Raw genomic sequence first — 57671 nt, forward strand, 5'->3', positions numbered from 1 at the left:
GGGCGTTCCAGTACCAGACCGGCCGTGCGGCAGCGGTCGGCGAGTTCATCGGTGCTCGCCGGTGGGCGGTTCGCCAGTTCCGCGGCGAAGTTCACCACGTCCGCGCCGTAAGGGTTGAGATGCACAAGCTCATTACATCAGCCTGTACGTCATGACGCGAACAGCAACAGAGCATGACATTCCGGAACTCGTCCGCCTCCGGGCACTGCTCTTTGACGACCTCGGCGGCGACTTCTTCAACCCCGCGAACGCCGGTGACGACTGGCGCGACGCGCTCGCACGGGTTTTCAAGCAGAAGCTGACCGAACCCGACTGCCAGATCCTGGTCGTGGATGGCGACACCGGCCTGGCCGCCTGCGGCATCGGCACGATCGAACAGTGGTTCCCCGGCCCCCACTCCCGCAACGGGAGGATCGGCCACGTCATCGGCATGGTCACCGACCCGTCGTACCGGCGGCGTGGGCACAGCCGGGCGATCATGCTCGGTCTGCTCGATTGGTTCCGCGACCGCAACGCCGTACGGGTCGACCTCACCGCCTCCCACGAGGCGGAACCGCTCTACCGGCAGCTCGGCTTCTCCGACCACCCCGATCCCATGTTGTGCTGGAGGCCGTGAAGACATCGCAATACCGCTGGGTCATTCTGGGTGTCGCGACTTTCACTCAGGCCGCGGCCGCGTTTTCTGCCGGCCGGGCTCGCCTCGCTGGTCGCGCTCGGGTTGGTGCCCGTGGCGGACCAGGCCCGCGGCCCGGTCACCGCGGCCGAGGACTGCAACCCACGCGAGACGTGGACGGGCGAGCCCGAGGAACCCAAGCTCACCCAACCGTGTGGCACGCGGAACCTGCGCGCCCCGGCCGGCCTTACCTGTGATGGCCTGCCCTCTGCCCGTGAAAGACCCCGTTGCCTTCGGAGAGGGCGGTGTGCGGCTCGGCGGGGACCTCTTGGGCCGCACGTCAGTTCGGCCGCCCGAGATCGCGGCGGTGGGCGTCGATGCCGTCGAGTAGGCGTTGCAACCCGTACTCGAAGACCGCGTCCAGGTCGAAATCAAATGGTTCCCGCACCACGTAGCCGAGTCCGGGATTACCGGTTGACGACGTCCATCGGCGCAGGCCGTCCTGGAGGTTCATCCAGTCGTCCGCCGACATCCCGGTGTCCTCTTCTGCCTGTGCCTCCGCGAGACGGACCAACGCCATGCCGCGTACGTGCCCGAACAGGTTGATGTGCGTGCACAGCATGTCGTGCGCGTCGAACCCCATCGCGCGCAGTGTGCTGAGCGACCACTCGGCGATCGGCAGCACGTTGGGCATGATTTGCGGGCGGCTCAGCGAGAACACCTCGGCGGCCCACGGGTGGCGGCCGAAGACGGTCCAGAACAGGTGCGCGGCCGCTTCGAGGCGTCGCCGCCAGGCTGTGATCGGGATGTCGGGCAGCCTGGCGTCGGCGAACACGCTGTCGGCCATCCGCAACGTCAGGTCGTTCCTGTTCGGGACGTGGCGGTAGAGCGCCATCGTGGAGACGCCCAGGCCGACAGCCACCCGCCGCATCGTGACGAGCGGCAGCCCGTCGGTGTCGGCGATCCGTACGGCGGCCTCGACGATCTCGCGCTGGGTCAGCCCGGCGCGCCGTGCCCGCTTGCCGGTAGCCGGACCGGTCGTCCTGGCCGCCCGCTCGTCTCGACGCCGGACGATGGTCCCGCGGCCGGGGATCGTCTCGACCAGGCCCGCCTCGCGCAGGGCGCCGAGGACCTTGGTGGCGGTGGCCATCGCGACCCCCCGATCCCGGACGATCTGCCGGGTGGACGGCACCGGCCGGCCTTCCGCCAGTTGTCCGCTCCGGATGTCGCCGGCGATCTCGTCGGCGATGCGCAGATAGAGCGATCGGTCTGCCATGACTCTCCAGTGCACTAGTGCGGTCGCGAGCCGACGGATCCCTGTACTACCCCTCTGTTCTGCGGAATTGTGCGAAGTGCACTATCTCGCAGTAGTGCTGGGTGGTCGGCTTTCTCCGTCGCTGCGTACATTGTAAGCACCGCTCGGGGCGGGTCCGGGCGACGAGAGAAACGAGAACACCATGCCTGATCTGGCCACTCGATCGGTGACATCGGCGGATGGCACGCCCGTCGAATACCTCAGCGTGGGGTGCGGACCCGATGTCATCGTGGTCCCCGGAGCGCTCGCGGTGGCGTCCGACCTCGCCGCCTTCGCCGGGCTCCTGGCGGCCCGGCACACCGTGCACATCGTGCAGCGGCGCGGTCGTGGCGGCAGCGGCCCGCAGGGTGACCGGTACGGCATCGCGCGGGAGTGCGAGGACATCGAGGCGGTACGCGCGCGAACCGGCGCACGGCTGATCTTCGGGCACAGCTTCGGTGGACTGGTGGCGCTGCGAGCCGCGTGCGGCACCTCGGCGTTCGACGCGGTCGCCGTCTACGAGCCTGGAGTGTCGGTCGACGGGGCGATCCCGGTCGACTGGATCGGACGAGCGCGCCGCGAGATCTCCAAGGGTGCGGACTTCGAGGCGTTCGTCACCTTTGTTCACGGGGGCAACCCGGATCAGACCGGACACCTTCCGCGCTGGCTTCTCCGGATCATCCTGCGGTACGCGATTCCCCGTGCCGAGATGCGGCAGAAACTCGCGCTCATGCCCCAGGCGATCAGCGAGCACGCCGAGGTGGGGCGATTCGACGGCCGGCTGGCCGACTACCGCGAGATCTCCGCGACCGCCCTGATCATGCGGGGCAAGGGGCGTGACACCGCCCGGCAGGCCGTCGCCCTGGCCCGATTGGCCGAGACGATTCCGCGCTCCGAGACCGCGACATTCCGTACGCTCGACCACTTCGCGCCGGAGAAGAAGCCCGGCGAGATCGCGGATGTCGTCCTGCGGTTCTTCGCCGCGTACGTCCGGCCGGGCGTCCAGACCGAGGGTTGACCCGTGGCTTCGGGGGAGTCGGGCGCACCACCCGCGTCGCCGCCTACGGCGAGAATGTCTCGTCAGCACCACCACTCCCGGGCCGGAGGACGCCGGGCGTGGGGTGCGGACGGTGCACGTCTTCGCGCGCGGCGACGCCGCCCGGCTCGCGGAGCCGGTCGCCCGTGTCGACGCCGGAGATCTGAGGATCGAGGTGGCCGAACGACCTGGCCGCCTTTCACGACCTGGTAAGACCGTCCTGATCCCCTGACCCGCGCGAAATCCCCGTTGGGGTCGTTCGCCGGTTCGGTGCGGGTCTTCTGCGACCGGCACCGACGCCACGACGCCCCTGATCGTCAGAGATTCAGGGCGAGATCTCGCGATGCCGCCGAGACCGTGCGGAGCAGCTGGGGGAGCACCTCGTCGGTCATCTGCTCCTGAGTGCGCAACGTGGCCTGGCTGCCGACTTTGATCGCGGCCACCGCCTTGCCGTCCTTGCCGCGGACCGGCGCGGCGATGGCGAGCACATGGGGGCTGAGCCGTCCTTCGACCAGCGCCCACCCCTGGGCGCGGATCTGATCCAGCTCGGCGCGCAGGGTGCCCTCGTCGACCACCGTCCGCGGTGTGTAGGTCTCCCGCTTGCTGGTGGCGAAGTACTCGGTGAGCTGGGCGTCGGAGAGGTCGGCCAGGAGGACGAGACCGGTCGACACCGTGTGTGCGGGGACCCGGTCACCGACCGCCAGCCCACCGTCGGCCGGGCGCCCGGACCTGGCCCTGGCCACGTAGATGACGTGGTCGCCGTCGCGTACCGCCGCTGAGGCGTCCTCGGAGAACTGCGCGGCCAGCGTAGTGAGCCGTGGCTGGAGTGTCTCGGTGAGCGACAGGCTCGTCAGATAGGCGTAGCCGAGTTCGAGCGTGCGGGGAAGCAGGAAGAACTGGCGGTGGTCCCGCCCGACGTAACCCAGCGACTCCAGGGTCATCAGCAGCCGCCGGGCGACGGCCTTGCTGAGCCGGCCCCGCTCGGCGACCTCGGTGAGCGTGAGCGGACCCCGTTCGTCGGCGAAGACACGGATCACGGTCAGCCCGCGTTCGAGGCTCTGCACATGCTCCGAGGAGCGCTCTAGCTCTGTCTCCTGATCCACCTTTAGCATACGTGTCCTCCAAGGCGTTCACTGAGTGGAACTATCTTCGCATAGTGAACCAGAAGTCGTCGTCGACTGAGTGCGTCTTGAGAAGTATGGGGGAGATTCGATCATAAGTGAGCCTTGACATGTTACCTCTGCCGTGTCCACTATGGCGAACGAAATTCGAATAGCGAACTTTCGGGTGTGGCGGGGAAGAGGAGAGCGATGTCAGGACATCTGCGGTTCGGGAGCTTCATGCCGCCCTACCACAGCCCGCTGAACAACCATGCCCTGTCGATCGAGCGGGACCTTGAGACCGTCGAACTGCTCGACAGGCTCGGGTACGACGACGTCTGGTTTGGTGAGCACCACTCCGGTGGCTACGAGTGTTCGCCGATGCCCGAGCTGATGATCGCTGCCGCGGCGCAGCGCACCCGCCGGATCCGGCTCGGCACGGGGGTGATCTCCCTGCCCTACCACCACCCGCTGATGGTGGCCGACCGGATGGTCTTCCTCGACCATATGACGAGGGGACGGTGCGTCTTCGGAGTCGGTCCCGGCGCGCTGGTCGCCGACTCCCAGATGATGGGGATCGACTACGCCGACCTCCGACCGCGCATGGAGGAGTCGCTCGAAGTAATTCTCGAACTGCTGACCTCGTCGGAACCCGTCAACCGCAAGGCCGAGTGGTTCGAGTTGCGAGACGCCCAGCTGCACGTCCGCAGCCACACCAGGCCCATGGTCCCGATCGCCGTCGCGGGAGCGGTCTCGCCGACGGGCCCCAAGCTGGCCGGCCGGCACGGGCTGAGCCTGCTCTCCTTCGGAGCCGCGTCGACCGTCGGCTTCAACAAGCTGGCCGGCACCTGGGAGATCGTCGAGGCGGAGGCCGCGGCGGCCGGCACCCGGGTGGAGCGTGAGGACTGGGCACTCGTCGGCTACATGCACGTGGCCGAGACCGAGCGTCAGGCGCGTGACGAGGTGCGCTACCAGATCCGGAGCTTCTTCGACTACCACCACACCGTCGCGCCGCCCCTGCTGGCGGATGCCGAGACGATGACGCACGACGAGCTCGTCGACGGCATCAACGCCTCCGGCGCCGGAATCATCGGAACCCCCGAGATGGCCGTCGCGCATCTGCGAAAGCTGGTGGACCGGACCGGCGGCTTCGGCACCTTCCTCATCAGCAGCGTCGACTGGGCCAACCGCGAGGCGACGCGTCGCAGTCTCGAACTCTTCGCACGCGAGGTCGTCCCGCACTTCGACGGCAGCATTCCGGCGCGGGCGGCCGCCTTCGCGCGTGCCAAGGCGCGGCAGGTCGCGGACGGCCGGCTCAGGGATGTCGGCCGTGAGAAGGCGACGGCCGCCTACAACATGGCCGTGACGGCGACCGATCAGCCGGACCGGACCATCCCCTGACCTCTGGTTCGCGCGTTCACCGATCCATCAACGGCATTCATCTCGGGACACCCATCCCGCTCGGGGCGATATTCCAGCAATACCGTAGGAGTTCAACATGCCCAAAAGCCCCATCTGGTCCCGTAACGCGCGTGTGGGTGCAGCAACACTTGCGCTTTTGGTGACATCGCTCGGCCTGGCCGCGTGCGGCGGTGATTCAGCCGATTCGGCCGAGTCGACCGGTGCGGCCGCCGACCCCATCGTGATCTTCCAGACCAACTCGTTCAGCGGCCAGGTCTCGAACAAGCCGCAGACCAAGACCGGCGCCCAGGCCGCCGTCGACGAGATCAACAAGGCCGGCGGGGTGAACGGCCGCCGCCTCGAACTCGTCACCTGCGACAACACCGGTGACCCCAATGTCACCAACACCTGCATCAAGAAGGCGCAGGAGGTGAAGGCGGCGGCGTTCGTGGGCTCGGCCATCTACTTCCCCGGGACCTGGAAGTTCCTTGAGCAGGCGAGCATCCCCTATCTGCTCGGCACCGGGCTCACCCCTGACGAGTACAAGGCCACGAACTCCTTCCCGCTCTCCGGGCAGGCCGGCTGGTACTACGGCATCGCTGACTACCTGAAGAAGCTCGGCGCCTCCCATCCGGCCATCATCCGGTGTGAGATCGACGCCTGCGCCTACGGCGAGACCCTCCTCGCCGAAGCGCTGAAGCAGCAGGGCATGGCGGAGGCGAGGAGCGTGGTGGCGCCGCTCTCGACCACCGACTACAGCAGCTTCGCCGCTGCGGCGATGCGCGGCGACACCGACGCCGTCGTGGTCACGGGCAGCGAGGCGACCGCGACGTCCCAGGCCAAGGCGTTGTACCAGCAGGGCTTCAAGGGCAAGGTGATCAGCGTCTCTGCGTGCATCTCCACCCCGGCCGTCCCCAACCTTGGCGACGCCGGCAAGGACCTGTACGTGGTGGGCCTGCTGCAGCCCCCCACCCAGGGCACCCCGCTGATGGGGACGTTCATCCAGAGCATGGACGCGGTCGACAAGGGCGCCAAGAAGGACGAGCTCGCCCTCTCGGCGTACGCGGGCGTCAAGCTCTTCGCCGAGGTCGCCAAGGGCCTGCCAGAGGTGAACGCCACGACGGTGCTGGACGCGCTGCGGAACGCGAAGGCCGGCGCCTACGACATCGGCTTCACCGCGCCGCTGCCCGGGGCCACCACCTCGCCGATCGCGGAGCTGCCCCAGCTGAAGTTCTCGCCGACCGTCACTTACAGCCAGATCCTCGACGGCACCATCAGGGAGAGCGTGACCGGCTTCCACTCCCCGTTCGCGGCGGTCTGACGCGTTCGGGGCACAGGGAGGGTCGATGAACGAGCTCACCTTCATCCTGATCGGGATCGGTACGGGTTCCCTGTACGCACTGGTCGCCCAGGGACTTGTACTGATCTTCCGGGGATCGGGGATCGTCAACTTCGCGCAGGGGGCGTTCGCACTCTTCGGCGCGTACGTCTACTACAACGTCGCAGAGCACGCCGGTGCATCGCTTCTGGTGTGTCTGCTGGTCAGCGTCGCGGCCACGGGGCTGCTAGGCGTCCTGGTCCAGCTCCTCGTCCTCATGCCGATGCGAAGGGCGTCGTCACTGTCGCGCCTGATCGTCACACTCGGCGTCCTGGTGACCATTCAGGCGGCCGCGGTGGTGATCTACGGCGATCGTAATCTCGTGGTCCGGTCGTTGCTTCCGACCAACGGCATCGAGCTCCTGCCCGGTGCCAGGATCGGCGCCGACCGGATCATCATCCTCGCCATCGGCCTGGTGACGACCGCGGTCCTGTGGGCCGTGTTCCGATACACCTCCTATGGGCGCGTCACGACGGCGGTCGCGCAGAGCCCACGTACCGCGGCGACCCTGGGGCACTCCCCGGATCGCATCGCCGCGGTCAACTGGGGGGTCGGCGGCGCGGTGTCCGGGCTCGCCGGCGCGCTCATCGTGCCCCTCACCAACCTCGAACCGATCAATCTGCCCCTGATCGTGCTCCCGGCCCTGGCGGCGGCCCTCGTCGGCGGGTTCGCCTCCTTCCCGCTGGCCTTCGTGGCCGCACTGCTCATCGGCGTGGCCGAGTCGCTCATGGCGCTGCACCTCAACCAGCCAGGTGTGTCGCAGAGCGTTCCCTTCCTGGTCGTCATGGTGCTCCTGATGGTGCGCGGCCGAGGCCTTCCGCTCCGCAGTCATCTCCTGGACAGGCTGCCGGGCGTCGGCGACGGGCGGGTGCGTCCCGTCCCGGTCCTGGTCGTCGTCGCGCTGGTCGCCCTCGCCATGCTCACCTCGGGCGAGGCGGCCAGCTACCTGACGGTGACCGTCACGATGGCGATCCTGTGCCTGTCCGTGGTGGTGGTGACGGGATACGCCGGGCAGGTCTCGCTCGCGCAGTACGTGCTGGGAGGTGTCGGCGCCTTCGTGGCCGCCACCCTCAGCAGCGGTCACGGGATGCCCTTCCTCGCCTGCCTGGCGCTCGCCGTACTGGCCACGATGATCCTCGGCGGCCTGGTCGGCGTGCCGGCGCTGCGGTTGCGCGGCATCAATCTCGCGATCGTCGGGCTGGGGCTCAGCGTGGCCGTCTACTCCCTGCTGCTCAACAACGAGCGCTACTCCGGCGGGGTCGACGGAATCCCGGTCGAGCCCGTCACCATCCTCGGCTGGGAGGTCGACCCCTTCTTCCATCCGGAGCGCTACGCCCTGCTCTGCCTGGCGGCTCTGGTCGTGGTGGCACTGATGGTCTCGAACCTGCGGCGCGGCGACATCGGGAGGCGGCTGCTCGCGCTCCGCTCAAGTGAACGGGCGGCGGCGTCACTCGGTGTCAACGTCTACTGGTGCAAGATCTACGCCTTCATGATCGCGGCCGGTATCGCGGCCCTCGGCGGCACGCTCTTCGCGTTCATGCAGTCCATCGTGCTGACCGCGCAGTTCGGCGTGATGTCGTCGGTCAACCTGATCACGGTCACCGTGGTCGGCGGTATCGGAAGCCTCCCCGGTGCCCTGGTGGGCGCCACCCTGATTCCCGGCGGCCTGGGCACCTGGCTGCTCAACGGCGCCGGGCTGCAGGTCTGGCTCCCCCTGATCGGAGGGGTGTCGGTGCTGCTCGTGCTTCGCGCGGACCAGGGCGGTCTGGCCGACCTCAACGTGGGGCTCTACCGCTCGCTGCGTGACCGGCTGCGATCGCTCGGGAACGCCGCGGAGGTCTCTTCCGACCACCCGGAGCCGGATCATCCGGAGCCTGCCCCCGGTACGCGCAGGGACATCTCCCCCGTCAGGGTGTCTCCCCTCGAACTGCGCGTCGAGGACCTCGGCGTACGCTACGGCGGCGTGGTCGCCCTCGAAGGCGTGAACCTGCGGGTGAAGCCCGGCACGGTCCACGGGATCATGGGTCCCAACGGCGCGGGCAAGACCTCGCTGGTCGACGCGCTGACCGGATTCGCCCAGGTCGCCGCAGGGACGGCATATCTGGGCGACCGCCGGCTCGACGGATGCAGTCCGATGCGGCGCTCGCGCCTCGGTCTGCGGCGTTCGTTCCAGTCGGTCGAGCTGTTCTCCTCGCTCACCACCCGCGACAACATCGCGATCGGTTGCGACGACGGAGCGCCGTCGTCGTACATCACCGGGCTGCTCTGGCCGAAGGGCCCGCGGCTGAGCGAGGCGGCGGAGGCGGCGCTGGAGAAGTTCGGTCTCTCCAGGGTCCTGGACGCGCCCGTCGAGTCGCTGTCGTTCGGCGACCGCCGCCTGGTGGCCATCGCGCGGGCGGTCGCCTCGGCCCCCTCGGTCATCCTGCTGGACGAGCCGGCCTCCGGGCTGGCGGACCGGGAGAGTGCCGAACTCGCCGCGCTCGTCCGGTCGCTGGCCGACGACTGGGGGATGGCCGTGCTGCTCGTCGAGCACAACATCAACCTCGTCCTGTCGGTCAGCGACGAGATCACCGTGCTGCAGGCGGGACGCGTGCTCGCCCACGGAACCCCGGCGGAGATCTCGGCGGATCAGTCCGTCGTCGACGCCTACCTCGGCCAGAGCACGACCCCCGGAGAAGTGGTGATCTCATGAGCGCCCCCATTCTGCAGGTACGGCGGCTCAGCGCGGGGTACGGCGATCTCGCGGCGGTGCACGGCATCGACCTGGCCGTGCACCCGGGTGAGATCGTCGCGTTGTTCGGGCCGAACGGCGCGGGCAAGACGACGACGCTGCTCACGATCGCGGGCGAACTGCCGGGCCTGGGCGGTGAGGTACGGCTCTTCGGGGCGCCGACGAAGGCGCCCGTCCACCGGCGTGCGCGGCAGGGGCTGGCGTTCGTCCCCGAGGAGCGGGCGATCGTCCCCGGCATGTCGACGCGGGACAACCTCCGCCTCGGCCGGGGTGGCGTCGACCGGGCCGTCGCCGTCTTCCCCGAACTCGGCCGGCTCCTCGACCGTCCGGCGGGGCTGCTCTCCGGCGGGGAGCAGCAGATGCTGGTGCTGGCCCGGTGCATCGCCACGGAGCCGAGACTGCTGCTGGCCGACGAGCTGTCCCTGGGGTTGGCGCCCCTGGTCGTGAACCGGCTCATGGACACCCTGCGCCGGGTGGTGGACGAGCACGGTGTCGGCGTTCTGCTCGTCGAGCAGCAGGCCAAACGAGCCCTGTCCGTCGCCGACCGCTGGTATCTGTTGCGCCAGGGGGAGATCGCCGCCACGGGTGAGCGCGGCGGCGACTGGCGGGAGGTCGAAGAGGCCTATTTCGGGACCCGCGGCCACCCACAGAAACTGGAGGCACCCTGATGAGTACGAAGGAACCGGCGACCGCCGGCATCCCTCTTGTCCAGGCCGGCCTGGCACTGGCCGAGGGGCCGACCGTCCTGATCGGCGACACCTGGCACGAGGGTGCGGGCAGCGCGGAGCTGACCTCCCTGAACCCGGCGACGGGCGCGGTGCTCGCCACCGCGCGCGCGGCCACCGCCGACCAGGCGGCGCGTGCGGTGGAGGCCGCTCGCGGGGCACTCGACGGAGCCTGGGGCGCGCTCGGCCACCGCGACCGGGCGGACCTGCTGGACTCCCTCGCCGACGTGATGGAACGGCACCGCGCCGAGCTTGAGGCACTGGTGGTGACCGAACTGGGGTCACCGATCGCCAGTGCCCGTACGATGCAGGTCGGCGTCTCGATCGACAGGATCCGGTTCTTCGCCGACCTGGCCCGCCGGGGGCCCACAGGGGGCTGGGAACGCCATCTGCCGATGGGGGACGGGGTACCGGTCAGCACGAGTGTGCTCGTGTGGCGGCCGGCCGGCGTCGTCACCGCCATCACCGCCTACAACTTTCCGCTCGGCATCGCGGCGCTCAAGGTCGGGGCCGCCCTGGCCGCCGGTTGCGCGGTCGTGCTCAGCCCGTCGCCCAGGACCTTCCTGACCACGAGCGCCTTCGTCCGTCTCGTCCAGGAGGCGGGGTTCCCGCCGGGTGCGCTCAACCTGGTGACCGGTGACGCGGACTCCAGCGCGCTGCTCACCACGCACCCGAGTGTGGACGTGGTGACCTTCACCGGGTCGACCGAGGTCGGTCGCCGGATCCAGGCGCAGGCGGCCGGCACGGTCAAGCGGGTGGTGCTGGAGCTCGGGGGCAAGTCGCCGAGCGTGATCCTGCCGGACGCACAGTTGGAGACGGCCGTGCGCGCCTCGGTCCTCCGCTTCACACGCAATGCGGGTCAGGCGTGCGGGGCCACGACCCGGCTGGTGGTGCCGAGGGACAGGGTCGACGAGGTGGCCGCGCTGGCGCGAGAGGTGATCGGCGGGCTTGAGGTGGGCGATCCCTGGCGTGAGTCGACGGCCGTTGGGCCGCTCATCCGCGAGGAGCAGCGGGCCTCGGTCGAGGGCGCCGTGGGACGGGCCGTGAAGGCGGGGGCGGAGCTGGTCGCCGGCGGTGGGCGGCCCTCGATCGGAGCGGGGTTCTTCATGAACCCCGCGCTGCTCGGCTCGGTCGCCGAGGACGACGAGATCTGCCGTCAGGAGCTCTTCGGCCCGGTCGCGGTACTGCTCCCGTACGACGACCTGGACGACGCCGTCCGGCTGGCCAACGCGACCGACTTCGGTCTCAACGCGGCCGTCTTCGGACCCACCGGGAAGGCCATCGCCGTCGCACGCCGGATCCGCTCCGGCACGGTCGCGATCAACGGAGGCGGCCCCAGCCGCCCCGACATGCCCTGGGGAGGCTTCGGCCAGAGCGGAATCGGCCGCGACGGCGGCGAAGAGGGATTCAGAGAGTTCCTTGAGGTCCAGCATCTGCACTGGCCGCTGTGAGCCGGGATCGGCGAGTCCGATCGTTTTGCGAGAAAGGTCTTCCATGCTTCTGCGAATAGATCCGGCCGACGGCGGATCGGTGTCTCTTGAGGATCCCGACGATCTGTCCCGGCTGAAGATCGTCGCCCGATCGGACGCCCGCGAGTCCGCGGTCTACGCCCTGCAGCGCAACCGGGTCGGCGTGATGGCCGCCGACGGCACGGCGCTGGTCGACCCCGACGCCCTCCGGCGGCTCAGCGGTGACCGGGTCGGCCCCGGCTGGGAGGCGCGCTTCGCCGACATGCTGCGCATGGCCGGCGAGGTGGGCTGGACGGCGCCGGACGGCCGGCTGTTCGTCCACACCGACTGGGTGGCCGGCGAGGACCTGGGCCTGGGGACCGAGCCTCAGGTCGATCGCGACGAGCTCCGCCGGGCCCTGGGCCGTTTCGCCACCGGAGTGGTCGTGGCGGCGGCGGTGGGCGCGGAAGGGCCGGTCGGACTCGCCTGCCAGAGCTTCACCTCGCTCTCGCTCGACCCGCCGCTGGTCTCGCTGGCGCCCGCGCGCACCTCGAAGAGCTGGCCCCAGATCGCGGCCGCCGGCACCTTCTGCGTCAGCGTGCTGGCCGAGGAGCAGTTGGACGTGTGTCAGCGCTTCGCGGTGTCCGGCGGCGACAAGTTCGCCGGACTCTCCTGGCACCCCTCCTCCGTGACCGGCAGCCCGGTCATCGACGACTGCCTCGCCTGGGTCGACTGCCGGATCGAACTGGTCCACTCGGCGGGCGATCACGAGCTCGTCATCGGACGAGTCCTCGCGCTGGACGCCGCCGACGGCCGCCCGCTGGTGTTCTTCGCGAGCCGCTTCGCCCAGCTCGCACAGGCGGGAGCGGTCACGTGAGCGCACAGCCGCTGCTGGTCGACGCGGACGACACGAGCGTCGTCGTCAGCCTGAACCGTGCCGCCGTCCGCAACGCGTTGGACCTGGCGACGGTGGAGGCGCTGCACACCGTCTGCGCGCGGCTTGAGCGGCGTCCGCGGATCCTGGTCGTCCGGGGTGAGGGCGCGGACTTCGCCGCCGGGGCCGACATCCGCGAGCTACGGCACCGTGGCCGCGCCGAGGCCCTGGAGGGCATCAACGCGACCCTCTTCGAACGGATCCGGCAGCTGGCCATGCCCACCGTCGCCCTGCTCGACGGGAACGTCCTGGGCGGCGGCGCCGAGCTGGCCTACGCCTGCGACCTGCGGATCGGCACACCGCGGGTGCGGATCGGGAACCCCGAGCCCGGCCTCGGCATCGTGGCCGCCGCCGGAGGGTGCGTGCGGCTGGCGGAACTGGTCGGTGAGTCGATCGCGGTACAGGTGCTGCTCGGGGGCCGGATCCTGTCCGGCACCGAGGCGTACGGCTACGGCCTGCTCGCCGAACTGGTCGAGCCCGACGAGTTGGACGCCGCCGCCGACCGGCTGGTCGAGCGCCTCGTCCGGCAGGCACCCCTCGCACTCCGGCTGACCAAGGCGCTCATCCACGCTCCGCGCTCGGCCCACCCGCTTGTCGCCAACCTGGCCCAGGCCGTGTTGTTCGAAACCGAGGAGAAGGACGTACGGATGGACGCGTACCTCGACCGCCGGACGGTGCGGCCGTGAGCGGGCTGCCGGGCCGCGTCGTGGTCTACGGGGGCGGGCGGATGGGAGCGGGGATCGCGCACGCCTTCGCCTCCCGGGGGTCCGAGGTGACCATTCTGGAGGTCGACGACGACGCGGCCGCCCGGGCCCTCGCGCGGGTCGAGCGCGACCTGCGGCGATCGGCAGGGGACGATGCCGGGAGGGTCGGATCGCGCCTGGCCGTGGCATCCGATCCGCGGGTACTCGCCGGGGCGGAGCTGGTGATCGAGGCGGTTCCCGAGCGCCCCGATGTCAAGCTCCAGGTGCTTCGGACCGCTCATCGGTACGCCCCGGACGCCGTACTCGCCTCCAACACGAGTTCGCTGTCCATCGATGAGCTGGCGGACGGCCTGCCGCGCCCCGAGCTGTTCGTGGGCCTGCACTTCTTCAACCCGGTCCCGGCCAGCACCCTCGTCGAGATCGTGGTGGGCAGGATGACCGCCGCCACGCTGGTCGAACGGGCGACCTCGTGGGTCGAGGCGCTGGGCAAGGCCGCCGTCACGATACGAGACAGCCCGGGGTTCGCGAGCAGCCGTCTGGGGGTCGCACTCGCACTGGAGGCGATCAGGATGGTCGAGGAGGGCGTGGCGACGGCGGAGGACATCGACAACGTCCTGGTCCTGGGTTATCGCCATGCGACGGGGCCGCTGCGCACCACCGACCTGGTCGGTCTCGACGTGCGCCTGGCGATCGCCGAAGAGCTCGCCTCGAAGCTCGGCCCGCGCTTCGCCCCGCCGCGCCTGCTGGTCGAGAAGGTGGCCGCCGGTGAGCTCGGGCGTAAGTCGGGCCGCGGGTTCTTCGACTGGCCGCGGCCGTGATGTCAGCGGCTGAGGTTGCCCGCGTCCACCGGCAGCGCCGCGCCGGTGATGTAGCGGGCCTCGTCAGAGGCGAGGAACAGGACGGCGTTGGCGACGTCCTCGGGCTCGACCCAGGGCACGGGGAGCAGGTGCAGCGAGGTGAACGCCTCCATCGCGTCCTCCAGGGTCGGCTCCTCAAGATCCGGCCGGAAGGTGCGGTAGGTGGCCTCGTTGAAGATCAGGCCGGTGCGCACCGCGGTGGGATGAACCGAGTTCACCCGGATGCCGTACGGCGCCAGTTCGGCGGTCAGGCTGCGGGCGAGGCCGAGCAGGCCGTGCTTGGAGGCGGTGTAGGCGGACAGGGATCCCAGACCCTTCAGTCCCAGGGTGGAGTTCACGAAGACGATCGCCCCGCCTCTGCCCCCGTCGATCATGACCGGGGCCGCCGCCCGTACCGTGCGCTGCGCCCCGATGAGGTTCACCTGGAGCATCGACTCGAAATCCTGGGGATCCAGCTCCCAGGCGGGGACCTTGCGCCCGGAGATGCCCGCATTGCAGATCAGTGTGTCGATGTGGCCGAATCGATCGACCCCGTCCGCCACGGCCGCCTCCAGATCGGCGGAGGATCGCACGTCGGCGCGTCGCCAGAGGATGCCACGACCGGTCGCCTCGACGAGCCGGACCGTCTCCACCATGTCCGCCTCGCAGGCCAGTCCGTAGGCGAGCCCTTCGTTGTCGGCGAGCACGTCGAGAGCGACGATGTCGGCGCCCTCCGCGGCGAGCCTGACGGCGTGCGCGCGTCCTTGACCGCGCGCCGCGCCAGTGATCATGGCGACTCGGCCTGCCATCCGGCCCATGTACGTCTCCCGAAGTTCGGTATTCGAAAAAAAATCGATTTGCGAACCGACCATAGGATCCGCATTTATCCCTGTCAACAAGGAGAATGTCGATAGGTCGGGCTTCATCCCCCTTGACATCCTCTCCGCAGAGCCCCAACATCTCGTAAATAGCGAACTAAGTACAAATAGCGAACCCCGGTGGCGTCCAGTCGGGGGACATGACAAGGAAGGACCCATCCGTGTTCGAGCATGTGATCTACGAGAAGTCGGGCAAGATCGCCCGGCTGATCATGAACCGCCCGGAGAAGCTCAACGCTCTGAACGTGAAGATGTTCGGGGAGCTGGTGGCCGGCCTGAAGATGGCCGAGGAGGACGACGACATCAAGGTCATCATCCTGAAGGGCAACGGGCGGTCCTTCAGCACCGGTCACGACCTCAGCGAGGTCGGCTTCGTCTACGGCTTCTCCGACGGCAAGTCCGAGGAGGGCCGGCGCAAGCGGCCGAGCCAGCGGGTCCGTCTGCAGTTCGACCGCAAGCTCCTGGAGATGTACCAGGCCTTCATGTACTCGATGAAGCCGATCATCGCCCAGGTGCAGGGCCACGCGATCGGTGGTGGCCTCTACCTGACCGAGGTGGTCGACCTCGCGATCGCCGCGGAGGACGCGTCCTTCAGCCACGCCGAGCAGCGCCTCATGGGAGGCGGACGGTCGCTGATCGGCAACACCGAGATCCTGCTGCTCGGCCCCAAGCGCGCACGGGAGTTCCTGCTGTTCGGCGAGCCGATGAGCGGCGTACGGGCCGCCGAGGTCGGGCTCATCAACAAGGCGGTGCCGGCCGACCTGCTGGAGGCCGAGACCGAGCGCTGGGCCGAACGGCTCGCCCGTCACCCCAAGGACGCCCTGGTGGTCGGGAAGGTCTTCCAGCAGATGGCGCTCGACTCCCTCGGCTACACGAGCCAGATGATGCGCGGCTACGTCGGCCACACCCTCAGCACCAACATGCGATTCGAAGACGACGAGTACAACTACTTCAAGGGGCGGCGGGACGAGGGCGCCCGCGGCGCGATGCACTCCCGTGACCGCTTCTTCACCGAGGCCCAGCAGTGACCGACACCTCCGCGGAGCCGGGCGCCCCGGCGCCGTTCGACGGCATCCGGATCGTCGACCTGACACATGCCGGGGCCGGGCCGTTCGCGACGATGCAGCTCGCCGACCTCGGCGCGACGGTGGTCAAGATCGAACGGCTCCGGCACGGCGACGGCTCCCGTTACTTCGGCAACCGCCTGGACGGTTTCGACGCCTCCGACTACTTCCTGGCGTTGAACCGCTCGAAGTCCTCCGTCGCGCTGGACTTCGCCCGCCCGGAGGGCGCCGAGCTGGTACGGCGTCTGGTGGCCGACGCCGATGTCCTCATCGAGAACTTCCGCCCGGGCGTCCTCGCCCGGCACGGCCTCGACTTCGCCACCCTGGCCGACGCGCACCCCCGCCTCGTCTACTGCTCGATCTCGGCGTTCGGGCCGGACGGACCGTGGGTCGCCAAGGGCGGCAACGACATCACGATCCAGGGCCTGTCGGGGCTGATGGCGGGGACCGGGTCCGGCGAGGGCGGTCCGATCAAGATCGGTTCCCCGCTGTGCGACCTGACGGCCGGGCTCTACGCGGCCTTCGGGATCGCGTCGGCGCTGCTGGCCAGGGAGCGGGTCGGTCGCGCGCAGCTGGTGGAGGTCCCGATGCTCGACGCTGCCGTCTCCCTGATGGCCAGCTTCGTGCCGTCGGTCGCGGCGGGCGGGCCGCCACCGCGACCGGAAGGCACCGGGCACGCCCAGATCGTGCCGTACCAGGCGTTCCTCTGCGCGGATGAGCGGCACCTGATCGTCGGGGCGTTCTCGAACCACTTCTGGCGTGCCCTGTGCGAGGTGATCGGCCGTACCGATCTCCTCGGTGTCGACGCGTACCGGACCAACGAGCTACGGGTGAGGAACCGGTCGGCGCTCGTCCCGCAACTCGAAGCCGAGTTCGCCACCCGAAGCCGGGCCGAGTGGCTGCGGCTGCTCGAAGCCGCGGCCGTGCCGTGCAGCCCGGTGCTGGGCGTCGACGAGGCGATCGTGTCGGAACAGGCCGTCCACAACCGGGTCCTACGGTGGCTTGAGGCCGGGGACCGCAAGGTCGGGGTGACCCGTCAGCCGATCCGTGGATCGGCGTGGCGGGCCGTGCCCGCCACGATGCCGCCCGCGCTGGGCGAGCACACGCGTCAGGTCCTATCGGAGGAGCTGGGGATGTCCGACGCCGACATCGACGGCCTCATCGCCAGTGGCGTCGTGGAGAGCCGATGACGACCAACGATCAGAAAACGGGCGGCGGGGTCCTGGCCGGACTCAAGGTGCTGGACCTCGCCCATCACTACTCGGCGGCCTTCGCCGGGGTACTCCTCGCCGACCTCGGCGCGGACGTGACGGTCGTGGAACACCCGCAGGGGAACGTGTTGCGCGGCATGCTGCCGCAGCGGCACGGCGTACCCCTGTGGTCGACCCTGGTCGGCCGCAACAAGGGCAACATCAGCTTGAAGCTGTCCGAGCCGCGCGGTCAGGAGCTTCTGCGGCGACTCGCCACCGAGTACGACGTCCTCATTGAGAACTTCCGTCCCGGCACCCTTGAGCGCTGGGGTCTCGGACCTGACGACCTGGCGGCCGCCGGCGCCGACCTGGTGATGCTGCGCGTGAGCGGCTACGGCCAGAGCGGGCCGAAGTCGGCACGCCCCGGCTTCGGCGGCGCGGCGGAGGCGATGAGCGGGCTCACCCAGATGACCGGGCCTGAGGGCGGGAACCCGATCCTCCTGTCCACCGCGATCGCCGATGGAGCCGCGGGCACCTTCGGAGCCCTGGGAGTGCTGGCCGCGTTGTGGCAGCGGGCTTCGGCACGGGCCGGTGGGGAGCCTCGCCGACCCGGCGTCGAAGTGGTCGACATCGCGCTCTTCGAAGGAGTGTTCCGCCTTATCCCCACCCAGATCGTTGAATATGACCAGTGTGGCATCATCCCCGGTCGATCCGGCAGCGTACGGGAACACGGCGTGATCCGCGGGGTGTACCGCGCCGGCGACGGTGTCGACTTCTGCGTCAGCTCGGTGGGACCCCGTGCGATACGCCGCATGCTTGAGTCCATCGCGGCCGACAGTCTCGTGGCCGAACTCGATCAGGATGTGCTGGGCGAGGGCGAGGACGCCGTCGTCGACTTCGTGACCCGAAGCGAGAAGGCGTTCACCGCCTGGGCGGCCGGTTCGTCCTGGGCCGAGGTGGCGGCGGCGCTGGACCGTACGGGCATGGTCTACGAGCGGGTCCACACCGTGGCCGACATCGCGGAGGACGAGCACTTCCTCGCCAGGGAGGACGTGGTCACCGCCCACGACCCGATCCTGGGCGAGGTCCGGATGCCCGGCATCGTGCCCAAGTTCTCCGGTTTCCACCACGAGGTCCGCACCACTGGCAAACAGGTCGGCGCGGACAACGAGACCCTCTACGGGGCACTCCTCGACCTCACCCCCGCCGAGCTCGCCGCACTCCGCGGCGAAGGCGTCATCTGAGCAGCCGCTACTTCGACGGTGACGTGAAGGACGGCATACTCGCCGTGGCCGAGCAACGGCTGAACCAGAGTGGCTGGTCCGTATCGTTCGGGGATCCGGCTGGAATCGGCCGGATGGCCTTCCGCCCTCGTTTCGGTGGAGCGGCTCGAACAGGTTGCGGCAACAGGGCTGCCTCTGGACAACATGGCGTACATGAGCGTAGGGAAGAGATGTCCCTGACGGTGAGGAAGAACTACCCGGCCGGGTTCAAGGCCGACAGGCGGACGATCTGGTCGGTTCGCCTGCCACCGCTCACTCGGTTCAGGCCACTCATCGAGCACGCAACGCCACGTCATGAGGTCGGCGTAGAGAGATGGCCGACCTGGAGGCGAAAGCATTTCGCGGGCCACCGGTCAGGCGGCCTTGCGAGGGCCTACCTGGGAAACGATCTTCTATGCCGCTCTTCCGTCCCAGGTCGGACCTGTTCGTGAATGCCCCGGGGTGGTGTTCCAACGCGCCCTCCGCCTGGCGCCACTCCTCATGATCGATTGTAGGGTGAGACGTTCGCTCCCATCCCCTCCGAATCCTCAGGAAGCGTCCTGTGTTACGTCGTCACCGTTCAGCGCTGCCCGCCCTGCTCGTCACCGGTCTGTACGGCGTCGCGCTGACGGTCGCCGCCGTCGTCACCCTGATCTCCGGCGACCTCGCCCCGCTGTGGTGGCTGACGCTGTTCGCGACCGTGCCCGAAGGTGTCGCGGCGACAGGGCAGAACCTGCTCCTCCTGGTCCTGGCCGGGCTGTCCTGGGCATGGGGGATCTGGCAGATCCTGCGCGGGCCGCCGGCGGGGCCGCCACCCCAGCAGGACCGGAACACCCTGCGGTTGCGCGTGGCGCTCTACGTCGCGACGGCTACGACATGGCTGCTCCACGTCACCGAGTCGTTGATCTGGGCAGATGCGACGGTGATCATCTCCGTGGTGATGTGGGTGGTCGTGCTGCTGTTCACGCGGGTGCTGGGCGGCGACCGTCCGTACATGCGGGGCGCGGGGGTGCTGGGGTACGGCGGTTTCACCGTCATCGGCGTACTCGACCTCGTCGGCCGGCCCGTCCCGGATGGGGTGGAGTCGATCTGCGGTCTGGCCGGCCTGGCCTGGACGGTGCTGATCCTGCGGGCCCAAGGGGACGACCCCCGCTGGGGGACGGCGACCGTCGCATACGGTATCGCCGCCCTGGTGGCGCCGATCTTTCTGCTACTGGCGGCATTGCCGTTCCTGGGGGAGGGAAACGCTGTCGAGGCTCTCGGTGTGGTCTCAAGCGTCTTGATGATGACCTGGCTGGCCCGCTCCGCCCACGACCTCGCCGCCCCGCGCCCCCAACCGGCCGCCCAGACCACGTTGGGGGCATGAGTCGTCGGCCATCGCCGTCGCGCTCGTGCCGGCGGCGACGGCCATGGTGATCATTCGTTCGGGCGGTCCTGAGCGCGCCGCCCCGGGATCGTGTAATGATCACGCTTTCGAGGATGTCGCGTCCTACTGGACCACCGAACGCATGCGTGAGGCAGACCCCGGCTGAGAGACGGGATCGGCGGACCAAGACGTCGTCGAAGACGTTGACGGGAGCCCCGTCGGCGAAGTCGCGGTGGCTGTAGGCGCCGATGATGTAGCCCCGGGCACAGGGCCGCTACGACTTGCAAAGGCAGAACTCGTTGCCCTCCGGGTCCTGCCACACCTGCCAGAGGTCTTCGTGGATGCGGCCGACCGGCGTGGCTCCCAGCCGGGTAGCGAGGGCGGAGGCTTCGGCGAAGTCGGCGACGACCAGGTCCAGATGCACCCGGTTCTTGACCGTCTTGGATTCGGCGACCCGTTGCAGGGCCAGGCCGGGACCGAGGCTGATCCAGTCGTGCTCGCGGCGGGTGATCGGCAGATCAAGCAGCCCGCTCCAGAACCAGGCGAGCCGGTCGAGATCGATGACGTCGATCACGACACCGCCGAGCCGAACACTCATCCGGCCGTACCTGCTGAGGCCAGACGGGTCGTGAGGGACTGCCGGACAGTCGGCCATTCGGATGCGACCACCGCGAACATCGCCTCCTCGCCGGGGGCACAGGACATCGACCATGGATGATCACCGAAGGTCGATCCTCCCCAACGACTGAGAACCACGTCAACACAGAAAACGCGACGAAGCCGTTGAACGCGCAGACCACCTCGCCGAAGAGAACCAAGACCTGCGCGCCCGCCTGGCCGACGCCAGATCGTGCGGTTTCGCTGAGCATGCCGACGTCAACGCGGCCCGTAACATCGCCTCGCGCGGTGTGGCGGGCTGGGCAGTGAGTCACGCTGCCGACGGCGAGGAGTTGCAAGCTCGGTCGGTTACGACCGAGAAGCCGACATGGTGAAAGCTCGCTCGACGGTGCCCGAGTCCGGTTCGACGGTGACACGTCTACCAGGAGGCGGGCAGTGCGATCGCGGTGGCGGCGCGGTGGATCTGCTCGACGACCTTGGCCATGATCCGGTCCTTGCCCGGCAGCAGGTCGACCAGGCGCAGCATCACCATCGACATGCGGACCTGGAGCCGGCTCGACAGGACCATGCGCTTGATGTTGTTGGTGCCCAGGGCCTGGTTGGCCGCGACGAAGGGGCGCATCCGCGCCTCGTAGGCGGGGAAGGCGGCGGTGTGGTCGCCCGCGGCCCGCTTGAGCTCGCCCGCCAGGACGTACGCGCCGACCAGCGCCAGGCTGGTGCCCTGCCCGGAGGCGGGGGAAGCGCAGTAGGCCGCGTCGCCGACCAGCGCGACTCGGCCGGTGTGCCAGCTGTCCATGCGCACCTGACTGAGGGAGTCGAAGTAGAAGTCGGGCGCGTCGGCCATGCCTTCCAGCAGGCGCGGCACCTCCCAGCCGGACCCGCGGTAGGACTGGGCCAGTGCCTGCTGCTGTTCGACGCGTTCGCGTACCTTGCCGTCGGCGGCCCACAGGAACATGGCCTTGGCGCCGGTGTCCTGCCGGGTGCTGTAGAGCAGGGCCGTACGGCCGGGCCCGACGTAGGTCAGCTCCTCGCGGTCGAGCCCGAGGTGGTTGGGCACGCTGAAGATCGAGACGTTGTAGCCCATGTCGTGGACGAAACGTTCCTCCGGGCCGAAGGCCAGCGCGCGGGTGTTGGAGTGCAGCCCGTCGGCGCCTATGACCAGGTCGAAGTGGCGTACCAGGCCGCTGTCGAAGGTCACCTGGGTGCCGTCGATCGAGGCGATCGAATCGCCGAAGAGATACTCGACGCCGTTGGTCGCCTCGTGGAGGAGCCGGGCGAGGTCGCCGCGGTGCACCTCGGCGTCCTCGTGGACGCGCCCGCCGAAACTGTCGCCGTTCATGCCGGCCACTCGGCGGCCTTCGTCGTCCACCACCGAGCCGGTGCGCACGTCGGTGCGCAGTCCTCGGACCTTCTCCAGCAGCCCCATCCGCTCGACGACCTCCAGGGCCGCGCCTCGGATGTCGATCTTGTAGCCGCCCTCGCGCACCTCGGTGGCGCGTTCGACGACGGTCGGGGTGAAGCCGTGCTCGCGCAGCCAGTAGGCCAGGGTCGTGCCCGCGATGCTCGCGCCGGAGATCAGGATGTTCGTCATGCCTGAATAGTACGTACGTGTAAGACAGTTGTGCAAGACGTATGTGTAAGATTGGTTCATGGGCAACCGTGAAGATCTTCTGGACGGCGCCAAGCGCTGCCTCTACGACAAGGGCTACTCCCGCACCACCGCGCGCGACATCGCCACGGCGGCCGGGGTGAGCCTGGCCGCGATCGGCTATCACTACGGCACCAAGGAGGCCCTGCTCAACGAGGTGCTGGTGGAGGCGATGCGAGAGTGGGGCGACGACCTGAGCCGGGTGCTGGCCGAGCCGGGGGACTTCGAGACGACCTGGGGCGAGGTCATCGACTCCTTCGTCAGGGCCAGACCGCTGTGGGCGATCCAGTTCGAGCTGATCGCGCACATGGGGCGCACCCCTGAGTTGCGCGACTCGTTCGCGGAGGCGGGACGACAGGCCAGGCTCGGGCTGGCGGAGCTGTTCGGCTCGGACTCCGAGCGGGTGGGAGCCGTGGTCCAGACCCTGCTGGGCGGCCTGGCGGCGCAGTGGCTCGTGGACCCCGACGCCACCCCGACCCCGGCAGAGCTCCTGGAAGGCCTGCGCACCCTGGTGGGACCGACCTCGGGCACGTCGTCATGATCTAGGATTCGGCGGTCTTGGGTCCGCCGGGCGGGCTGGTTCTGGCTCGTGTGGAGGGCGCTGCTGGTGGGCCGCTGTGAGTGCGGGTGGGACCGGCGAGGGATGCCGGACCTGGACCATCTTCAGCGCCGGTCCCCGCGACGCCGCCTGGTGGGCCATCTCGTCAAGGCCGTGGGACCGGTGCCGGCCTGGTGGTCGGGCGTCACGGTGACCTTCGCGATGGTCTCATACCAGGCCACCGAGCAGGTCCACAGCGCGGTGGAGTACGCCGGACTCGCGGGCATCTTTCTGTCCTGCTGCCTTGTCCTGGATCTGTGCGTAGGAGGGGGAGTCAAGCGGTGGAGGACCAACATCCGGCTCGCCCGGTCCCTGGGCTTCGAGAGCCGGATTCGTTCCGAAAAGCAGGAAGGCAGGATCGTCACCGCCGCCGACCTCAGCCCTGAGCACGCCGTGCTCCTGGCCCGCGCCCAGAGCGCGATCAGGTGTATCACCGGCTCCGCGGTGAACCAGGCCGGATTGCTCGACTCGCTGGACAACGCGTTCATCCTGCGCGAGCAGGAGTGGGAGATCGCCTGGAGGCTCGCCCAGATATCCCTGCTGGAGGATGGCCACGGGAGCCTCCAGGAGGCGGTGGACTCGGTCCAGAACAGGGTGGAGGCGCTGGAGGCCTACGCGTGCCACGTCGCCGAGGCCGACCTGGCCCACCGCGCCCAGGAGCGGCTCGACGCCGCTCTCGCCGCCCGGCCCTCCGTCGTTCAGGACCTGCTGGCGGAAACCGCGCGGGACCACCACGCCGTCAAGCAGATCCAGCGCCTGGACGAGCACGCCCGGACACTGTGCGAGGCCATCCGCGCCGACCTCGCCCCGAAAGCGCCCGGCTGGTAGTCCAGGGCGAGGTCGCAGCTGAAGGTGGGACCGCATTCCTTCCACCCGGGAGCGGGTGTCCGGTTAAGGAATTTAGTTCATTTTTGTCTTATTTGAGCCTGACATGGAGGGACACGGCGGGGAGCAGTATCCCGTGCTGACCGATCCCGACACCGGTGATCTCAGCGGTCTCGGTGAAGTCAACTCCGTGCGGGGCCCGGGAAGCGATCTTCCAGGGCTCCGATCCACCCCAGCTCACACCCGCTCGTGAACACCCCACCCAGGTTGATGACCGCTATCGAGAGATTGGTGGCGGCCATCCGCGTTGCTGGGTGGCCAAACCAGGAAGACGCGGGTAAGAAGGGTTTTCGGAGTGCCGGTCGGAGTCCGCGCCGGATCCCGGTAGCGGGACCCGGGTTCGATATGCGGTTGTACGTGCCGTGCCCGTGCCGTCAGCGGGACGGCTCCCAGCCCCTGCGCGGGGCGCGGGTGCCGGTGGGCTGCTCGTCGCGGCTGCGGTAGACCACGTACGGCCGGGTCAGGTAGCCGACGGGTGCGGTGAGCATGTGCACCAGCCGGGTGAACGGCCAGATGGCGAACAGCAGCAGCGCGCTGAGCGCGTGCAGCTGGAACAGCGGCGGCGCACCGGCCATCAGCGCCGGATCGGGCTGGAAGTAGAAGATCGACCGGAACCACGGCGAGATGGTCGTGCGGTAGTCGTAGCCGCCGCCGACGATGTTCGCCATCACCGTGGCGGACAGGCCCAGCACGATGGTGGCGGCCAGCATCGCGTACATCAGCTTGTCGTTGCGGGTGGTGGCGGTGAACACCGGGCCGACGGTGCGGCGCCGGTAGATCAGGATCGCCAGCCCGCAGAGGGTGGCCACTCCCGCGATCGTGCCCAGCGCGACCGCGATGACATGGTAGGCCTCCTCGCTGACGCCCACTGCCTCGGTCCAGCTCTTGGGGATCACCAGCCCGCCGATGTGGCCGAGCAGCACGACCAGGATGCCGAAGTGGAACAGCGGGCTGCCGATGCGCAGCAGCCGGGACTCGTACATCTGCGAGGAGCGGGTGGTCCAGCCGAACTTGTCGTAGCGGTAGCGCCACACATGCCCCAGCACGAACACGGTCAGCGCCACGTACGGCGCCGCCACCCACAGCACCACGTCCAGTGCGTTCATCTGCTCGCCTCCATGACCGCGTAGGGTTCCAGTCCGACTTCCTCGGCCGGTGGACCCTGCGCCGCCAGCCGCAGCGCGGCCTCCTGGTCGCGCAGGCTCGCCGGGCCGAGCGCGGCCAGCACCGCGGCCACCACGTCGGTGTACGGCGAGGACTCGGCCTCCAGCGCCTTGCGCAGTAGCTCTATGCCCGCCCGGTTCTCGATCAGCAGGCGCCGGGCCGGCCGTACGGCGCCGCGCGCGAGGAACTCGCACACCACCGCCAGGTGGTCGGGCAGCTCGCCGTCGGCGAGCTCGAAGCCCGCGCTGCGCAAGGCGTGCTTGAAGCGCAGCAGCGCCGCGCCGCGCTTGCGGGTGTCGCCGTAGGCGTAGTAGGTCAGGTACGGGCAGCAGCGTCGCTTGAGGTCGAACGTCGCCACGTAGTGGGCGGCCAGCTCGACCCGGCCGGCCGTCTCGGCGTGCTCCAGGAAGGCGGCCAGCCGCCTGCGGACCTCGCCTTCCGGCAGCCTGTCCACCGCCTCGGCCAGCACCCGCCGCTCGCCGTACAGCCGCTCGTCGGGGTAGCAGAGCAGCACCGAGGCCACCATGTGGGCGGTGCGCAGCGCGCTCTCGTTCAGCGCGCTCATGACTTCCCCCGGAGAACGGTCATGGACGCCGTCGACGTTGTCGCGGTTACCCGGATCAAGGAGATCGATCGTGTCTCCAGCCGTGCCGGGGCCGCCGAGGAGGCGGTCGCCGTGTGGACCCTCATGACTTCTCCTTCTTATCCCCGTCGCTCTTCGGGAACAGTCCGTCAGGGGTGCCCTTGCCGTCCCAGTTGAGGAGGTTGACCCGGCCACGCAGCTCGCCTGCCTCCGCCAGGTCACCGCCGCGCTGGCGTTCCTTGAGCGCGTGGAAGTTCTCCACCGCGATCGGGGCGGGCATGCCGGACGCCTCGCCGAACGGGCCGCCCATGCCGGGGCCGCCCTCGTAGTCGAGGCTGCAGCCGGTCGCCAGTTCCTCCAGTTGCGCGCCCTGTTCGGCGTGGGCCTTGGGGATGACGTAGCGTTCGTCGTAGGCCGCGATGGCCAGCAGCCGGTGCATGTCCCGGATGCCCTGGCCGGTCATGCCGACCGCCGCCGCGATCGACTCGTCGGGTTCCTGTCCGAGGTTGAGGCGGCGCATGTAGGAGCGCATCGCCGCCAGGCGGCGCAGCACCGACCGCACCGGCTCCGGATCCCCGGCGCTGAACAGCTCGGCCAGGTAGCCGATCGGGATGCGCAGCGCGTCGATCGCGCCGAACAGATTGCCCGCGTCCTCGCCGTCGTGGCCGGTTCCGGACAAGACGTCCACCACCGGCGACAGCGGCGGGATGTACCAGACCATCGGCATCGTCCGGTATTCAGGGTGCAGGGGCAGCGCCACTCCGAACTCGAAGATCAGCTTGTGGATGGGGGAGCGGCGCGCCGCCTCCAGCCAGTCCTCCGGGATGCCCGCGGCGCGGGCCGCAGCGGCCACCTCCGGGTCGTGCGGGTCGAGCATCACGCTCTTGTGCGCCTTGAGCAACTCCTTGTCGTCGGCGACGGAGGCCGCCTCGGTCACCCGGTCGGCGTCGTAGAGGATGATTCCGATGTAGCGCAGCCGGCCCACGCACGTCTCCGAGCAGACCGTGGGCAGGCCCACCTCCACCCGCGGGAAGCAGAAGGTGCATTTCTCGGCCTTGCCGGTGCGATGGTTGAAGTACACCTTCTTGTACGGGCAGCCGGTCACGCACATCCGCCAGCCCCGGCAACGGTCCTGGTCGACCAGGACGATGCCGTCCTCGGAGCGCTTGTAGATGGCCCCCGACGGGCACGACGCCGCGCACGAGGGGTTGAGGCAGTGCTCGCAGATGCGTGGCAGGTAGAACATGAAGGCGTTCTCGAAGTCGAGCCTGACCTGGTCGGAGACCTTGCGCAGCACGGGGTCGGACGGTGCCAGCTCTGGGCCGCCGGCCAGGTTGTCATCCCAGTTCGCACTCCAGCTGATCTTCGTGGGCTCGCCGGTGATCAGCGAGCGGGGCCGCGCGACCGGTGTGTCGTCCTGTAGGGGGGCGGAGAACAACCGGTCGTAGTCGTAGGTCCAGGGCTCGTAGTAGTCCTGGATCGACGGCATCAGCGGGTTGGCGAAGATGGAGAACAGCTTCTTCAGCCGTCCCCCGGCCTTCAGCCGCAACCGGCCGCGGGCATTGAGCTCCCAGCCGCCCTTCCACTTGTCCTGGTCCTGGTAGGTGCGGGGGTAGCCCTGCCCGGGACGGGTCTCGACGTTGTTGAACCACACGTACTCGGTGCCGGCCCGGTTCGTCCACGCCTGCTTGCAGGTGACCGAGCAGGTGTGGCAGCCGATGCACTTGTCCAGGTTCATCACCATGGCCAGCTGTGCCATCACCCTCATCGCCCGCTCACCTCTTCCTGATCACCACGTCGGGTTCGCTCGTGCATCAGTAGTCGACCTCCTGGCTGCGGCGGCGGATCACGGTGACCTCGTCACGCTGGTTACCGGTCGGCCCCAGGTAGTTGAACGCGAACGACAGCTGGGCGTAGCCGCCGATCAGGTGCGTGGGCTTGATCATCAGACGGGTCAGGGAATTGTGGATGCCGCCGCGTCTGCCGGAGGTCTCGCTCTTGGGCACGTCCACCACCCGTTCCTGGGCGTGGTACATGTACACGGTCCCGGCCGGCATGCGGTGCGAGACGATCGCCCGGGCGACCACGACGCCGTTGCGGTTGAGCGCCTCGACCCAGTCGTTGTCGCGGATTCCCGCCCGAGCGGCGTCGGCGGGGCTCATCCAGATGGTCGGCCCGCCCCGCGACAGGGTCAGCATCAGCAGGTTGTCCTGGTATTCGGAGTGGATGGACCATTTGGAGTGCGGGGTGAGGTAGCGCACGGTGATGCCCTCCTCGCCACCCTCGCCGATGCCCGGCTCGCCGAACAGCACGGTCATGTTCAGCGGGGGCCGGTAGATCGGCAGTGCCTCGCCGGCCTCGTGCATCCAGTCGTGGTCCAGGAAGAAGTGCTGGCGTCCGGTGAGGGTGTGCCAGGGCTTGCGGTGCTCGACGTTGATGGTGAACGCCGAGTAGCGACGCCCGCCGGTCTCGCTGCCCGACCATTCCGGCGAGGTGGTCACCGGCACCGGCCGGGCCTGTGTGTCGGCGAACGTGATCTTCTTGTGCTCGTCGGCGAGCCCGTCGAAGCTCGTGCCGGTACGGCGGGCCAGCGTCGCGAAGCCTTGAGCGGCCAGGCGCCCGTTGGTGGTGCCCGACAGCGCCAGGATCGTCTCGCACATGTCGGTGTCGCGGGCCAGCGACGGCCGCCCGTCGGCCACGCCGCCCCGTACAGTGCCGTTCATCCGGCCGAGCCGCCCGATCTCACCGGACACGTCGTAGGTCAGGCCCTTGGTGGTGGTGCCCAGGGTATCCAGCAGCGGTCCGAGCGCGGCCATCTTCTGCGCGACCGCGCCGTAGTCCCGCTCCACCACGGTGATCTTCGGGAAGTTCTTGCCGGGGACGGGCATCGTTCCCGTGGCCCGCCAGTCGTCCACGACGCCATAGGGGTTGGCGAGCTCATCGGGGGTGTCGTGCAGCAGCGGCACCGCCACCAGATCCCGGCGCACCCCCAGCCGGGGGCCGGCCAGCGCGCTGAACGTCTTGGCGATCGCCTGGAAGGCCGCGAAGTCGGTGCGGGTCTGCCAGGGCGGGTCGATCGCCGGGGAAAAGGCGTGCACGAACGGGTGCATGTCGGTCGAGGACAGGTCGTGCTTCTCGTACCAGGTCGCGGCCGGCAGCACGATGTCGGAGAACAGCGTCGTGGACGTCATCCGGAAGTCCAGCGACAGCAGCAGGTCGAGCTTGCCGCGCGGCGCCTCCTCGTGCCATCGGACGTCGTCCGGCCGCTGCTCGGGTGCGGCCTCCTCGGCCCGCACGGAGGAGTCGGTGCCGAGCAGGTGGCGCAGGAAGTACTCGTTACCCTTGGCCGACGACCCCAGCAGGTTGGCCCGCCACACGGTCAGCACCCGTGGCCAGTTGGCGGGCGCGTCGGGGTCCTCGCAGGCGAAGCCGAGCTCGCCGGCGGCGGCTTTGGAGGCGATGTAGGGGCCCGGATCCTGTCCGGAGGCGGCTGCCTCATCGGCCAGGTCCAGGCTGTTGCGGTCGAAGGTGGGGTAGGAGGGCATCCAGCCCAGCCGGGCCGACTGCGACAGCAGGTCGGCGGTGGCCTTCCCGGTGAATGCGCCGCCGGCCAGCGGTGAGGCCACCACGTCGGCGCTGTAGGTGTCGTACCGCCACTGATCGGTGTGCAGGTACCAGTAGGCGGTGCCGATCATCTGCCGGGGCGGGCGCGCCCAGTCGGTGCCGAACGCCATGTGCGCCCATCCGGTGACCGGGCGGCACTTCTCCTGGCCGACGTAGTGCGCCCAGCCGCCGCCGTTGACACCCTGGCAGCCGGTCAGCGTGGTCAGTGCCAGGAAGGAGCGGTAGATCGTGTCGGAGTGGAACCAGTGGTTGGTCCCCGCACCCATGATGATCATGGAGCGGCCGCCGGACTCCTCGGCGTTGCGGGCGAACTCGCGGGCGATCTTCACCGCCTTCGCCGCCGGCACGCCGGTGATCGCCTCCTGCCAGGCAGGCGTGTACGGCTGGCTCACGTCGTCGTAAGAGGACGGCCAGTCCTGGGGTGTGTCGCTCTGCTGCTCGCTCGTGTGGGTGGCGCCCATCGGCCGGGCCACGCCGTACTGGGCGAGCAACAGGTCGAAGACCGTGGTGACCGGCTGCCCGGCGATCTGCCGGACGGGGACACCACGTCGCAGCACCGCGCCGTCCCCGGCCTGATCGAAGCGGGGCAGCAGCACCGTTACGGTCTGCTCGCCGTCCAGGCCCAGCATCGGGTCGACGTCGCCGAGGTCAAGGTTCCAGCGGCCCTGCCCGGCCTCGGAGTAGCGGAAGCCGAGCGAGCCGTTGGGCACCACCGGCTCACCGGTGGCGGCGTCCAGCAGCACCGTCTTGAACGCCGCCTCGGCGCCGTCCTCGCCGAGGTCGGCCGCGGTCAGGAACTTGGCGGGCACGTGCACACCGTCGCGCTCGGTCAGCGTCACCAGGAACGGCAGGTCGCTGTGGCGCTTGACGTAGTCGGTGAAGTACGGCACCTGCCGGTCGACGAAGAACTCCTTGAGGATCACGTGGCCCATCGCCATGGCCAGCGCCCCGTCGGTGCCCGGGTGCGGAGCCAGCCACTCGTCGGCGAACTTCGTCGCGTCACTGTAGTCGGGGGAGACCACGACGACCTTCTGCCCGCGGTAGCGGGCCTCGGTCATGTAGTGCGCGTCCGGGGTGCGCGTCACCGGCACATTGGAGCCCCACAGCATCAGGTAGGCCGCGTCCCACCAGTCGGCCGACTCCGGCACGTCGGTCTGGTCGCCGAACACCTGCGGGGAGGCCACCGGCAGATCGGCGTACCAGTCGTAGAACGACAGCATCGTGCCGCCGATCAGTGACACGAACCGGGCGCCGGAGGCGTGCGAGACCATCGACATCGCCGGGATCGGGGAGAACCCGGCCACCCGGTCGGGCCCGTAGGTCTCGATGGTGTGCACGTGCGCGGCTGCGATGATCTCGGTCGCCTCGTCCCAGGTGACGCGGACCAGGCCGCCCTTGCCGCGGGCCGACTGGTAGCGGCGGCGACGCTCCGGATCGGAGGTGACCTCGGCCCATGCCGCCACCGGATCGCCCAGTCGCGCCTTCGCCTCCCGGTACATCTCCACCAGCACCCCGCGGGCGTAGGGGTAGCGGACCCGGGTGGGGGAGTAGGTGTACCAGGAGAACGCCGCGCCGCGCGGACAGCCGCGCGGCTCGTACTCCGGCCGGTCGTCCCCGACGCTGGGATAGTCGGTCTGCTGCGACTCCCAGGTGATGATGCCGTCCTTGACGTAGACCTTCCATGAACACGACCCGGTGCAGTTCACCCCGTGTGTGGAGCGCACCACCTTGTCGTGGCTCCACCGGTCGCGGTAGAACGCGTCCGCCTGGCGGCCCCCGATCTGGTGCAGCGTCCGCAGGTCGTCGGAGACCGCTCCGGAACGCAGATGCCGGCCCAGCTTCAGAAGGGCGTCGTTGACCGGCCCGTCCATGCCCGCCATATGGATGCACTCCTTTTTCTGGTATGAACCGGATACCTCCGGCGTGACCGCCTTCATAGCCGCGAATCATCCGGGGAAACCCGAAAAGCAGTTGATGATCGCGACCGGTTGCGACCTCCGCGTCGAGGGATAGGGCACCGGATGCGGTGCGGCTTCACTCATCCTTGCCGGGGCTCTATCCCGATCTCAGGGTCCTTGGTCCCTTGGGATGGGCCCAAAGACCCGAAAGGCCGCTCGTCGGCTCAGGTGGCCGACAGGACCACGCCGACCGACTGGACCAGCGGCGAGCAGGCTCCGGCCACCCCTCCGGGTAAGAAGGTCAGCCTGGCTGCTGCAGTCGTTGGCCGGAGACGTGCTTGGCGGTGATGACGATGAAGTGGTCACGGCTGCCCAGCGCCCACGGCGTCAGCGGCAGCTCGGCGAGCCGGGCCATCTCCCGGGGGTCGTCAACAGCCCGTGCATACCCCACGACCGTGACCGACCATCCAGTACGTTCCTCGGGGTCGAAGTCGTCGATCTCAAAAGCCACGATGGTGCGGCGGGTGGCGGAGGCCAGCTTGGAGCCGACCGTCGTACGGATGACGATGTCGTTGCCGTCGAGACAGAAGTTCACCGGCTGCACCGACGGCAGGGCGCGATCGGTAAAGACAATCCGCCCGATCGGGCAGGAGGCCAACAGGTGCATGCACTTCTCGTGGGAGAACACCTGCAGGCCGGCCGAGTCGAGTTTCACACTTTCCAGCTTGCCGGAACGCTCGCTTCGGCGATTAGAGGCGAAAGTCCCGTGATAGATCCCCAATGCCGGGCGCTGAGGACCTATCACGGTCACCGTGATCGGAGCCGCTGTTCTTATGCTGAGGCTCATCGGTGACCGGCACCTCTCACCGCTTCTGAGCAGAACTGTGGCGGTTCGGAGCGGGGCTGGTCCTGGGGGTCACCGTGACGACATCAGCGGCTGGGCCACGCGCCGCCGGGCCGTGGCACGGACCACGGTCACCGTCAGCAGCACCGTCAGCAGCGAGACCACGGCCAGCAGCGCCAGGCCCAGGCCGTAGGAGCCGAGCCGGCCGTAGATGAGGCCCATCACCAGGGGCGGCACGAACCCGCCCAGGCCGCCGGCGGCGCCGACCAGGCCGGTGACAGAACCCACCTTGTCGGCCGGAGCGACCTGCGCGACCAGCGCGAAGACGGCGCCGCTGCCCGCGCCAAGTGCCGCGGCCATGGTCAGGAACGCGATTGTGCCCACCAGCATCAGGGCTGGGGTGAGGGCCTGGACAGCGGCGCAGACGGCGACCACCGCGAAGACGGCGACCAGCACGGGCAGCGGCCTGATCCTGTCCGACAGCCAGCCCCCAACCGGACGCATCAGGACCGCCAGGACCACGAACCCGGCCATCCGGTTGGCGGCATCGGCCTGCTCCAGCCCGTAGGCGGTCTGCAGGTAGGCCGGCAGGTACACCGAGAACGCTACATACCCGCCGAAGGCCACCGCGTACAGGATGCACGCTTGCCAGGTGATCGGTAGTTTCGCGGTGGCCGCCAGGCGCGCGGCGAGCGGCTGGGTGGGGACCGTGCGGCCCGGTGCGTCGCGTAGCGTGAACCACGCCACGACGGTGTAGATGGCCAAGCCCGCGGCGGTGAGCAGGAACGGGGTGGCCGCGCCGTCGGCCTTGACCAGCTTGACCGTGGTCAGGGCGCTGATCGCGGTGCCGCCCATGCCCGCGCCGAAGATGCCGATGGCCAGGCCGCGCCGCTCGGGCGGGAACCAGGCACTCACGAAGGGCACGCCGACGGCGAACGCGGTCCCGCCGATGCCCAGGAAGAACCCGCCGACCAGCAGCGCCGTGAGCGAGCCCTGCCCGGCCACGCCGATGAACAAGACCGGGACGATGGTGGCTGCGGAGATCAGCGGGAACATCACGCGGCCGCCGAAGCGGTCGGTGAGCGCGCCGACAGGGATGCGGCCCAGCGAGCCGACGATCACCGGGACCGCGACCAGCAGCGCCTGCTGGGAGGCCGACAGGCTCAGCAGGTCCTTGAAGCGCGGTCCCAGCGGGCTGAGCAGCGCCCACGCCCAGAAGTTCACCGCAAATCCCACGGTGGCCAACGCCAGCATCAACGCTGGTCGGTGGCCGACCTCGCCTGAGGTTTCTCGATCGACGCTGTCAGTGCTCATCTCATCCGTCCTCGTCGCATCGGCTCGTTCACCTGGGCGCTGCGGTCAACGCGGGCTGGCCCGGCAGGTGACGGCATTGACCCGCAAGCCGGACTGCCCGGCCCGAGGGGAAGCAACGGTCACCCGCTCTGCTCGGATGTCCACTGGTTCACCGGCCACCGCCCCCTCATCTGAGTGGTGCTCGCCAGGCACGCACCTCGTCCATGAAGTGGTCGCTACCGTCGCACCAGCCTTCCCCATAGGTGTTCTCCGTCGCTCTATCCCATCTCGAACCTCTTATGTTCGCTAGAGACCAAGGTCCTGCCGAACGGGTCCTTCTGTCTGTTGTCTTCACTCGCGATGCCCCGTTCCTCTACCGGAGTACACGCCGGGACCACCGGCTCGTGGCGGTCAGCCGCGGCCGGCGACCTCACTGGCGGATCCCACTCGGTGACCCACCAGGCCCGCAGCCTTCAGGTGGGCGGGCCGGGCGGCTGGGCGATGAGATCGCGAATCCTGGATCGAACGAACAAGCACCTCTCAGGCACGGCCGGCCCACATGGTCAGGGCCGTCACCAGGGCGGCCGGGTCGCTGCCGGCCCACGCCACATGGCCGTCGGGCCGCAGGAACATCGCCTCGCCCTGCCCTCGCCGCACATGGCGGATCCGTCCCGACCACGGTGCTGCCGCCTCGACCAGCGTGTCCTGTCCGGCGCCGGTCATCAGCAGCCCGCGCCCGTCGGCCATGACGGGCGCGTCGGCAAGGCGCATGCCCAGCAACGGATGCACCGGCCCCGGTAGCGGATAGCGGATGTCCGTCCCGGCCAGCATGCCCGCGATGACCTGGTTGGCCGCGGGCACGCGTAGCAGCTCGGCTACGATGCCGCGCAGCGCGAGGTGCTCCTCTTTCGGTTCCAGAAGCACCGACTGCGCGCGTGTGTTGGCCAGAACCCTCGCCGCCACCGGGTGCCGTTCGCGGTGGTAGGTGTCGAGTAGTTCGTCGTCGCCGCCGTGGCGAAGCCGCACCGCCAGCTTCCATCCGAGGTTGAAGGCATCCTGTACGCCCAGGTTCAGTCCCTGCCCTCCCATCGGTGAATGAATGTGGGCGGCGTCCCCGGCCAGCAACACCCGCCCGTGCCGGTACTGCTCCACCTGCCTGGAGGCGTCAGTGAAGCGGGACGCCCACCGAATGCCGGACAGCTTGACCGTCGGGCCGAACTCCGCGGCCAGTGCCCGGTTCACCTCCTCCGGCGTGATGGGCGCGTCTCTGGGCAGTTCCTGCTGTTCAGGGCCGTAGAACAGCAGCCGATGCAGGCCGTCTCCGAGTGGCGCCAGGTAGGACCTGCCGGTCGGAGACGGGGTCATGACCGGCAGCTCCCATGCCGACGGTGCTGCGCCGCCGAGCGTGATGTCGGCGACCACCATGGCCAGCCGCCCCTCCAGACCGGGAAAGTCCACCCCCAGCAGTCGGCGCACGGTGCTCCGGCCGCCGTCACATCCGACCAGGTAGTCGGCGTGAATGTGCAGTCCCCCCGCTCTCGCGGTGACGCCGGAGGCGTGCTGTGACAACTCGGTCAGCTCATGACCACGCATGATCTTGATGCCCAGCTCCGTCACGCGAGCCTCAAGCAGAGCCTCGACCCGGCCCTGTGGAATGCCGATCATGTAAGGGTGGCGGGTATCCAAGGCTTTCAGGTCGAGGCGCATTCCCGCGAAGTGCCCGCCGGGGATTCGTTCGATCGCGCGTTCCATCAGTGGCGCGAACAGGCCGCGCGACTCCAACAGTTCGGCGGTACGGGGCTGCAGCCCAAGAGCCTTGGACTGACCGCTGCGTTCGGCCATTTGTTCCACCACGACGGTGGACAGCCCGGCCAGGCCCAGTTCGGCGGCAAGCGTAAGGCCGGTCGGACCTGCTCCGATGACGATCACGTCGACGTTCATGCGGGGAGTGTAAGTGTGCTCTGTTCGCTTACTGCAACGATAGTGGGGTGCCCAAACCGTTGGATTCCGACCTGTTTGTGGGCTGCCCCAGCCGGCCGCCGTTCTTTCGCGTTGGTGGCAAATGGACAGCGATGATTCTTGTGTGCCTGCGTGATGGTCCGCGGCGATTCACGGAGATACAGGCCGTTCTGCCCGGTATCACGCCAAAGGTGCTGACCGAATCGCTGCGTGCGATGGAGAACGACGCCTTGCTGACGCGTAAGGCCTATCCGGAGAACCCGCCGCGCGTCCAGTACAGTCTGACCCCCCTGGGGCGCACCCTGTTCAAGCCGCTCGCGGCGGCCTGCGAGTGGAACAGCATGTATCTGCGCTCCACAAAGGACTGAGCCGACACGGCCTCTGCGGCGGACCGGCCGCTCTCCGCACGACGGCATCCCTACGGTCGCTCACCGAACCCCGCTTGACCGGGCGGGACGGACGCCGAGCGACTTCCGTACTCCTGTGGCGGCGTTTCGCATCTCCAGCAAAGGCACCACTGTTTCCGGCTCTTCAGGTGGCCGTACTTCAGGCGTACATTTCCCTGAACGACGTCCCCTACGACGGCTGAACAGGCGACGCGTCTCGGATTCATACGTCTGCCTACCCTGCGGAAGGAGCATCTCCTGTGTGCGCCGACGAGACGGCACACAATCCAACGAGCAATTCCGATGAGCGGATCGCGATCGTCGGGGTGTCCTGCCGACTTCCCAAGGCGCCGAGTCCGGAGGCGTTCTGGCGGTTGCTCCGGGACGGCGTGGACGCACTGACGCCCGTGCCGGAGGGCCGGTGGGACATCGAGCCGGGAGATGACGCCTCTCCGGATCACGCGGGTGTCCGGCACGGTGGATTCCTCGACGGGGTCGCCGAGTTCGACGCGGGCTTTTTCGGGATCTCACCCCGTGAGGCCGTCATCATGGATCCCCAGCAGCGGTTGATGCTGGAACTGGCGTGGGAGGCGCTCGAAGACGGGGGCATCCTCCCCGCCGCCCTGGCCGGTAGCCGGACGGCGGTTTTCGTCGGGGCGACAGGGGATGAGTACGCCCGGCTGCTGGATCGGGAGGGAACCGCCGCCATCTCTCAGCACACCCTGACGGGGCTGAACCTCGAAGTTTGCGACCCACCCGTTTCGAAGTAGTCCAGAGCGGTGGTGGACGAGTTTCCCCAGTCGGCACGTGCACGTGCTGGTGGCCACCGCGGTCGGCGCGAACGGCGACCGGGAGATCCTCGGGCTGGAGGTGACCTCGGCCGAGGACCGGACTGCCAGGTCGCCGACTCTGGCAGTCCGGGGCAGCCGCCCAGCCGCAACTCCTGGGGGCGCCGGGTCGCCGTTTCAGCCGCTGGTGACGTGGACCGGTTCGGCGGGATCACCATGGCATCTCATCCGGGCAGCAGACCGATCGCCGCCTTGGCCTGGCGTACCTTCGCGTTGGCCGACCCGCGGGCACGGTCGGCACCGGCCCGCAGAACCGCCTGGACGTGCTGCGGGTCTTCGGCCAGTCGCAGGTAGCGGTCCCGGATGGGGGCGAGGGTGGCCACTACCGTGTCGGCGACCGTCTCCTTCAATTCGCCGTACCGGTTGAACCGCCCGGCCAGCCGCTGCGGGTCGTCGCCGGTGCAGGCGGACAGGATGGCGAGCAGGTTCGATACCCCCGGTTTGCGATCCGGGTCGTAGCTCACCACGGTGTCGGTGTCGGTGACCGCACGCATCACCTTGCGTCGCAGGACGTCCGGCTCGTCGAGCAGTCGCAGCACCCCCGCGGTCGAGGGGGCTGACTTGCTCATCTTGTCGCCAGGTGACGCCAGGTCCATGATGCGAGCGGCGACCGGCGGGTTGACCGCCCGGGGGATGGTGAAGGTGGGGCTGTATCGGCTGTTGAACCGCTGGGCGATGTCCCGGGCCAACTCCACGTGCTGGCTCTGGTCCTCGCCGACCGGTACCTCGTCGGTGTCGTACAGCAGGATGTCGGCGGCCATCAGGATCGGGTAGGTCAGCAGTGACATCCGGACCTGGTTCTGACGGCCGGACTTCTCCTTGAACTGGATCATTCGCTGGGCCTCGCCGTACCCGGTGGTGCACTCCAGCAGGTAGTGCAGTTCGGTGTGCTCGGGTACGTGCGACTGAACCAGGAACAGACACGCGTCGGGGTCAGCGCCTGCCGCCAGCAGGATGGTCGCGAATTCCAGTGTCCGCCGTCGCACCTCGGCCGGATCATGCTCCAGGGTCAGGGAGTGCAGGTCGGAGATGAACACCACCGTATCCGTGGTGGCCTGCTCGGCGATTATCGGTGCGATCGCGCCGATGTAGTTGCCCAGATGCAGGTCGCCGGACGGGGTGAAGCCGGTGAGTCGTCGTGGCATCGGTTTGGCTCCCTCGGGATCGGGAGGCCACCCTGGCCGGACCACCGAGGTGCGAACACACAAACGGCCGCCCGAACCGGGCGGCCGCGTTATCGGTTACGCGGATGAACGGTGCCGCCCGTCAGGGGCGCCACCAGCCAAGGAACAAGAAGATCATCCGCATACCGTGACCGTACCACCCAACGGATGGAGAATCACAGGTAAGCCGGCGATGATCTCTGTGGGGGGCCGGTGGTGCTGGCCGTAGATCCAACGAAGCCGCCTCTGGCCTGCGACGTCTCCTCGGTAGTGGTTGTGGCCGAGGTCAAGGCAGGAGGGGCAGGTGTCCTCCGAGGGAGGTCAGGTGTTTCGGATCCTTCAGGAGACCCAGTGAAGTAGCCGATGCCCCGGCGGATATAAGGGAAATACTGATCGAGGGAACGATCGCTGTGACGTTGGTTCCACAGCCGTCTTTCGCCGGAGGGGCAATCCGCGGTCTCAAGTGTGGCGACGGTGTGGAGGTATGGGGCAGGTAGCGTGCAAACCATCGTATGGATAAGGCATCGCCCCTACCGTCGCAAGGTATGCGGACAGTGGATGTACTGGTCGTGGGTGCGGGCCTGGCCGGCCTGCACACGGCCCGTTTGCTCGCGCGACGGGGGCTGAACGTGATGGTGGTCGACCGTCGCAGGTCGCTGTCGACGGGTATCCGCACGACAGGGATCTTCGTGCGCCGCACTCTCGATGACTTCGACGTGCCGGATCACCTGCTCGGGCCAGGTGTCCGGGACGTGCTGCTGTATCCGCCGTCGCGGCGGGCACCGATCCGGCTCACCAGCGACCGGGACGAGTACCGCGTGGCCGACATGGCGGCCGTCTACGAGCACGCGCACCGCGTGGCGGAGTCGGCCGGGGCACAGGTCCTCCTGGGCGTACGGTACGTCGACGCGTCGAGGGGTTTTGTGCGGTTCGCGGGTGCGGAACCGGTGACGGCCCGGTTCATCGTCGGCGCGGACGGCGCCCGCTCCCGGGTGGCCCGTGATCTTGGCCTTGATGTCAACCGGCGCTTCCTCGTCGGTGCCGAGATCGTCCATCCGATCGCGTCGGGCACGACCACCCCGGTGTTCCACTGCGTGCTGGACCCCCGGGTCGCTCCGGGGTACCTGGGATGGGTGATCGACGACGGCCGGCACGCGCATGTCGGCGTCGCGGGATATCCGAACGCGATGCGCACCGGTATCCGCCACCTGCTGGACGACTTCGCCGCGGATGCGCCCGGCCACGTGGCGGCGGCCGGTCCGGTCGAGCGTCGAGGTGGTCCGATCCCGGTCGGCGGTGTGCTGCGACGGCTGGCGTGCCCCGCCGGGCTGCTCGTCGGAGACGCGGCGGGCGCGGTGTCGCCGCTGACGGCCGGTGGGTTGGACCCTTGTTTACGCATGTCCGAACTGGCCGCGGCGGTTACCGCCGAGTACCTGCGCACTGGCGACCGACGAGTGCTGAGCCGGTACGACGGGAACGCGTTGCGGGCCCGGTTCCGAGGCCGGCTGTCGCTGCGCCGCGTGTTCGCCGGTATCCGATCCCCTGCCGCGGTAGAGGCGGCGGTGACCGCGCTACGCGGTCGCGCCGGTCGTGCCCTGGCGGCGCGGATCCTGTTCGGCGACGGCTCGTTTCCCGAGGTCGCCCCACGGCTCGCGGACCTGACGGTCGACCGTCCCGGCCGGTGACGCCGACCGGCTCGCCGGTGACAGAGCGGGCGCGGGCGCACCACGACCTCGATCTTCCCCACGCCCGTCGGCGTCGAGATCACCCCGCTGCTCCGGCTGCTGCTGGAGCGGCTCGCCGACACGGAGTTGTCCTCCGACTCGCGGGCGGTGACCGAGGCGATGGTGCTCGACGTGCTCACCCCCTCCTCACGCGAACTGCTCCTGCACATGCCCACCTCCGACCTGCTGCGCCCGATCGCTGACGCGGTCCGGGACGACCCGGGCGATTCGCGAACGCTGGCGGACTGGGCGTCCTTCCTGGGCGTGAGCGCCCGCACGATCACCCGTGCCTTCAACGCGGAGACGGGCACCAGCTTCGCGCGCTGGATCGCGGCGGTGCGCGCCCAGCACGCGGTCGCGCTGCTCACCCAGGGCTGGGAGGTCGATGTCGTGGCCGAGGAGGTCGGCTACCGTTCGGCGAGCGCGTTCGGCGTGGCCTTCCGGCGGACGACCGGGCTGACCCCGGGAGCGTTCCGGGCGCGTTGAGACTCCGGGACGCCGAAGGCCGCCTTCCGTACGCGGCGCGGGTCTCGCGGACGTGTCGCGCTCTCGGGCGGACACCGCCTGAAGGGCCGTCGCTCGGTCTCGGTGTCCCGATCTCAACAACAGCTGTCTCAAAAGGGCTATTGCGACAACTCAGTCATTTCTCCTAAAGTTCCAAACAAGGCAAGCCTTACCTAACTAGATCAAGGGCTTGCGGCAGTACGGTGTACCGCTCCACGAACGTAGGACCGCGATCCAGACGTGTGAGGGCCGGCACCAGCGGAATTCTGAGAGTGGAGTACGGATTGAAGCGCCCACATAGCCTTCGCATCCTCGCCGTGGCGGCCATCCTGCTGGGCATCGCGGGCTGCGGCAGCTCGTCGGAGACCAAGAGTGAGAACGCGAGCAGCAGCCCGAGCGCCTTCCCCATGACGGTCGAGCACGCGCTGGGGAAGATCACCATCCCGGCGAAGCCGGAGCGGGTGGCCACGGTCAACTGGGCCAACCACGAAGCGCCGCTGGCCCTCGGCGTCGTCCCGGTCGGCATGGCCGCCGCGAACTTCGGCGACGACGACGGCGACGGGCTCCTGCCCTGGGTGAAGAAGCGCCTGGAGGAACTCAACGCCAAGACGCCCGTTCTGTTCGACGAGACCGACGGCATCGACTTCGAGGCCGTCGCCGACACGAAGCCGGACGTCATCCTGGCCGCCTACTCGGGCCTGACCAAGCAGGACTACGACACCCTGAGCGAGATCGCTCCCGTGGTGGCCTACCCGGACGCCGCGTGGGCGACCCCGTGGCGCGAGATCATCCGGATGAACAGCAAGGCCATCGGGCTCGCCGACGAGGGCGAGAAGCTCATCACCGACATCGAGGGCGACATCGCTGAGGTCGTCGTGAAGTACCCGCAGCTCAAGGGCAAGTCGGCGATGTTCATGACGCACGTCGACCCCAACGACGTGAGCGAGATCGGCTTCTACACGACGCACGACACCCGCACATTGTTCTTCGAGGACCTCGGGCTGACGATCCCGGGCAGCATCACCGAGGCGTCCAAGGGCACCGACAAGTTCGCCCTGACCCGGAGCGCGGAACAGATCGACCTGTTCGACGACGTCGACATCATCACCGGATACGGCGACGAGAAGGGCGAGCTGCTCGAAAAGCTCCGCAAGGACCCGCTGCTGTCGAAGATCCCCGCCATCAAGCGCGGCTCGGTGTACCTCCTGCCCGGCAGCACGCCCTTGGGCACCGCCGCGAACCCGACGCCCCTGTCGATCTCGTGGGTGCTGGAGGACTACGCCAAGGCGCTCGCCGAGGCCGCGGACAAGGTCAAGTGACGTCGGTCGACACCGACCGCCCACCGGACGCCGCCCTCGTGCGGCGTCCGGCGCGCGTCCGGGTTCTGTGGCTGCTCGTCGCGGTACTGGTCCTGGCCGTGCTCATGGTGGCCTCCGTCGCCCTCGGCTCGCGCGACGTCGCCTGGTCCGACGTCTGGGCCGCGCTCGGCGGCGCGGACGGCACCCTTGAACAGGCGGCGGTCGCCAAGCGGATACCGCGTACCCTGCTCGCGGCGGTCATCGGTGCCGCGCTCGGCCTCGCCGGCGGTGTCATGCAGGGCGTGACCCGCAACCCGCTGGCCGACCCGGGGATCCTGGGCGTCAACATGGGCGCGTCGCTCACCGTCGTCACCGCCGTCGCGTTCTTCGGGCTCACCTCGCCGACCGGGTACATCTGGGTCGCGATGGCGGGGGCAGCCGTCTCGGCCGTGTTCGTGTACACCGTCGGCTCCCTCGGACGCGGCGGGGCCACGCCCCTCAAACTCGCGCTCGCCGGCGCCGCCACGTCGGCGGCCTTCGCGTCCCTGGTCAGCGCCGTCATCCTGCCCCGCAACGACATAGCCGGAGGTTTCCGGCTCTGGCAGATCGGCGGGGTCGGCGGCGCGTCCTACGAGCGCATCGGGCAGGTCCTGCCGTTCCTCGTCGCCGGCCTCGTCGTGTGCCTGCTGTCCGCGCGGGCGCTGAACTCGCTCGCCCTAGGTGACGAACTCGCCGCCGGGCTCGGCGAGCGCGTCGCCGTCGTCCGGGCCACGGCCGCTCTCGGCGCCGTCGTGCTGTGCGGGGCGTCGACGGCCGTCGCCGGGCCGATCGGCTTCGTCGGACTCGTCGTCCCGCACGCGTGCCGCCTGCTCGTCGGGGTGGACCACCGCTGGCTGCTGCCGTTCTCCGCTCTGCTCGGCGCGTCGCTGCTCACCGCGGCCGACGTCGTCGGCCGCATCGTGGCGCGCCCCACGGACATCGAGGTGGGCATCGTGACGGCGCTGATCGGCGCCCCGTTCTTCATCCACATCGTCCGCCGCCAGAAGGTGCGTGAGCTGTGAGCGAGCGAACCGACAGGCACAGCAGCGCCCCCGCCGTCACCCGGCCCTCCGTCGTCCAGGCCGTCGCCCGCGGACGCCGCCGGAGCGCCTCCCGGCGCCGCCTCGTCGTCCTGATACTGGCGGTGCTCGTCGTCGCCGGGTTCGCCGTGACCCTGATGTTCGGGCAGACCTTCTACCCGCCCCGCGACGTGGTCCGCGTCATCCTCGGTGAGCAGGTGCCGGGGGCGTCCTTCACGGTCGGGCGGCTCCGGCTACCACGGGCCGTCCTCGCCGTGGTCGCGGGATTCAGCTTCGGCCTGGCCGGTGTCACCTTCCAGACGATGCTCCGCAACCCGCTGGCCAGCCCCGACATCATCGGTATCAGCTGGGGGGCGAGCGCCGCGGCGGCCATCGCGATCGTGTCGCTGTCCCTCGGCGGGACCCAGGTGTCGATCCTCGCCATCGTCTCCGCTCTCGCCGTCGCACTGCTGGTGTACACCCTGGCGTTCCGGGACGGCGTCGTCGGCACGCGGCTCATCCTGATCGGCATCGGGATCTCCGCGATGCTCGAAAGCATCACCTCCTACGTCCTGTCCCGGGCCGCCGAGTGGGATCTCCAGGAGGCCCTGCGCTGGCTGACCGGCAGCCTCAACGGCACGACCTGGGAACAGGCCCTGCCCGCCCTCGTCGCGCTGGTCGTCCTCACCCCCGTCCTGCTGGCGAAGTCGCGCGACCTGTCGGCGATGCGGCTCGGCGACGACACCGCCTCCGCCCTCGGGGTCCGCGTCGAACGCACCCGCGTCACAGTGATCGTCGCCGCCGTCGGCCTGATCGCCTTCGCCACGTCGGCGGCCGGGCCGATCGCGTTCGTGGCGTTCCTGTCCGGCCCCATCGCGGCCCGGCTGGTCGGTGCGGGCGGTTCCCTGCTCGTGCCCGCCGGGCTCGTCGGCGCCCTCCTGGTCCTCGTCGCCGACTTCGCCGGCCAGTTCGCGTTCGACGTCCGCTACCCGGTCGGCGTCGTCACCGGCGTTCTCGGCGCGCCGTACCTCGTCTATCTGATCGTCCGCACCCATCGGGCCGGAGGCTCGCTGTGACCACGTCCCACTCCCTCGTAGCCGAGGACCTCACGCTCGGCTACGGCGACCGCGTCGTCGTCGAGTCCCTTGACCTGTTCGTGCCGCCCGGCGAGATCACGGTCATCGTCGGCGCGAACGCCTGCGGGAAGTCGACACTCCTGCGTTCCCTGTCCCGGCTGCTCGTGCCCCGCGAGGGCCGTGTCGTGCTGGACGGCAGACAGGTGCACCGCATGCCCGCCAAGGAACTGGCCCGTACGCTCGGACTGCTGCCCCAGTCGCCGGTCGCGCCCGAGGGCATCACCGTGCTCGACCTCGTCGGCCGTGGCCGCCACCCCCATCAGGGGATCTTCTCCCGGTGGAACGACTCCGACGACGCCGCGGTGGCGGCGGCCCTGGAAGCCACCCAGACGACCGACCTCGCCGAGCGTGCCGTCGACGAGCTGTCCGGCGGCCAGCGCCAACGGGTCTGGATCGCCATGGCGCTGGCCCAGCAGACCGACCTGCTGCTCCTCGACGAGCCCACCACCTTCCTCGACGCCAGCCACCAGATCGAGGTCCTCGACCTGCTGACCGACCTGAACCACACCCGCGGCACCACCATCGTGATGGTCCTGCACGACCTCAACCTCGCCGCCCGCTACGCCGACCACCTCATCGCCCTGGCCGACGGCCGCCTGCACGCCTCCGGCACCCCGGCCGAGGTCCTCACCGAAGACAACGTCCGCACCGTCTTCGGCCTCGACAGCCGCATCATCGAAGACCCCGTCTCCGGCAGCCCCCTGATGCTCCCCATCGGCCGCCACCACATCCGACCACAGGCAGGAGAGGCTCGGGCGGCGGCCTCAGCCACCCGCCGGGCCGCAAGGTGATCGCTCAGGCGTCGGTCAGCGGCGCGGAGCGCGGTCACGGCACGAGCAGGAACCGGGTCGCCTGGCTGCGGCGGGGCTTCGGCAAGGCCTCTCCGGGCGCGTGCGACACCTGGACCGCGACAGCGTCCGGCGTCGCCTGACGGCGGCCTCCTCGCGGGAGGAGAAAGCCAGTGGCGGGCCCGCTGTCGCCGTGGTCCCGAGCCTCCTTCTCCCGGGCCCTCACTCAGCGGCCCGGTCCCGCCGGCGGGGTCGAGAGGGCGAGCAGGCTGATCAGGTCGTAGGCCACGTGCGAGGCCGCGACCGACGTGATCTCGGCGTGATCGTAGGCGGGGGCCACCTCGACGACGTCCGCGCCGATCAGGTTGCCGCCGGCGAGGCCGCGCAGGATCTCCAGTAGCTCCCTGCTGGTCAGGCCGCCCGCCTCCGGGGTGCCGGTACCGGGCGCGTGCGCTGGATCCAGCACGTCGATGTCGATGGACAGGTAGAGCGGCCGGTTGCCGATGCGCTGGCGGAGCGCGTCGACGACCTCGTCCACGCCGCGCCGCATCACATCCGCGCTGGTGACGATGCCGAAGCCCATGCGCTTGTCGTCGTCGAGGTCCTGCTTGGCGTACAGGGGGCCGCGGGTGCCGACGTGGCCGATGGCCTCGGTGTCGAGAATGCCCTCCTCGATCGCGCGCCTGAAGGGAGTGCCGTGCGTGTATTCGGCGCCGAAGTAGGTGTCCCAGGTGTCGAGGTGAGCGTCGAAGTGCAGGAGCGCGATCGGTCCGTGGCGGCGGGCGGCGGCGCGCAGGAGCGGCAGCGCGATGGTGTGGTCGCCGCCGATGGTGACCAGCCGGGTTCCGTCCGCGGTCAGGCCCGACGCGGCCTCCTCGATGGTCTCGACGGCCTCGCCGATGTCGAACGGGTTGCACGCGATGTCGCCCGCGTCGGCGACCTGCTGGGTCGCGAACGGCGAGACGTCCAGGCCCGGATGGTACGGACGGAGCAGGCGGCTGGCCTCCCGGACCGCCGAGGGGCCGAACCGCGCTCCCGGGCGGTAGGACACGCCGGTGTCGAACGGCACTCCCACGATCGCGACGTCGGCGCGCCCGACCTCGTCCAGGCGGGGCAACCGGGCGAAGGTCGCCGGGCCGGCGAAGCGCGGGACGCGTGAGGAGTCGACAGGCCCCCGGGGCTCGGTCATTCTGGTCAGTCCTCTCGGGTCGGCGGGTCCGTGCGTCGTCGTATTGGCCGCGGCGCACGTGGATCCCAGGTCGCGATCATGCGAGACGGGCAGGCGCATACCGAGACTAATGAGCTCGGGCCGCGATGATCCCTGGCTGAAGCGTCCAGGTACGTTGTGCGAATCGTCCATTCCGCCACCCCGAACACCGGTTCATAAACTCGGTCCCACATACGAGTCGAGGAGGGTCGTGAGCGACAAGATCAAGCAGGCCGGGCTTCCGGCCGCGTTCGCCTGGTCCCCGAAGGGCTGGCCTTCGGAGCGTGCGTTCAGCGAGCGGGACGCGGCCGAGGTCTGGTGCTACACCGACAGGTTCTCCTACTTTCCCGGCGAGACGGTCCGGTTCCATCTCAGCGCCGGCGTCCCGTCCTTCGAGCTGCAGGTGCTCCGCGATGGGCTGGAGCCACAGGTCGTGTGGTCACGTTCGGGGCTGTCGGCGGGCCGCTTCGAGGCACCGGCCGACGCCCATGCCAACGGCTGCGGCTGGCCCGTCGGGCTGGAGCTGGAGATCCCCGACGACTGGCGCAGCGGTTTCTACATCGTCGTTGTGCGCGCCACCACCCCGGCCGGCGAGCTGTGGGAGCGCGAGCACTTCTTCGTCGTCAAGGCGCCCGCGCACCGGCGAGTCCGCGCCGCGCTCGTGCTGACCACCAGCACGATGCTGGCCTACAACGACTGGGGCGGCGCCAATCACTACCGCGGCCTGGGCGACGACCCCCGCAACGACGCCGGATCGCCGCTTGCCTCGACGCAGCGGCCCATCGCCCGCGGCATGATCCGGAAGCCGGCCGGCGCGCCGCGCGAGGCCAACACGGGATCGCTGCCGATGTACGGCGCCCCGCGCTACCCCTCGTATGAGTGGGCACGCCTGTTCGACTACAGCCGCCACCACGCCGACGCGTTCTGGGCCACCTACGAGCGGCACTTCGTCCTCTGGGCGGAGCGCCACGGGTACGAACTCGACTACCTGACCCAGCACGACCTGCACTTCGACCCCCACGCGCTGGACGGGTACTCCTGCGCGATCGTCGTCGGGCACGACGAGTACTGGTCGTGGCGCATGCGCGACGCCGTCGACGCGTTCGTCGACGCGGGCGGCAACCTGGCCAGGTTCGGCGGCAACTACCAGTGGCAGGTACGGCTCAGCGAGGACGGGACCACGCAGTACTGCTACCGGCTGCCGTCCGCGGACCCCGGCGCGCGGGAGGCGCCCCATCTGGCCACGACGGTGTGGGAGGCGAAGTCGGTCGGCCGGCCGGGCGCGACCACCATGGGGCTCAACGGTCTGGGCGGGATCTACAACCGTTACGGCGTGGCGACGCCGCGCTCGTCGGGCGGCTTCACCGTCTACCGGCCGCACCACTGGGCCTTCGAGGGCAGTGATCTCTACTACGGCGACCTGCTCGGCGGGCCGCCGTCGTTCCTGGCCGCCTTCGAGCTCGACTCTGTCGAGTACACGTTCCGGCGCGGGTTGCCCTACCCGACGTTCGAGGACGGCGCGCCCGAGACCTTGGAGATCCTCGCGCTCGCGCCCGCCGTGCGGGGCGAGGAGGACCGCTTCGGCGGCCGGGTGCCGATCGGCGGGCCCGAGGAGGAGGTCTACGCCTACAACGCGGACCTCGGCGACGATCTACCTGACTACGTGCACGAAGGCGAGATGCGCGGCGCCGGGATGATCGCGGCCTTTACCCGTGGCGACGGCGAGGTGTTCAACGGGGGCACCACGGAGTGGTCCCATGTGCTCAGTCTTGGAGACCCGTTCGTCGAGCGCATCACGCACAACGTCCTACGCCGCTTCGGAGCCGCCGCGTGACCGCCGAGCATATTCCAGGCATCGACCAGGTCCGGGCCGTACACGCCGGGGCCGGCGAGCGTTTCGTGCCCCCGCTGAGCGACTACCACCTGCTGTCGGAGGAGTGGGTGGAGGAGGAGTTCCGGATCTTCGGCGGAGCGGCGAGCTCGTATACCGGCGGTTTCTGGACGGGCGAGCCCGGCGCGGTGCGATTCGACTCCTGGCCCTACGACGAGATCTGCGTCATCCTCAAGGGCCGCGTCGCGGTGCAGGACGCGGCTGGGCGGCGAAAGGAGTTCGGCGCCGGGGAGTCGTTTTACATTCCTCAGGGATTCCGCGGCGACTGGATCACCATGGAGCCGAGCGCGAAGGTCTTCATCGCGGTGAGCCGCTGAGCTGCGCCGATGGCAAGGGCATGGCGGCATTGACACTAGAGTGGCGGCATGCTGCCACTCAGCGTGTTCGTCGCTCGGCTGAGGCTGCCGGTGCGCGCGGGTGAGGATCACCTCGACGTCCCGATCCGCTGGGTGCACGTCAGCGAGTTGACCGATCCCTCGCGCTACCTACAGGGCGACGAACTGCTCCTGCTGGCGGGCACCAACCTGCGGCCCGAGCTGAGCACGGAGTACGTGGCCCGGGTCAAAGCCGCCGGGGTCGCGGCCATCGGGTTCGGCGTGACGCCGGTCTTCGACCGGGTGCCCGAAGAGCTCGTGGCGGCCTGCCGGGCGCACGGCCTCCCGCTGCTGGAGGTCCCTGCCGCGGTGACGTTCGAATCCTGCGCCGAGCTGCTCTACGGAGAGTTGCTCTCCTCGGAGATGTCGGAGATCAAGCGGCTCACCGACGCCCAGCGTGCCCTGATCAAGGCCGCCACCGGCCCGTCCTCGCTTACCCGGACGCTCGAACTACTGGCCACGCACATGGGAGGGTGGGCGCTGCTGTCCGATCGGGTCAGGCCGCGGGAATGGGCCGGGGGCGAGCCGCGGATCGACGATGAGGTACGGGTCGCCATCGATCGGGTCTGCGCCAGCACGCGCCCGACGAGCGTCACGATGAGCTCGGTCGACCAGCGGGTCATGGTCCAGTCGGTGGTCGGCCCGCTGCCCTGCGGCTACGCGCTGGCCGTGGGCGCCCCGATCGTGGCCGGGGTCACCGACCGCGCCCTGATGACGATGGCGGCCTCCCTGCTCAGCCTGCTCATCCCCGCTCCGGCGGACGACTGGCCCGCCCACCAGGTCGGCCGGGCGGCACTGGCCCTGGCACTCGACCCGCACTCACCCCGCTGGGTCCGGCACGCCGCGGACGTGTTCGGCGTCCAGGACTCCGGTGCCCGCTGGCGGGTCGTCTGCGCGCGTGCCGCCGCCGGCACGGGTACCTCCGCCAGGCTCGGCGAGCTTGCCTCCATGCTGGCCTCGCCGTTCGTCGACCAGGACGGCGAGGTGTCCATCGCCCTGTTGCCGGAGTCCGTACCGCCGGCCCGGATCACCGACGACCTCGGGCGGGCCGGCTGGCTGGCCGGGATCAGTGCGGCTCATCCGGCCGCGCAGCTGAGGACGGCGTACGAGGAGGCCGTCCAGGCGCTGCGCACGGCCCTGTTCCAGGGCGCCTGTGTGATCAGCGGGACCGAGGTGGACGGGCTCGCCGCGGCGCTGGACATGAGCCGCCTGCGCGACTACGCGGACCGCCGCTTCCGCCCCCTGCGCGAGCGCCGTCAGCAGGACGCCGCCGATCTGCTCGCCACGTTGCGGATCTGGCTGCGGCACAACGGCCACTGGGACCGTGCCGCCGAGGAACTCGGCGTGCACCGCAACACCGTCCGTCACCGCATCGGGCAGATCGAGACCAGCCTCGGCTGCCGGCTCGGCGACGCGGAAACACGCATGGAGCTGTATCTCGCCCTGCGGGCGCTTGAGGAGATCTAGGAGAGCCGGACTGTGCGGAACGTACAGTCGCGGCACTGTGGCCTGGATGGATCGTCACTCGTCCAGCCCGCAGGGCCCGCCATAGGCTCCCCCCAATCGGCCAGGTGGCTCGGTTCCCAGGCCCTCCCCCTCCCCCATCCCGTGCACCGGTGTCCTGCCCCGGAGTAAGGAGCGAACACATGCCAGGTCACGTCACCGGAAGTCCCGCGAACAGGCCCGACGCCCTGGCCGGCAACGTCATGGGGACAAAGGACCTCGTCTTCACCGTCCTGGCGGCTCTGGCCCCCCTGACGCTCATCGTCGCCGTCGCCCCACTGCACTTCCTCAAGGGTGGCGCAGCCGTCCCCGGCGGCTACCTGGTCGCCGGTGTGGTCATGGCGCTCTTCGCCGTCGGTTTCATGACCATGAGCCGCTACGTCCGCAATGCCGGAGCGTTCTACGCGACCATTGCCCGGGGGCTCGGCAAGCCGACCGGCTCGGGCGCGGCGATGCTCGCGGTCGCGGCCTACAACGCTCTGCAGATCAGCACGTACGGCGCGCTGGGCGTCTACGCCAACACCACCTTCGCCAAGTACTTCCACCTCGACGTGCCGTGGTACGTGTTCGCGCTCATCGGCCTGGTGTTCGTCGCCTGGCTCGGTTACCGCGGCATCCACACCAGCGCCCGGATCCTCGGGATCCTGCTCGTTCTGGAGACCGTGGTGCTGGTCGTGCTGGCGGTGTACGTCCTGGCGAAGGGCGGGATCGGCGACTGGTCGGCCTCGTCGTTCTCGCCCGCCACCGTGCTGAACCCGGGCAACGGCGCCATGTTCGCCCTGGTCGCCGGGGCCTTCATGGGCTTCGAGGCCACCGCGATCTTCAGTGAGGAGGCGCGCGGCGGCATCCGGACGGTCCGGCGGGCGACCTACATCGCGGTCGCCTTCATCGCCGTCTTCTACGCCTTCATCACCTGGGTCATCGTCCTGGCCTACGGTCCGGCCAAGATAGCCGCCGCGGCCGAGGCGGACCCGGTCAACCTCGTGATCACCGTCTTCGACACCTACGTGCCCGCGCCGATCGTCGAAGTGATGAACATCCTGCTGCTGACCAGCGCGTTCGCCGCCCTGCTCGCGCTGCACAACGCGGCCAACCGCTACTTCTTCGCGTTGGGCCGCGAGGGACTCCTGCCGCGGGTGCTGGGCCGTACGCACCCGCGGACCAGGGCGCCGTGGGCCGCGGGGCTCCTGCAGACCGTCGTGGCGGCGGTCGTCATCGCCGTGTTCGCCGCCTTCGGGCTCGACCCCTACCTGGGGCTGCTGCTGTGGGGCAGCGCGCTCGGCTTCCTCGGGATCATCACCCTGTGGGCACTGTGCAGTCTGGCGATCATCCGGTTCCTGCGCCGCGAGGCGCCCGAGGCCGGGCTCTTCCGCACGACGATCGCCCCCGGGCTCAGTTTCGTGGCCCTGGCAGTGGTGCTCCTCCTTGTGCTGACCAACCTGCCGCTGCTGACCGGCGCGGGTACCGTCACCAATGTCCTGATCGTGGGTGTCGCCGTCGTCGCCCTCTTCGGCGGCGTCGTACGAGCGCTGTACCTGAGAGCCCGTTCGCCCCGGCTCTACGCCGGGCTGGCGCAGACATCCGTCGACGAGCCGCGAGACCTGGTGGCCGACAATGCCTGAACCCTCCACGGAAGGCCGGGGCTACCGGCCGGTCGATCTGGCCGCGGTGTTCAACGCACCGCGTTCGGTCCTCGATGACGGCGAGTCCTACCCACTCGGGCCGCGCACCCTGTACGGCATTCCCTTTCTCTTCGGGGACGAGCGCGCGGACGCGGCACTGCTGCGGGTGTCCGGAGAAGCCGTCGGCATTCCGGTGGAGCGCGCCTTCGAGTGGATGGTGATCGCCCACGCTCTGGAATCCCCAGACCTGTTCGACGGCCAGACGGTCGGTGGCGTCTGCGCGTACTACACGCTGCTCTACGAGGACGGTCACACCGAGCGGCTGCCGGTCCGCCAGCGTTTCGAGATCGGGCCCACGCCGCGGTTGTGGAGAGACCGGGCGATCCCGCTCGACTGGGGGCAGACGCCGTTCCTGGCCGTGCCCGACGCCCAGCACCGGCTGATGCCGCGCACCCACGGGCGCTTCGACGCGGCCGGCGCCCGGTTCGTCGACGTCGACGACCCGCAGGCCAGATCACCGTACGTGCTGCCCTACCGCTTCTACCTGTGGCCGTACCGCAACCCGCGGCCCGACGTGCCCGTGCGCGCCCTGGAGATCCGCTCGCTGGGCCCGAGCGTGCTCATCGGCGCCGTGACCACCAGCGAGCTCGACGAGGACCCGTTCGGGCGCACGGTGTGGCGCGACGTCCTCCTCGATCTCGATCCGCCGGCCGGCGCGGTCTCGGAGGAGTTGTCGGTGACCGTGGATCGCGGCTCCGCGACCTACCTCTATCGCCGGGTGGGCGGGGTGGACGGCCCCACACCGGCCTGGGGAGCGCCCGTCGAGGAGGAGCGGCGCGCCTATGTGCGCGTCGCCGCCACCCCCTCGGCCCGGCTGGCCCTCAGGCGGGGAACGTCCGAGATCAGCACCTGTGGCTGGCAGGAGCTGCTCGCCGCAGGCTCGCATCGCGACCGCGGGATCACCTGGCGCGTGCCCGACGCCGGGCGGGCCTGGGTACGCACGGTGGTCCGCGACGCGGCCACCGGCGAACCCGTCCCGTGCCGGATCCACTTCCGGTCCACCGACGGGGTGCCCTACCCGCCGCACGGCCACCACGGGCACATCAACTCCGACGGCAACACCTGGAACCTCGACATCGGCGGCGACGTCAGACTCGGCGCCACAACCTACTCCTACATCGACGGCACCTGCGAGGGCTGGCTGCCCCTGGGCGAGGTCACGGTGGAGGTGGCCCGCGGGTTCGAGTACCGGCCCCTGCGCACGACCGTCACGGTTCGCCCCGGCCAGGCCGAGCTGGAGCTGACGCTGACCCGGATGACCGACATGGCCGCGACCGGCTGGTACAGTGGCGACACCCACGTGCACTTCGTCTCGACCCTCGGCGCCGAGCTGGAGGCGCGCGGCGAGGACGTACGCGTCACGAACCTGCTGCTCAGCCAGTGGGGGCATCTGTTCACCAACACGGAGGAGTTCACCGGGCACCCGCACACGTCGGCCGACGGCCACACCCACGTCTTCGCGGGCCAGGAGAACCGCAGCGGCATGCTCGGCCACATCAACCTGCTCGGCCTGCGGCGCCCCGTCATGCCCTGGTGCACCGGAGGGGCCGAGGAGTCGGAGCTCGGCGGCGGCCTGGAGACCACACTGTCCCACTGGGCGGACGAATGCCACGAGCAGGGTGGCACCGTCGTCCTCGCGCACTTCCCGGTGCCGAACGGCGAGGCCGCCGCCCTGCTCGCCACCGGCCGGCTGGACGCCGTCGAGATGATCGCGTACGACCCGTACAACATCCGGGAGTACTACCGCTACCTGAACGCCGGCTACCGCGTGACCCTGGTCGGCGGCACCGACAAGATGAGCAGCGAGGTGCCGATCGGCCTCATCCGCACCTACGCGCACGTGCCGCCGCACGAGGACCTCGACTACTGGACCTGGTGCCAGGCCGTGCGGGAGGGCGCCACGTTCGTGACGAGCGGCCCGCTCCTACGACTGGACGTCGGCGGCCATCGGCCGGGGCAGGAGGTCCGGGTGCCCGCGGACACGACCGTCCGCGTCCAGGCCCGAGCCGAGTCGATCTTCGCCATCGACCGCATCGAGATCGTGGCCAACGGGCGCGTCGTCGCCGAGCACCGGTCCCATCGCCCGGAGTACGCGCTCGAACTGGCCGCCGACGTGCCGATCGCCGAGGACTCGTGGATCGCCGCGCGGTGCTACGGTCCGGGCGCCGATGTCGCCAGGCACCACGACGTGTGGGCCAGGCCCATCATGGCGCACACGTCACCGGTCTACCTGCGCACCGGCGAGGACTACAGCCGCTTCGACGGACCCACCATCGAGCACATGCTGAATCTTGTCGACGGCTCCCTGGCCTACATCGACGAGCGGAGCCGGCGCCTGTGGCCAGGCCAGGTCTGCCATCGCCACGGGCAGGAAGACCACCTGGCCTTCCTGCGGGCCCCGTTCCTGCAGGCTCGCGAGCTGCTGCGACGGCGTGCGGGCGAGCGACGCTGACGGTGGACGCCGTCACGGTCGCCGGGAGGCCCGCCTGAGCGATGCTCCGACGTGCGCGGTGGCCGACCTACCGGGACATGGCCTGAGCGCGGCGATCGGGGTCGCCATCGCCGCCGCGACAGCCGTACATCGCGCCGGGCGTGCTCCCGATCGTGAGCCGGCCACCCACCTCCGCCGGCCGCTCCCGCATCGTGCACGGGCCGTAACCCCTGCCGGGGGCGGACATGACCGAGGTCTCGTCGAATCCGGTGCCGTCGAAGACGTCCAGCTCGTTGAGGTGTCCGCACCGGGGGGAGGACCCCGCTAGGGGGTGAGGACGATCTTGTTGCACTCGTCCTGCTTGTGCTTGAACATCTCGTAGGCGCGTGGGGCGTCCTGCAGCCGCATGCGGTGGCTGATGACGAAGCTGGGATCGATGTCGCCGTTGCGGATCCTGCCCAGCAGGGGTTTCAGATAGCGCTGCACGTGGCACTGGCCGCTGCGCATCGTCAGTGACCGATTCATCAGCGAGCCCATCGGGAACTTGTCGATCAGGCCACCGTAGACCCCGATCACGGAGACGACTCCACCGTTGCGGCAGGACATGATCGCCTCGCGCAGGGCATGCGGCCGGTCGGTCTCCATCCGGGTCGCCTGCCTGGCCCGGTCGTAGGCGTGCGCGACGCCGGCGGGGTGATGGGCCTCCATGCCCACCGCGTCGATGCAGGCGTCCGGACCCCGCCCGGCGGTCATGTCCCGCAGCGCGTCGAGGACGTCGACCTTCTCGTAGTCGAGCGTCTCGGCGCCGGCGCGCTCGGCCTTCCGTAGCCGGTAGGGGAAGCGGTCGATGGAGATGACCCGCTCGGCGCCCATCAGGAACGCGCTGGCGATCGCGAACTGACCGACCGGCCCGGCGCCCCATACCGCGATGACGTCCCCGGGCTTGATGTCGCACATCTCCGCGCCCATCCAGCCGGTGGGCAGGATGTCGGACAGGAACAGCACCTGCTCGTCCGGCAGGTCGTCCTCGATCTTGATCGGCCCCACGTCGGCGAACGGCACCCGCGCGTACTCCGCCTGACCTCCGGGGTAGCCGCCGAGCATGTGGGAGTAACCGAAGATCCCGGCGGGAGAGTGACCCATGAGCTTCTCCGCCATACCGGCGTTGGGATTGGAGTTCTCGCACACCGAGTACATGCCGTGCTCGCAGGCGCCGCAGGCGCCGCAGGCGATCGGGAAGGGCACCACCACGCGATCGCCGACCCGCAGTTTTCGCACCTCGGGGCCCACTTCCACCACCTCGCCCATGAACTCGTGGCCGAGGATGTCGCCCTTCTTCATGGTCGGGATGTAGCCGTCGTAGAGGTGCAGGTCGGAGCCGCAGATCGCGGTCGAGGTGACGCGGACGATAGCATCGTGCGCGTTCAGGATCGTGGGGTCGGGGACCTCCTGGACCTCGACGGTGTTGCGACCCATCCAGCAGTTGGCTTTCACGAGGCACTCCCTGACATCACGGGCTGAGCGGGGCGTTGTACGGCCTGCCGCAGGGCACGGGTGCCCTCCGGGCTCCCTTCGGAGCGGACCACCTCTCCGATCTCCATGACCTGCTTGAACCGGCGCAGGTCGTCTCGTACCTGTTGCTCGGGATGCTCGCCCAGCAGCCTGGCGAAGGCCGCGCCCACCTTGCCACCCGGGGGGGCGTACCTGAGGTTGACCCGCACCTCCGTGCCGCGTCCGCCGGGCGCGTCGGTGAAACGCACGGAACCGCTGTTGTCGACGGTGGCCTTCCCGGTGGAGCGCCAGGTGATCACCTCGCCGGAGCGGTCCTCGACGATCACGGCATCCCACTCGATGGCCTTCTTCACGGGCCCCTTCGCCTTCCAGTGTGATCGCCCGTCACTGGTCGTCCGCACCGACTCCAGGTGCGTCATGAAGCGAGGAAGGTTCTCGAAGTCGCGCCAGTACCGGTACACGTCCTCGCGGGGGCGATTGATCGTGACGGCCGCGTGCAGGCTCATCCAGCGCGCGGACCTCTCCTTTGGACGGTGTCGGCTCGCGCGTATCGCGGCGCACAGGTCGGTGGCCGTGACGACGGCGACCGTCGCCGCCAGCGCTGTGACGCGGCCACGTCTCCAGCCGGTGCGGCCGGCGATCGCCCGGCCCAGCAGGGTCAGGTCCAGGGCGTCACCCGCGACCCGGGCCCACACCCAGGGGGCGGGATCGCGGCTGCTCAGCAGGGTCGCCGCGTGAAACAACTCCCGTACGCCCACCAGAGCCACCGCGCCGAACGCCTTGGGCGAGTCGTCGACTCCGGCCAGGCGGCTGACGGCACCCGGTGCGGCGAGTTGCGCCACGCCCAGTCCCAGGCTGGTCCAGCCCAGCGCGCGAACGAGAGGGGGAATCGGGTGTTCGTGTTCTTCAACCATGATCTTCCTCACCTGGGTGGTGGCTTCCCGCCGCTCCAGCGGTGGACACGACCGCTCTCGCCGCCCCATCTGCACCAGGGGCACCCCGACCGGATGGTCGTCCCTCCGGTCCACGGCGCACCCGCGCGGTAGTTCTCGTCCCTACCCGTGCTGACCTGGGATGACACCGACTGTCCGAATCCTTCAGACAATCCTGGACTTTCCGGAGACCTCCCCGACGGTTGGCGCTACCACCGGCGCTGGGCGTCCTCCAGGTAGCGCAGGACGGCGGTGACGCGCCGGTCCGCCTGATCGGTGGGTGCCAGGTCGAGCTTGGCGAAGATGCTGCGGATGTGCTTGTGCACGGCACCGTCGGTGACGAAGAGCCGATCGGCGATGGCGGTGTTGCCAAGTCCCTCGGCCATCAGGGCCAGCACGTCGCGCTCGCGGGGGCTGAGGCGGTCCAGTCCGCTGTCGGGCCTGGTGCGTGCGAGAAGCTGCGCGACGACGTCCGGGTCGATGGCCGTACCTCCGGCCGCCACCCGGTGCAGCGCGGTCAGGAACTCCTCGACCCGTCCGACCCTCTCCTTCAACAGGTACCCGAGGCGGGAGCTGCCGTGGGCGAGCAGTTCGGTGGCGAAGGCCTGCTCGACGTACGCGGACAGCACGAGCACGGCCAGGCCGGGTCTGCGGCGCCTGGCCTCGACGGCCGCGACGATCCCCTCGTCGGTGTGGGTCGGCGGCATCCGGACGTCGACGATGGCGACGTCCGGATCGTGGGTGTCGACGGCCTCCAGGAAGCCGTCGGGGCCGGCGGCGGTGGCCACGACGTCAAGCGACTCGGCGCGCAGCAGCAGCGCGAGGCCTTCGCGCAGCAGCGGATCGTCCTCGGCGATCACGATCCGCATGGCAGGCTCACAGTGAGGGTGGTGGGACCACCGGTGGGGCTGTCCAGCATGAATGTCCCATCGTGTGCTTCGGTGCGGTTACGGATGCCGACGATCCCGGACCCGCTGAGTTCGTTCGCCCCGCCGCGGCCGTCGTCGGTGATCTGGAGGTGGAGCCGGTCGTCGCGGCGGCGGACCCTGACGACGACGTGCCGGGCACGGCTGTGCCTGGCGATGTTGGTGAGTGCCTCGGCCACCACGAAGTAGGCGGTGGCCTCGACGGACGCGGCGCATCGGACGGGAACGTCGGCGTCGATCCGGCAGGGGACCGGGCAGCCGACGGCCAGGCCGGTGAGGGCGTCGGAAAGGCTCCGGTCGGTCAGTACCGGCGGCAGGATGCTCCGGACGACCCCGCGAAGTTCGGCGAGTGCCTGCTCGGCGGCGTCCTGCGCGCGTTCGAGAATGGCCTCCGCGTCGGCCGGGTCGCGCGCCACGGCACGACGGGCCGCGCCGAGCAGGACGGTGACGGCGACGATCCGGTTCTGGGTGCCGTCGTGCAACGACCGTTCGATCCGCCGCAGCTCGACGGCGTGCGCGTCCAGCGCGGCGGCACGGGTCGCGGTGAGCTGCGCGACCCGCAGCGCGAGGTCGGTGCCGGGGTCGGGTGCCAGGAGTCGCCGGCCGAACCATGCCTGCAGCCGTGCCATGCCCGGGGTGACGAGCATGGTGACGCCGATCCATCCCAGGCCCAGTGCGCCGACTCCGAGGGCACCGGGCAGGTCACGCACGGTCCAGAGCCCCATGGACGCGGTGGCCGCCTCGTCCGGTGACAGCAACCGCCACCACAGCGGGAAGGTGAGGTCACGCACCGCGTTGAGGGGCAGGGTGAGACCGGCCAGACTGAAGAACATGCCGAGGACGGCGTGGGTGACCACCCAGCCCAGCTCGCGGCGCGTGGCCGGATCGGTGAGGGCGGCGCGCAGCCCGGACGGTACCGGTCCCGGACTGATGATCTCCGGGCCCCAGCGGGAGAGGCGCGCGCGTTCCCGGCCGGCGACCGCGCGCACCCCGCGCAGCGCGACGGGCACCAGCGGCAGGCCCACGCCGACGAGGCAGGCCAGCGCGGTGACGACCACCGACAGGAGTACGACCAGCGCCAGGACCGCGGTGCCGAACCCGCCGGCGAGGTGTTCGAGGGCGTCCAGGGTGGTGCGGGCGCGGGCGAACACGTCCCATCGACGGGCCGGCCACGATGCGGTCGGGGGGTCATGGGTCGGCATCCGCACATCCTGGACCAGCCGGCGGGACATCG

General features: G+C 69.6%; 51 protein-coding genes and 1 pseudogene (1 of these 52 only partly in view). 32 read left to right on the forward strand and 20 right to left on the reverse strand.

The window, feature by feature from the left end:
• On the reverse strand, nucleotides 1-125 hold the start of the coding sequence (locus IG98_RS0136455) for a CGNR zinc finger domain-containing protein (protein WP_030923163.1). The gene continues 403 nt to the left of window position 1, outside the view; 125 of the gene's 528 nt are visible here — the first part of the coding sequence; its start codon is at nucleotides 123-125; the stop codon falls past the left edge of the window.
• Nucleotides 126-151: 26 nt separating this feature from the next.
• Between IG98_RS0136455 and IG98_RS0136460 the strand changes: the two genes are divergently transcribed.
• Complete coding sequence (locus IG98_RS0136460) at nucleotides 152-616, forward strand: GNAT family N-acetyltransferase (RefSeq protein ID WP_030923166.1); 465 nt, start codon at nucleotides 152-154, stop codon at nucleotides 614-616.
• A gap of 337 nt (nucleotides 617-953) precedes the next feature.
• On the opposite strand, the gene IG98_RS0136465 is transcribed toward IG98_RS0136460, so the two are convergent.
• The gene (locus IG98_RS0136465) at nucleotides 954-1889 is read right to left on the reverse strand and encodes a TetR/AcrR family transcriptional regulator C-terminal domain-containing protein (protein ID WP_030923168.1); all 936 of its coding nucleotides are present in this window, start codon (nucleotides 1887-1889) and stop codon (nucleotides 954-956) included.
• 205 nt (nucleotides 1890-2094) lie between these two features.
• Between IG98_RS0136465 and IG98_RS0136470 the strand changes: the two genes are divergently transcribed.
• Complete coding sequence (locus IG98_RS0136470) at nucleotides 2095-2925, forward strand: alpha/beta fold hydrolase (protein WP_211264277.1); 831 nt, start codon at nucleotides 2095-2097, stop codon at nucleotides 2923-2925.
• Between the two features lie 112 nt (nucleotides 2926-3037).
• Complete coding sequence (locus IG98_RS49490) at nucleotides 3038-3175, forward strand: hypothetical protein (protein ID WP_211264278.1); 138 nt, start codon at nucleotides 3038-3040, stop codon at nucleotides 3173-3175.
• Between the two features lie 85 nt (nucleotides 3176-3260).
• Here the strand turns inward: IG98_RS49490 and IG98_RS0136480 are convergent, their stop codons facing one another.
• Nucleotides 3261-4055 carry an IclR family transcriptional regulator domain-containing protein gene (locus IG98_RS0136480; RefSeq protein WP_030923174.1) on the reverse strand — a complete coding sequence of 265 codons (795 nt, stop codon included), beginning with the start codon at nucleotides 4053-4055 and terminating at the stop codon, nucleotides 3261-3263.
• A 198-nt stretch (nucleotides 4056-4253) separates the two neighbouring features.
• Between IG98_RS0136480 and IG98_RS0136485 the strand changes: the two genes are divergently transcribed.
• The 8 genes from IG98_RS0136485 (at nucleotide 4254) to IG98_RS0136520 (ending at nucleotide 14182) form a co-directional block, all read left to right on the forward strand.
• Entirely contained in the window at nucleotides 4254-5444 is a 1191-nt protein-coding gene (locus IG98_RS0136485) for an LLM class flavin-dependent oxidoreductase (protein ID WP_051753406.1), read from the forward strand.
• Nucleotides 5445-5604: 160 nt separating this feature from the next.
• Entirely contained in the window at nucleotides 5605-6765 is a 1161-nt protein-coding gene (locus IG98_RS0136490) for an ABC transporter substrate-binding protein (protein ID WP_169750250.1), read from the forward strand.
• 25 nt (nucleotides 6766-6790) lie between these two features.
• On the forward strand, nucleotides 6791-9514 hold the full coding sequence (locus IG98_RS0136495) for an ABC transporter permease subunit (RefSeq protein ID WP_051753407.1): 2724 nt from the start codon (nucleotides 6791-6793) through the stop codon (nucleotides 9512-9514).
• Entirely contained in the window at nucleotides 9511-10221 is a 711-nt protein-coding gene (locus IG98_RS0136500; RefSeq protein ID WP_030923188.1) for an ABC transporter ATP-binding protein, read from the forward strand. The genes IG98_RS0136495 and IG98_RS0136500 overlap by 4 nt, the downstream gene beginning before the upstream one ends.
• Nucleotides 10221-11729 carry an aldehyde dehydrogenase family protein gene (locus IG98_RS0136505; protein ID WP_051753408.1) on the forward strand — a complete coding sequence of 503 codons (1509 nt, stop codon included), beginning with the start codon at nucleotides 10221-10223 and terminating at the stop codon, nucleotides 11727-11729. The genes IG98_RS0136500 and IG98_RS0136505 overlap by 1 nt, the downstream gene beginning before the upstream one ends.
• A 43-nt stretch (nucleotides 11730-11772) precedes the next feature.
• Complete coding sequence (locus IG98_RS47720) at nucleotides 11773-12603, forward strand: flavin reductase family protein (RefSeq protein WP_245651869.1); 831 nt, start codon at nucleotides 11773-11775, stop codon at nucleotides 12601-12603.
• A complete protein-coding gene (locus IG98_RS0136515; protein WP_030923199.1) occupies nucleotides 12600-13346 on the forward strand; it encodes an enoyl-CoA hydratase/isomerase family protein in 747 nt (248 codons plus the stop codon). The genes IG98_RS47720 and IG98_RS0136515 overlap by 4 nt, the downstream gene beginning before the upstream one ends.
• Nucleotides 13343-14182, forward strand: coding sequence for a 3-hydroxyacyl-CoA dehydrogenase family protein (locus IG98_RS0136520; protein WP_030923202.1), 840 nt, complete (start codon nucleotides 13343-13345; stop codon nucleotides 14180-14182). The genes IG98_RS0136515 and IG98_RS0136520 overlap by 4 nt, the downstream gene beginning before the upstream one ends.
• A 2-nt stretch (nucleotides 14183-14184) precedes the next feature.
• Here the strand turns inward: IG98_RS0136520 and IG98_RS0136525 are convergent, their stop codons facing one another.
• The gene (locus IG98_RS0136525) at nucleotides 14185-15009 is read right to left on the reverse strand and encodes a mycofactocin-coupled SDR family oxidoreductase (RefSeq protein WP_245651870.1); all 825 of its coding nucleotides are present in this window, start codon (nucleotides 15007-15009) and stop codon (nucleotides 14185-14187) included.
• Nucleotides 15010-15239: 230 nt separating this feature from the next.
• On the opposite strand from IG98_RS0136525, the gene IG98_RS0136530 reads away from it, so the two are divergent.
• From IG98_RS0136530 to IG98_RS0136545, 4 genes are all read left to right on the forward strand, one after another.
• Nucleotides 15240-16106 carry an enoyl-CoA hydratase/isomerase family protein gene (locus IG98_RS0136530; RefSeq protein ID WP_051753410.1) on the forward strand — a complete coding sequence of 289 codons (867 nt, stop codon included), beginning with the start codon at nucleotides 15240-15242 and terminating at the stop codon, nucleotides 16104-16106.
• Nucleotides 16103-17332, forward strand: coding sequence for a CaiB/BaiF CoA transferase family protein (locus IG98_RS0136535; RefSeq protein ID WP_051753411.1), 1230 nt, complete (start codon nucleotides 16103-16105; stop codon nucleotides 17330-17332). Before IG98_RS0136530 ends, IG98_RS0136535 begins: the two co-directional genes overlap by 4 nt.
• On the forward strand, nucleotides 17329-18576 hold the full coding sequence (locus IG98_RS0136540) for a CaiB/BaiF CoA transferase family protein (protein ID WP_051753412.1): 1248 nt from the start codon (nucleotides 17329-17331) through the stop codon (nucleotides 18574-18576). Before IG98_RS0136535 ends, IG98_RS0136540 begins: the two co-directional genes overlap by 4 nt.
• Nucleotides 18577-19156: 580 nt before the next feature.
• On the forward strand, nucleotides 19157-19960 hold the full coding sequence (locus tag IG98_RS0136545; protein ID WP_030923217.1) for a hypothetical protein: 804 nt from the start codon (nucleotides 19157-19159) through the stop codon (nucleotides 19958-19960).
• Nucleotides 19961-20234: 274 nt separating this feature from the next.
• Here IG98_RS0136545 and IG98_RS0136550 read toward each other — a convergent pair whose 3' ends face one another.
• A complete protein-coding gene (locus tag IG98_RS0136550) occupies nucleotides 20235-20558 on the reverse strand; it encodes a VOC family protein (protein ID WP_030923220.1) in 324 nt (107 codons plus the stop codon).
• Nucleotides 20559-20996: 438 nt separating this feature from the next.
• Nucleotides 20997-22169 (reverse strand): FAD-dependent monooxygenase, encoded by a 1173-nt coding sequence (locus IG98_RS0136555; RefSeq protein WP_030923223.1) that lies wholly within the window; start codon nucleotides 22167-22169, stop codon nucleotides 20997-20999.
• Between the two features lie 58 nt (nucleotides 22170-22227).
• On the opposite strand from IG98_RS0136555, the gene IG98_RS0136560 reads away from it, so the two are divergent.
• Both IG98_RS0136560 and IG98_RS47725 read left to right on the forward strand, forming a co-directional pair.
• Nucleotides 22228-22767, forward strand: a complete 540-nt coding sequence (locus tag IG98_RS0136560; protein ID WP_030923225.1) for a TetR/AcrR family transcriptional regulator — start codon at nucleotides 22228-22230, stop codon at nucleotides 22765-22767.
• Between the two features lie 102 nt (nucleotides 22768-22869).
• A complete protein-coding gene (locus IG98_RS47725) occupies nucleotides 22870-23652 on the forward strand; it encodes a hypothetical protein (RefSeq protein WP_030923227.1) in 783 nt (260 codons plus the stop codon).
• Nucleotides 23653-24083: 431 nt separating this feature from the next.
• Here the strand turns inward: IG98_RS47725 and narI are convergent, their stop codons facing one another.
• The 7 genes from narI to IG98_RS0136605 all read right to left on the reverse strand — a co-directional run bounded on the left by narI (nucleotide 24084) and on the right by IG98_RS0136605 (nucleotide 35056).
• Complete coding sequence (narI, locus tag IG98_RS0136575) at nucleotides 24084-24815, reverse strand: respiratory nitrate reductase subunit gamma (RefSeq protein WP_030923230.1); 732 nt, start codon at nucleotides 24813-24815, stop codon at nucleotides 24084-24086.
• A complete protein-coding gene (gene narJ, locus IG98_RS0136580) occupies nucleotides 24812-25438 on the reverse strand; it encodes a nitrate reductase molybdenum cofactor assembly chaperone (RefSeq protein ID WP_030923233.1) in 627 nt (208 codons plus the stop codon). The genes narI and narJ overlap by 4 nt, the downstream gene beginning before the upstream one ends.
• A 121-nt stretch (nucleotides 25439-25559) precedes the next feature.
• Nucleotides 25560-27224: a nitrate reductase subunit beta gene (gene narH / locus IG98_RS0136585; RefSeq protein ID WP_030923244.1), complete on the reverse strand. Its 1665-nt coding sequence runs from the start codon at nucleotides 27222-27224 to the stop codon at nucleotides 25560-25562.
• 46 nt (nucleotides 27225-27270) lie between these two features.
• Entirely contained in the window at nucleotides 27271-30960 is a 3690-nt protein-coding gene (locus tag IG98_RS0136590; RefSeq protein WP_030923246.1) for a nitrate reductase subunit alpha, read from the reverse strand.
• A gap of 319 nt (nucleotides 30961-31279) precedes the next feature.
• A complete protein-coding gene (locus tag IG98_RS0136595) occupies nucleotides 31280-31693 on the reverse strand; it encodes a pyridoxamine 5'-phosphate oxidase family protein (RefSeq protein WP_030923250.1) in 414 nt (137 codons plus the stop codon).
• A 201-nt stretch (nucleotides 31694-31894) separates the two neighbouring features.
• Nucleotides 31895-33136 (reverse strand): MFS transporter, encoded by a 1242-nt coding sequence (locus IG98_RS0136600; protein ID WP_030923252.1) that lies wholly within the window; start codon nucleotides 33134-33136, stop codon nucleotides 31895-31897.
• A 519-nt stretch (nucleotides 33137-33655) separates the two neighbouring features.
• Nucleotides 33656-35056, reverse strand: a complete 1401-nt coding sequence (locus tag IG98_RS0136605) for an FAD-dependent monooxygenase (protein WP_030923255.1) — start codon at nucleotides 35054-35056, stop codon at nucleotides 33656-33658.
• Between the two features lie 47 nt (nucleotides 35057-35103).
• On the opposite strand from IG98_RS0136605, the gene IG98_RS0136610 reads away from it, so the two are divergent.
• From IG98_RS0136610 to IG98_RS52840, 3 genes and pseudogenes are all read left to right on the forward strand, one after another.
• Complete coding sequence (locus tag IG98_RS0136610) at nucleotides 35104-35442, forward strand: winged helix-turn-helix transcriptional regulator (protein WP_037972241.1); 339 nt, start codon at nucleotides 35104-35106, stop codon at nucleotides 35440-35442.
• Nucleotides 35443-35720: 278 nt separating this feature from the next.
• Complete coding sequence (locus IG98_RS0136615) at nucleotides 35721-36230, forward strand: beta-ketoacyl [acyl carrier protein] synthase domain-containing protein (RefSeq protein WP_051753413.1); 510 nt, start codon at nucleotides 35721-35723, stop codon at nucleotides 36228-36230.
• Between the two features lie 34 nt (nucleotides 36231-36264).
• A pseudogene (locus IG98_RS52840) lies at nucleotides 36265-36348 on the forward strand (transposase); the annotation flags it as partial.
• A gap of 124 nt (nucleotides 36349-36472) precedes the next feature.
• Here IG98_RS52840 and trpS read toward each other — a convergent pair.
• A complete protein-coding gene (gene trpS, locus IG98_RS0136620) occupies nucleotides 36473-37453 on the reverse strand; it encodes a tryptophan--tRNA ligase (RefSeq protein ID WP_030923266.1) in 981 nt (326 codons plus the stop codon).
• 563 nt (nucleotides 37454-38016) lie between these two features.
• On the opposite strand from trpS, the gene IG98_RS0136625 reads away from it, so the two are divergent.
• The 7 genes from IG98_RS0136625 to IG98_RS51325 all read left to right on the forward strand — a co-directional run bounded on the left by IG98_RS0136625 (nucleotide 38017) and on the right by IG98_RS51325 (nucleotide 44122).
• A complete protein-coding gene (locus IG98_RS0136625; RefSeq protein ID WP_037972243.1) occupies nucleotides 38017-39156 on the forward strand; it encodes an NAD(P)/FAD-dependent oxidoreductase in 1140 nt (379 codons plus the stop codon).
• Nucleotides 39157-39282: 126 nt separating this feature from the next.
• The gene (locus tag IG98_RS0136630; RefSeq protein ID WP_342666875.1) at nucleotides 39283-39681 is read left to right on the forward strand and encodes a helix-turn-helix transcriptional regulator; all 399 of its coding nucleotides are present in this window, start codon (nucleotides 39283-39285) and stop codon (nucleotides 39679-39681) included.
• 302 nt (nucleotides 39682-39983) lie between these two features.
• Nucleotides 39984-41018, forward strand: a complete 1035-nt coding sequence (locus tag IG98_RS0136635; RefSeq protein ID WP_030923274.1) for an iron-siderophore ABC transporter substrate-binding protein — start codon at nucleotides 39984-39986, stop codon at nucleotides 41016-41018.
• Nucleotides 41015-42058, forward strand: coding sequence for a FecCD family ABC transporter permease (locus tag IG98_RS0136640; protein ID WP_030923276.1), 1044 nt, complete (start codon nucleotides 41015-41017; stop codon nucleotides 42056-42058). The genes IG98_RS0136635 and IG98_RS0136640 overlap by 4 nt, the downstream gene beginning before the upstream one ends.
• Nucleotides 42055-43131 carry a FecCD family ABC transporter permease gene (locus IG98_RS0136645; RefSeq protein ID WP_030923278.1) on the forward strand — a complete coding sequence of 359 codons (1077 nt, stop codon included), beginning with the start codon at nucleotides 42055-42057 and terminating at the stop codon, nucleotides 43129-43131. Before IG98_RS0136640 ends, IG98_RS0136645 begins: the two co-directional genes overlap by 4 nt.
• Nucleotides 43128-43982: an ABC transporter ATP-binding protein gene (locus tag IG98_RS0136650; RefSeq protein WP_030923280.1), complete on the forward strand. Its 855-nt coding sequence runs from the start codon at nucleotides 43128-43130 to the stop codon at nucleotides 43980-43982. The genes IG98_RS0136645 and IG98_RS0136650 overlap by 4 nt, the downstream gene beginning before the upstream one ends.
• On the forward strand, nucleotides 43979-44122 hold the full coding sequence (locus IG98_RS51325; RefSeq protein WP_157594728.1) for a hypothetical protein: 144 nt from the start codon (nucleotides 43979-43981) through the stop codon (nucleotides 44120-44122). Before IG98_RS0136650 ends, IG98_RS51325 begins: the two co-directional genes overlap by 4 nt.
• An 83-nt stretch (nucleotides 44123-44205) precedes the next feature.
• Here the strand turns inward: IG98_RS51325 and speB are convergent, their stop codons facing one another.
• Nucleotides 44206-45168, reverse strand: a complete 963-nt coding sequence (speB, locus tag IG98_RS0136660; RefSeq protein WP_030923285.1) for an agmatinase — start codon at nucleotides 45166-45168, stop codon at nucleotides 44206-44208.
• A gap of 229 nt (nucleotides 45169-45397) precedes the next feature.
• Between speB and IG98_RS0136665 the strand changes: the two genes are divergently transcribed.
• The 5 genes from IG98_RS0136665 (at nucleotide 45398) to IG98_RS0136685 (ending at nucleotide 53088) form a co-directional block, all read left to right on the forward strand.
• A complete protein-coding gene (locus tag IG98_RS0136665) occupies nucleotides 45398-47020 on the forward strand; it encodes a N,N-dimethylformamidase beta subunit family domain-containing protein (protein ID WP_030923288.1) in 1623 nt (540 codons plus the stop codon).
• Entirely contained in the window at nucleotides 47017-47394 is a 378-nt protein-coding gene (locus tag IG98_RS0136670) for a cupin domain-containing protein (RefSeq protein ID WP_211264279.1), read from the forward strand. Before IG98_RS0136665 ends, IG98_RS0136670 begins: the two co-directional genes overlap by 4 nt.
• A 48-nt stretch (nucleotides 47395-47442) precedes the next feature.
• Complete coding sequence (locus IG98_RS0136675; protein ID WP_030923296.1) at nucleotides 47443-48918, forward strand: PucR family transcriptional regulator; 1476 nt, start codon at nucleotides 47443-47445, stop codon at nucleotides 48916-48918.
• Nucleotides 48919-49097: 179 nt separating this feature from the next.
• On the forward strand, nucleotides 49098-50576 hold the full coding sequence (locus IG98_RS0136680) for an APC family permease (protein ID WP_051753414.1): 1479 nt from the start codon (nucleotides 49098-49100) through the stop codon (nucleotides 50574-50576).
• The gene (locus IG98_RS0136685) at nucleotides 50569-53088 is read left to right on the forward strand and encodes a CehA/McbA family metallohydrolase (RefSeq protein WP_030923302.1); all 2520 of its coding nucleotides are present in this window, start codon (nucleotides 50569-50571) and stop codon (nucleotides 53086-53088) included. The genes IG98_RS0136680 and IG98_RS0136685 overlap by 8 nt, the downstream gene beginning before the upstream one ends.
• 67 nt (nucleotides 53089-53155) lie before the next feature.
• On the opposite strand, the gene IG98_RS51330 is transcribed toward IG98_RS0136685, so the two are convergent.
• The 5 genes from IG98_RS51330 to IG98_RS0136710 all read right to left on the reverse strand — a co-directional run bounded on the left by IG98_RS51330 (nucleotide 53156) and on the right by IG98_RS0136710 (nucleotide 57639).
• The gene (locus tag IG98_RS51330) at nucleotides 53156-53419 is read right to left on the reverse strand and encodes a hypothetical protein (RefSeq protein WP_157594729.1); all 264 of its coding nucleotides are present in this window, start codon (nucleotides 53417-53419) and stop codon (nucleotides 53156-53158) included.
• Nucleotides 53392-54561, reverse strand: coding sequence for a zinc-dependent alcohol dehydrogenase (locus IG98_RS0136695; protein ID WP_030923305.1), 1170 nt, complete (start codon nucleotides 54559-54561; stop codon nucleotides 53392-53394). Before IG98_RS0136695 ends, IG98_RS51330 begins: the two co-directional genes overlap by 28 nt.
• On the reverse strand, nucleotides 54558-55493 hold the full coding sequence (locus IG98_RS0136700; RefSeq protein WP_030923309.1) for an SRPBCC family protein: 936 nt from the start codon (nucleotides 55491-55493) through the stop codon (nucleotides 54558-54560). Before IG98_RS0136700 ends, IG98_RS0136695 begins: the two co-directional genes overlap by 4 nt.
• Before the next feature lie 227 nt (nucleotides 55494-55720).
• Nucleotides 55721-56380, reverse strand: coding sequence for a response regulator transcription factor (locus tag IG98_RS0136705; protein WP_030923311.1), 660 nt, complete (start codon nucleotides 56378-56380; stop codon nucleotides 55721-55723).
• Nucleotides 56368-57639, reverse strand: coding sequence for a sensor histidine kinase (locus tag IG98_RS0136710; RefSeq protein WP_030923313.1), 1272 nt, complete (start codon nucleotides 57637-57639; stop codon nucleotides 56368-56370). Before IG98_RS0136710 ends, IG98_RS0136705 begins: the two co-directional genes overlap by 13 nt.
• Nucleotides 57640-57671 lie beyond the last annotated feature (32 nt).

The sequence above is a fragment of the Streptosporangium amethystogenes genome (genome assembly GCF_000721075.1).
GTDB classification, from domain to species: Bacteria; Actinomycetota; Actinomycetes; order Streptosporangiales; family Streptosporangiaceae; genus Streptosporangium; species Streptosporangium amethystogenes.

Excerpts from the sequence above, each read along its gene's own strand:
- IG98_RS0136560 (WP_030923225.1), top strand. The coding sequence starts at position 22,228 with ATGGGCAACCGTGAAGATCTTCTGGACGGCGCCAAGCGCTGCCTCTAC.
- IG98_RS0136685 (WP_030923302.1), top strand. The coding sequence starts at position 50,569 with ATGCCTGAACCCTCCACGGAAGGCCGGGGCTACCGGCCGGTCGATCTG.
- IG98_RS47720 (WP_245651869.1), top strand. The coding sequence starts at position 11,773 with ATGCTTCTGCGAATAGATCCGGCCGACGGCGGATCGGTGTCTCTTGAG.
- narH (WP_030923244.1), bottom strand. The coding sequence starts at position 27,224 with ATGAGGGTGATGGCACAGCTGGCCATGGTGATGAACCTGGACAAGTGC.
- IG98_RS0136710 (WP_030923313.1), bottom strand. The coding sequence starts at position 57,639 with ATGCCGACCCATGACCCCCCGACCGCATCGTGGCCGGCCCGTCGATGG.
- IG98_RS0136480 (WP_030923174.1), bottom strand. The coding sequence starts at position 4,055 with ATGCTAAAGGTGGATCAGGAGACAGAGCTAGAGCGCTCCTCGGAGCAT.
- IG98_RS0136600 (WP_030923252.1), bottom strand. The coding sequence starts at position 33,136 with ATGAGCACTGACAGCGTCGATCGAGAAACCTCAGGCGAGGTCGGCCAC.
- IG98_RS0136675 (WP_030923296.1), top strand. The coding sequence starts at position 47,443 with ATGCTGCCACTCAGCGTGTTCGTCGCTCGGCTGAGGCTGCCGGTGCGC.
- IG98_RS0136500 (WP_030923188.1), top strand. The coding sequence starts at position 9,511 with ATGAGCGCCCCCATTCTGCAGGTACGGCGGCTCAGCGCGGGGTACGGC.
- IG98_RS47725 (WP_030923227.1), top strand. The coding sequence starts at position 22,870 with ATGCCGGACCTGGACCATCTTCAGCGCCGGTCCCCGCGACGCCGCCTG.
- IG98_RS0136625 (WP_037972243.1), top strand. The coding sequence starts at position 38,017 with ATGCGGACAGTGGATGTACTGGTCGTGGGTGCGGGCCTGGCCGGCCTG.
- IG98_RS0136460 (WP_030923166.1), top strand. The coding sequence starts at position 152 with ATGACGCGAACAGCAACAGAGCATGACATTCCGGAACTCGTCCGCCTC.
- narI (WP_030923230.1), bottom strand. The coding sequence starts at position 24,815 with ATGAACGCACTGGACGTGGTGCTGTGGGTGGCGGCGCCGTACGTGGCG.
- IG98_RS0136605 (WP_030923255.1), bottom strand. The coding sequence starts at position 35,056 with ATGAACGTCGACGTGATCGTCATCGGAGCAGGTCCGACCGGCCTTACG.
- IG98_RS0136555 (WP_030923223.1), bottom strand. The coding sequence starts at position 22,169 with ATGACGAACATCCTGATCTCCGGCGCGAGCATCGCGGGCACGACCCTG.
- IG98_RS0136590 (WP_030923246.1), bottom strand. The coding sequence starts at position 30,960 with ATGGCGGGCATGGACGGGCCGGTCAACGACGCCCTTCTGAAGCTGGGC.
- IG98_RS0136680 (WP_051753414.1), top strand. The coding sequence starts at position 49,098 with ATGCCAGGTCACGTCACCGGAAGTCCCGCGAACAGGCCCGACGCCCTG.
- IG98_RS0136525 (WP_245651870.1), bottom strand. The coding sequence starts at position 15,009 with ATGGCAGGCCGAGTCGCCATGATCACTGGCGCGGCGCGCGGTCAAGGA.
- IG98_RS0136700 (WP_030923309.1), bottom strand. The coding sequence starts at position 55,493 with ATGGTTGAAGAACACGAACACCCGATTCCCCCTCTCGTTCGCGCGCTG.
- IG98_RS0136550 (WP_030923220.1), bottom strand. The coding sequence starts at position 20,558 with ATGAGTGTTCGGCTCGGCGGTGTCGTGATCGACGTCATCGATCTCGAC.
- narJ (WP_030923233.1), bottom strand. The coding sequence starts at position 25,438 with ATGAGCGCGCTGAACGAGAGCGCGCTGCGCACCGCCCACATGGTGGCC.
- IG98_RS0136505 (WP_051753408.1), top strand. The coding sequence starts at position 10,221 with ATGAGTACGAAGGAACCGGCGACCGCCGGCATCCCTCTTGTCCAGGCC.
- IG98_RS0136540 (WP_051753412.1), top strand. The coding sequence starts at position 17,329 with ATGACGACCAACGATCAGAAAACGGGCGGCGGGGTCCTGGCCGGACTC.
- IG98_RS0136485 (WP_051753406.1), top strand. The coding sequence starts at position 4,254 with ATGTCAGGACATCTGCGGTTCGGGAGCTTCATGCCGCCCTACCACAGC.
- trpS (WP_030923266.1), bottom strand. The coding sequence starts at position 37,453 with ATGCCACGACGACTCACCGGCTTCACCCCGTCCGGCGACCTGCATCTG.
- speB (WP_030923285.1), bottom strand. The coding sequence starts at position 45,168 with ATGACCGAGCCCCGGGGGCCTGTCGACTCCTCACGCGTCCCGCGCTTC.
- IG98_RS0136495 (WP_051753407.1), top strand. The coding sequence starts at position 6,791 with ATGAACGAGCTCACCTTCATCCTGATCGGGATCGGTACGGGTTCCCTG.
- IG98_RS0136465 (WP_030923168.1), bottom strand. The coding sequence starts at position 1,889 with ATGGCAGACCGATCGCTCTATCTGCGCATCGCCGACGAGATCGCCGGC.
- IG98_RS0136705 (WP_030923311.1), bottom strand. The coding sequence starts at position 56,380 with ATGCGGATCGTGATCGCCGAGGACGATCCGCTGCTGCGCGAAGGCCTC.